General features: G+C 56.6%; 36 protein-coding genes, 4 tRNA genes and 1 pseudogene. 39 read left to right on the top strand and 2 right to left on the bottom strand.

Annotation, left to right across the window (positions count from 1 at the left end; all coding sequences use genetic code 11):
- The 39 genes and pseudogenes from ACWVX6_RS08520 to ACWVX6_RS08330 all read left to right on the top strand — a co-directional run.
- Positions 1-182 (top strand): annotated as a pseudogene (locus ACWVX6_RS08520) (hypothetical protein); the annotation flags it as partial.
- Between the two features lie 93 nt (positions 183-275).
- Positions 276-1,427: a TRAP transporter substrate-binding protein DctP gene (locus ACWVX6_RS08515; RefSeq protein ID WP_270439619.1), complete on the top strand. Its 1,152-nt coding sequence runs from the start codon at positions 276-278 to the stop codon at positions 1,425-1,427.
- 62 nt (positions 1,428-1,489) lie between these two features.
- Positions 1,490-2,032, top strand: a complete 543-nt coding sequence (locus ACWVX6_RS08510) for a TRAP transporter small permease subunit (protein ID WP_110436437.1) — start codon at positions 1,490-1,492, stop codon at positions 2,030-2,032.
- The gene (locus ACWVX6_RS08505; RefSeq protein WP_202183493.1) at positions 2,029-3,402 is read left to right on the top strand and encodes a TRAP transporter large permease; all 1,374 of its coding nucleotides are present in this window, start codon (positions 2,029-2,031) and stop codon (positions 3,400-3,402) included. The genes ACWVX6_RS08510 and ACWVX6_RS08505 overlap by 4 nt, the downstream gene beginning before the upstream one ends.
- A gap of 746 nt (positions 3,403-4,148) precedes the next feature.
- Entirely contained in the window at positions 4,149-5,519 is a 1,371-nt protein-coding gene (locus ACWVX6_RS08500) for a TrkH family potassium uptake protein (RefSeq protein ID WP_455152900.1), read from the top strand.
- Positions 5,520-5,610: 91 nt separating this feature from the next.
- Positions 5,611-6,267: a potassium channel family protein gene (locus ACWVX6_RS08495; protein ID WP_118285384.1), complete on the top strand. Its 657-nt coding sequence runs from the start codon at positions 5,611-5,613 to the stop codon at positions 6,265-6,267.
- Entirely contained in the window at positions 6,264-7,031 is a 768-nt protein-coding gene (locus ACWVX6_RS08490) for a TrmH family RNA methyltransferase (protein ID WP_455152899.1), read from the top strand. Before ACWVX6_RS08495 ends, ACWVX6_RS08490 begins: the two co-directional genes overlap by 4 nt.
- Positions 7,032-7,044: 13 nt before the next feature.
- The gene (gene dprA, locus ACWVX6_RS08485) at positions 7,045-8,292 is read left to right on the top strand and encodes a DNA-processing protein DprA (RefSeq protein WP_455152898.1); all 1,248 of its coding nucleotides are present in this window, start codon (positions 7,045-7,047) and stop codon (positions 8,290-8,292) included.
- Positions 8,293-8,533: 241 nt separating this feature from the next.
- Positions 8,534-11,020, top strand: a complete 2,487-nt coding sequence (topA, locus tag ACWVX6_RS08480; protein WP_455152897.1) for a type I DNA topoisomerase — start codon at positions 8,534-8,536, stop codon at positions 11,018-11,020.
- Positions 11,017-12,321 carry a methylenetetrahydrofolate--tRNA-(uracil(54)-C(5))-methyltransferase (FADH(2)-oxidizing) TrmFO gene (gene trmFO, locus ACWVX6_RS08475; protein WP_455152896.1) on the top strand — a complete coding sequence of 435 codons (1,305 nt, stop codon included), beginning with the start codon at positions 11,017-11,019 and terminating at the stop codon, positions 12,319-12,321. The genes topA and trmFO overlap by 4 nt, the downstream gene beginning before the upstream one ends.
- A 1-nt stretch (position 12,322) precedes the next feature.
- Positions 12,323-13,339, top strand: coding sequence for a phosphate acyltransferase PlsX (gene plsX, locus ACWVX6_RS08470; protein ID WP_455152895.1), 1,017 nt, complete (start codon positions 12,323-12,325; stop codon positions 13,337-13,339).
- Positions 13,340-13,361: 22 nt separating this feature from the next.
- On the top strand, positions 13,362-14,030 hold the full coding sequence (rnc, locus tag ACWVX6_RS08465; protein ID WP_117750987.1) for a ribonuclease III: 669 nt from the start codon (positions 13,362-13,364) through the stop codon (positions 14,028-14,030).
- Between the two features lie 140 nt (positions 14,031-14,170).
- On the top strand, positions 14,171-17,746 hold the full coding sequence (gene smc / locus ACWVX6_RS08460) for a chromosome segregation protein SMC (protein WP_455152894.1): 3,576 nt from the start codon (positions 14,171-14,173) through the stop codon (positions 17,744-17,746).
- A 22-nt stretch (positions 17,747-17,768) separates the two neighbouring features.
- On the top strand, positions 17,769-17,972 hold the full coding sequence (locus ACWVX6_RS08455) for a hypothetical protein (protein WP_118480373.1): 204 nt from the start codon (positions 17,769-17,771) through the stop codon (positions 17,970-17,972).
- A 49-nt stretch (positions 17,973-18,021) separates the two neighbouring features.
- A complete protein-coding gene (ftsY, locus tag ACWVX6_RS08450; RefSeq protein WP_455152893.1) occupies positions 18,022-18,990 on the top strand; it encodes a signal recognition particle-docking protein FtsY in 969 nt (322 codons plus the stop codon).
- Positions 18,977-19,702: a ribonuclease PH gene (gene rph / locus ACWVX6_RS08445; protein ID WP_117492600.1), complete on the top strand. Its 726-nt coding sequence runs from the start codon at positions 18,977-18,979 to the stop codon at positions 19,700-19,702. Before ftsY ends, rph begins: the two co-directional genes overlap by 14 nt.
- Positions 19,702-20,274 (top strand): RdgB/HAM1 family non-canonical purine NTP pyrophosphatase, encoded by a 573-nt coding sequence (gene rdgB, locus ACWVX6_RS08440; RefSeq protein ID WP_118760381.1) that lies wholly within the window; start codon positions 19,702-19,704, stop codon positions 20,272-20,274. The genes rph and rdgB overlap by 1 nt, the downstream gene beginning before the upstream one ends.
- Before the next feature lie 62 nt (positions 20,275-20,336).
- On the top strand, positions 20,337-20,636 hold the full coding sequence (locus ACWVX6_RS08435) for a YhbY family RNA-binding protein (protein WP_110436450.1): 300 nt from the start codon (positions 20,337-20,339) through the stop codon (positions 20,634-20,636).
- On the top strand, positions 20,633-21,226 hold the full coding sequence (nadD, locus tag ACWVX6_RS08430; RefSeq protein WP_188885463.1) for a nicotinate (nicotinamide) nucleotide adenylyltransferase: 594 nt from the start codon (positions 20,633-20,635) through the stop codon (positions 21,224-21,226). Before ACWVX6_RS08435 ends, nadD begins: the two co-directional genes overlap by 4 nt.
- Positions 21,227-21,376: 150 nt before the next feature.
- A complete protein-coding gene (gene yqeK, locus ACWVX6_RS08425) occupies positions 21,377-21,958 on the top strand; it encodes a bis(5'-nucleosyl)-tetraphosphatase (symmetrical) YqeK (RefSeq protein WP_455152892.1) in 582 nt (193 codons plus the stop codon).
- 18 nt (positions 21,959-21,976) lie between these two features.
- Positions 21,977-23,470: an LCP family protein gene (locus ACWVX6_RS08420; protein WP_455152891.1), complete on the top strand. Its 1,494-nt coding sequence runs from the start codon at positions 21,977-21,979 to the stop codon at positions 23,468-23,470.
- 67 nt (positions 23,471-23,537) lie between these two features.
- Complete coding sequence (rsfS, locus tag ACWVX6_RS08415) at positions 23,538-23,903, top strand: ribosome silencing factor (protein WP_110436454.1); 366 nt, start codon at positions 23,538-23,540, stop codon at positions 23,901-23,903.
- An 84-nt stretch (positions 23,904-23,987) separates the two neighbouring features.
- A complete protein-coding gene (leuS, locus tag ACWVX6_RS08410; protein WP_270417697.1) occupies positions 23,988-26,396 on the top strand; it encodes a leucine--tRNA ligase in 2,409 nt (802 codons plus the stop codon).
- A gap of 170 nt (positions 26,397-26,566) precedes the next feature.
- On the top strand, positions 26,567-26,749 hold the full coding sequence (rpsU, locus tag ACWVX6_RS08405) for a 30S ribosomal protein S21 (RefSeq protein WP_031472056.1): 183 nt from the start codon (positions 26,567-26,569) through the stop codon (positions 26,747-26,749).
- A 188-nt stretch (positions 26,750-26,937) separates the two neighbouring features.
- Entirely contained in the window at positions 26,938-27,468 is a 531-nt protein-coding gene (locus ACWVX6_RS08400) for an LOG family protein (RefSeq protein WP_455152890.1), read from the top strand.
- A gap of 630 nt (positions 27,469-28,098) precedes the next feature.
- Complete coding sequence (locus ACWVX6_RS08395; protein WP_117492738.1) at positions 28,099-30,093, top strand: DNA gyrase/topoisomerase IV subunit B; 1,995 nt, start codon at positions 28,099-28,101, stop codon at positions 30,091-30,093.
- A 19-nt stretch (positions 30,094-30,112) separates the two neighbouring features.
- Complete coding sequence (locus ACWVX6_RS08390) at positions 30,113-31,255, top strand: phospholipase D family protein (RefSeq protein WP_455152889.1); 1,143 nt, start codon at positions 30,113-30,115, stop codon at positions 31,253-31,255.
- A 26-nt stretch (positions 31,256-31,281) separates the two neighbouring features.
- Positions 31,282-33,498 (top strand): DNA gyrase subunit A, encoded by a 2,217-nt coding sequence (locus tag ACWVX6_RS08385; protein WP_455152888.1) that lies wholly within the window; start codon positions 31,282-31,284, stop codon positions 33,496-33,498.
- A 1,098-nt stretch (positions 33,499-34,596) separates the two neighbouring features.
- Positions 34,597-34,911, top strand: coding sequence for a YerC/YecD family TrpR-related protein (locus tag ACWVX6_RS08380; protein ID WP_110436460.1), 315 nt, complete (start codon positions 34,597-34,599; stop codon positions 34,909-34,911).
- Positions 34,904-35,641, top strand: a complete 738-nt coding sequence (locus ACWVX6_RS08375) for a class I SAM-dependent DNA methyltransferase (protein WP_455152887.1) — start codon at positions 34,904-34,906, stop codon at positions 35,639-35,641. The genes ACWVX6_RS08380 and ACWVX6_RS08375 overlap by 8 nt, the downstream gene beginning before the upstream one ends.
- Positions 35,642-35,644: 3 nt before the next feature.
- Positions 35,645-36,526, top strand: coding sequence for an Hsp33 family molecular chaperone HslO (gene hslO / locus ACWVX6_RS08370; RefSeq protein ID WP_455152886.1), 882 nt, complete (start codon positions 35,645-35,647; stop codon positions 36,524-36,526).
- A gap of 109 nt (positions 36,527-36,635) precedes the next feature.
- Positions 36,636-36,712 (top strand) — tRNA-Asp (locus ACWVX6_RS08365).
- Between the two features lie 30 nt (positions 36,713-36,742).
- A tRNA-Phe gene (locus ACWVX6_RS08360) sits at positions 36,743-36,818 on the top strand.
- Between the two features lie 211 nt (positions 36,819-37,029).
- Positions 37,030-37,105 (top strand) — tRNA-Gly (locus ACWVX6_RS08355).
- A 3-nt stretch (positions 37,106-37,108) separates the two neighbouring features.
- A tRNA-Cys gene (locus tag ACWVX6_RS08350) sits at positions 37,109-37,182 on the top strand.
- 153 nt (positions 37,183-37,335) lie between these two features.
- The gene (locus tag ACWVX6_RS08345; RefSeq protein WP_455152885.1) at positions 37,336-37,920 is read left to right on the top strand and encodes an S-layer homology domain-containing protein; all 585 of its coding nucleotides are present in this window, start codon (positions 37,336-37,338) and stop codon (positions 37,918-37,920) included.
- Between the two features lie 135 nt (positions 37,921-38,055).
- Positions 38,056-38,742 carry a response regulator transcription factor gene (locus ACWVX6_RS08340; protein WP_382728514.1) on the top strand — a complete coding sequence of 229 codons (687 nt, stop codon included), beginning with the start codon at positions 38,056-38,058 and terminating at the stop codon, positions 38,740-38,742.
- A gap of 2 nt (positions 38,743-38,744) precedes the next feature.
- Entirely contained in the window at positions 38,745-40,796 is a 2,052-nt protein-coding gene (locus ACWVX6_RS08335) for a histidine kinase dimerization/phospho-acceptor domain-containing protein (protein ID WP_455152884.1), read from the top strand.
- Between the two features lie 147 nt (positions 40,797-40,943).
- A complete protein-coding gene (locus ACWVX6_RS08330; RefSeq protein ID WP_116704968.1) occupies positions 40,944-41,291 on the top strand; it encodes a cupin domain-containing protein in 348 nt (115 codons plus the stop codon).
- A gap of 157 nt (positions 41,292-41,448) precedes the next feature.
- Here ACWVX6_RS08330 and ACWVX6_RS08325 read toward each other — a convergent pair whose 3' ends face one another.
- The gene (locus ACWVX6_RS08325) at positions 41,449-43,176 is read right to left on the bottom strand and encodes an ABC transporter ATP-binding protein (RefSeq protein ID WP_455152883.1); all 1,728 of its coding nucleotides are present in this window, start codon (positions 43,174-43,176) and stop codon (positions 41,449-41,451) included.
- 2 nt (positions 43,177-43,178) lie between these two features.
- The coding region (locus tag ACWVX6_RS08320) for an ABC transporter ATP-binding protein (RefSeq protein ID WP_455152882.1) at positions 43,179-43,810 on the bottom strand (632 nt) is incomplete at its 5' end.

Here is a 43,810-nt window from a genome sequence, read left to right as displayed (position 1 = left end):
ACTGGCAGAGCGCAGAGGTTCGAGCAATGCTGCATGCATCCCGCAGCGGCTGCTACATGGCGCTGCTCGATGAGGAGCAGGCCGAAAAGTTCCGTGCAGCGGTGCAGCCGATTTACGAACACCTTTCCGATGCGCAGAAGGAGGTCGTGCAGGCCGTACAGGCACTGGCCGACAGCGATTAGCGAGAATCCCCTCCTTGTGCATGACCAGTTTGTTCGCAAACGTCCGCAAAACGGCGTTTTCGATAGAGGAAAACGAACAAGGAGGCTAAAAAGATGAAAATCAAAAGATTGATGGCAGGTCTGCTTTGCGGTGCAGTCGGTGCGGCAACCCTTGGTTTGTCCGGCTGCGGCAATGCTGCGGACAGCGGCATGATGGATGCGGCAAACGCCAATGCAGTTGCAGGCGGCAGCAGTGATCTGCCGGTCATCACCTGGAAGATGGGTTCCACTTGGGGTGACGGCAATATTCACTTCACCTGTGACGAGCGCTTCTCCGAGCTGGTCAGCCAGCTGACCGACGGACGCTTCACCATCACCAACTATCCGGAGGGATCGCTTTGTGCGGCAAACCAGCTGTTCGATTACGTCCAGAACGGCACCATCCAGTGCGGCGGTGACTGGGGCGGCTACTGGAGCGGCAAGGATACCGCTTTTGAACTGCTCTCCACTACAATGGATAACTTCACCGGCATGGACTACTACATCTGGATCACCCAGGGCGGCGGTCTGCAGTGCTATCAGGATATGTACGGCAAGTACAACATGACGTATTTCCCAATCATGATCAATCACGCAGAGTCCGGTATCCGTTCGACCAAGCCGATCACTTCTATCAAGGACATGCAGAGCATGAAGATCCGCCTCGGCGGCGTTATGGCCGGCCGTGCAGCGGAAAAGCTGGGCATCAACATCACCACCGTTGCGGCAAGCGAGCTTTATGAGTCCCTGCAGCGCGGCGTTATCGACGGCGGCGAGTTCTCCACGCCGTGCTCGGATGATTCGCTGAAGCTGCAGGAGGTTGCCAAGTACTGGTGCTCGCCTGCATGGTATCAGTCCGGCGGTGTCAACGGCGTTATGATCAACAAGGACGCGTGGAACGAGCTTCCTGAGGAGTACCAGAACGCCATCCAGATGGCGGCTGAGATCTGCACCTCCGAGCAGCTGTCCCGCTACCTGTGGATGGATTTCGATTCCACCAAGAAGATGCTCGAGGAGGACGGCTGCGTCGTCACCAAGATGAACCAGGACGACTGGAATACCATCCGTGAGACCTGCCGTCAGGTTTACGAAGAAGAAGCTGCGAAGAATGAAAACTTCAACATGGTATACAGCTCTATGCAGGATTACCGTGAACACGCCGATACCTACCGCGCAATGCTCGGTGACTACGGCTGGGGCTTCAACTACGATGAATCCGAAAAGTGACCGACAGAGTGTTCCGTGCTCTCTTTTGAGAGCACGGAGCCTCAGAAGATGAGGTGTAATATATGAAAGTGATCAAACGCATCTGCGATGTGATCGACCTCGTCAATGACTGGATCGGCAGGATTGCTTCCTTCGCCGTTCTTGGCATTCTCGCGGTCATTGTTACCGAAGTCGTGCTGCGCCGTTTGTTCCACAGTCCGCAGATCTGGACGATGGACGTCATCTGCATGACCTTCGGCTGCTACATTATCATGGTCTGCGCCTACGGCTTCCAGAAGAAGGCCTTTGTTGCAGTTGATGTGCTGTATGCACGGCTTAAACCGCTTGCGCAGAACATTCTGCACCTGATTACCTATCTGGTGTTCTTTGTTCCGTTCGTATTCGTGCTCGTGCCCGAGAGCTTCGGATTTTTCCTTCGCTCGTATACCACGGGTGAGCGCGGCTACTCGGTATGGGCGCCGCCGGCATGGCCGGTCAAGCTGGCGCTGTTCGTCGGCATGACGCTGCTCGCACTGCAGGGCATTTCCGAGATGCTCAAGTGCGTGCGCGGCATCGGTGAAGCCGTTTCCGGCACGGATGATACGAAGGGAGGCGACGCTGCATGATGGAAATGCTGACCAATCTTGTCACGCAGTCCGGCGTTGGCGCAACACAGCTCAGCGCGATCCTGCTTGGCGTACTGTTCCTTATCATGATCATCGGTCTTGCGGCCGGTCAGGAGCTTGCGTTCGTCCTCGGCGGCGCCGGTGTTGTTATCGGTTATCTCGCCTGGGGCGGCCCGGGCATCACCATCGCCATGACCAAGGTGTACGACCAGATGCAAAGCTATTCCATGGTCGCCATCCCGATGTTCGTGCTGATGGCAAACTTTTTGACACATTCCAAGGTTGCGGATGGGTTGTTCCTCTCTATCCGCTACCTGCTTGGTCCTCTGAAGGGCGGTCTCGGTCTGGCAGTGATCGTGGTTTCCACCGTGTTTGCTGCCACGACCGGTATCGTCGGCGCATCCGTTGTTACCATGGGCATGCTGTCCGTACCGGTGCTGCTGAAGTGCGGCTATAAGCCGTCTCTCGCGTGCGGCATGGTGTGTGCGGGCGGTTCGCTCGGCATCCTGATCCCGCCGTCCATCATGCTGGTTTCGATGGGCTCCTATGCGAATGTATCGGTCGGCAAGATCTTCTTCGCCGCCATCGTTCCGGGTCTTGTCCTGTCGCTGTTCTACATGATCTATGTGTTCGTCATCTGCCATATCCACCCGGATTACGGTCCGGCGATGACTACCGAAGAGCTGGCTGCCATGCCGCTGCGTGAGCGCATCACCGGTTCGCTCATCAACCTGATCCCGCCGGTCATCCTGATCGTCGGCGTGCTTGGTTCCATCTTCACCGGCTGGGCAACTCCGACCGAGGCGGCAGGCGTTGGCGCACTGTTCTCGCTTATTCTCGCAATTTTCTACAAGCAGTTCAGCTTCAAAATGCTGTACGATTCGCTGATCGACACCGCAAAGACTTCTGCGATGGTATTCATCATCCTGTTCGGCGCGTCTGCCTTCACCGGCATCTTCATGTCGCTCGATGGCGACCAGCTGATCGCAACCTGGATTTCGAGCGTTGGCATCGGCAAATGGGGCGCGTTCGCAATCATGATGACGATCGTATTCGTTATGGGCATGTTCCTCGACTGGCTGGGTATCGTTATGATCGTGTTCCCGATCTTCCTGCCGATTATGGATATGTTCGGCTTTGACCGCCTGTGGATCGTCGCAGTTACAGCTGTTATGCTGCAGACCTGCTTCATGACGCCGCCGTTCGGCTTCGCACTGTTCTACATCAAGGGCATTGTGCCGCCGTCGGTCAAAATACAGGAAATCTACCGCGGCGTTATCCCGTTCATCCTGATTATCATCGCAGTGGTAATTCTGGTAACGGTATTCCCGCAGATTGTATATTTCCTCCCGAATCTGGTAGCATCTTAATCTTTCTCCTGAGCCTTCCGGCAGCCACCTGTGCCGGAAGGCTCATCTGCGTTAAGGAATAGCAGGCTTTGGGCAAAAAATAACTATTGACTGTGCAGGATATAGTGTTATACTGGGTGGGTACGCAAAAAAACGTACCATTTGTTACTTGTGTTATTTTACAGTTCAATGCGGTTCCCTCTCACCGTGAAAAGGGACATGTGTAGATGCGTTTGAACTGTGGAATAAATCTCTGTCTGCCGGATTGTTGGAGTATTTGCCGGCGGCAGCCCCCTCCGGGCTCTCTGATCTGTTGGAAATCAGAGAGCACTTGCTTATTCTTGCGTGGAAAAATTCCGTAAATCGCTTGACTTATCGAAAAATTTCGGGTATAAGATTATATTGAACAGTCAAAAATTCGATGTTATACTATTATATAATGTATGCCTGTTTGAAGCCTGAACGGTATGGTCAGGCTCGGTTTGTCGAAAAGGTCAATATTCATGCAGCTTCAGCCAATTCGCGCGACAGCGTGTGTAAAATAGCATTTGCTTTGCAAATGCAAAAAAGTCGGGGCGAGTACCTGACTTTTTGACTTCTGGAGGGAGAAAGTTTCTGTATTGGAACTTTCGGACGACTTTGGAACGGCCCGTGGTCCGTTCCTGCTTGTCAGCGAAACTGTAGTTTCGCCGACAGCCTAAGCCTGAACGGTGCGTTCAGGCTTTCGGTATATCATACTGCAGCATCGTTAAAGGAGGGGATTTATCGTGCAGACGCAGATTTTTATGGTGCATAAGCGGCATCTGGGACTGCGGGCGCCGACGGTGCTTGCCGTCGGCTTTGCGCTGACGATTCTGGTGGGTGCGCTGGTACTGATGCTGCCGGTTTCGGCGGCAGACGGACAGATAACGCCGTTTCTCGACGCGCTGTTTACAGCAGCCTCGGCGAGCTGTGTTACCGGACTCGTCACGGTCAGCACGGCGGTGCACTGGTCGGTATTCGGCAAGTGCGTCATCCTGCTGCTGATTCAGATCGGCGGACTCGGCTTTATGTCCGTCGCGGCTATTGCGTCGTTTGTCCTGCGGCGAACGATCACGCTGCACGAGCGCATGGTGATGAGCGCGGGGCTTAATCTGTCGGACGGCGGCGGCATTGTCCGTCTGACACGGCGCGTGCTGTTCGGCACGTTCATCATCGAAGGGACGGGAGCGGTTCTGCTGTCCTGCCGGTTCGTGCCGCATTACGGTTTCCCGAAGGGAATCACAATGGGCGTGTTCCACGCGGTTTCGGCATTCTGCAACGCAGGCTTTGACCTGATGGGCACACCGGACGATCCGTTTCAGTCGCTCATCGGCTGGGCGGAGGATCCGCTCGTGAACATTACGCTGATGGCGCTCATCGTGCTCGGCGGTCTCGGCTTTTTCGTGTGGAGCGACGTGTGGGACAAGCACAGTTTCCGCCGTCTGCGCCTGCACACGAAAATCGTGCTGACGGCCACGGCAGGTCTGCTGCTGTTCGGCTTTGGCTGGACGCTGCTGTTCGAGTGGAGCAATCCGGCAACGCTCGGTGCGTTTGATACTCCGCACAAGCTGCTTGCGGCGGCGTTTGAGTCCGTGACCCTGCGCACGGCAGGCTTCAACACCATCGACCTCGGCGCGCTTACCGGCCCGAGTCAGGCGGTGTCGTGCCTGCTCATGTTCATCGGCGGATCGCCCGGCTCAACAGCAGGCGGCATCAAGACCGTGACGGCGGCCGTGCTCGTGCTCACGGCCATCAGCGCCTTCTGCGGGCGCACAACGGTTTCGGCGTTCGGCCGGACGATTGCGCCGCGCAGCATCATGAACGCCGTAACCCTGCTCATGGCAGGCGGCGTGCTCTGTCTGGTCGGCGCCTGTGCGATCGCCGGAATCGAGGACGCACCGTTTCACCAGTGCCTGTTTGAAGCGGTCTCCGCGTTCGGCACGGTCGGTGTGAGCATGGGTCTGACACCGACGTTGGCGGCGGCTTCGCGCGTTATTCTGATCGTGATGATGTATATGGGCCGTGTCGGTGTGCTGACGCTCGGCGTTGCCGTTTTCATGCGCCGCAGAGAGCCGCCAAGGCTCAAATACCCGGACGCAGATGTGTTTATTGGTTGAGGCAGCATTCCGCAATTACATTTTCGGCATTTTGCGTGATGATGCCTTTATGGTGAAGTAGATTAAGCAGTTATCCAAAGGAGAGACAGATATGAAATCCTTTCTGGTGATCGGCATGGGCCGATTCGGTACCGCCGTTGCGCAGGAGCTGACCGAGCTTGGTCAGGAGGTTCTTGCCATCGACGAGAACGTCGAGAGCGTGCAGCGCATCGCGGATGATGTGACGCAGGTCATGCAGGGCGACGCGCAGGACGAAGCCGTGCTGGGGGCCGTCGGCGTGCGCAACTTCGACTGCTGTATTGTTGCGGTAGGTACGGATATGGAGGCGAGCATCCTCATCACAGTCATGCTCAAGGATCTGGGCGCGCAATACATCATTGCCAAAGCGAGAAGCACTGTGCATGCCAAGGTGCTCGAGCGCGTCGGTGCGGACCGTGTTGTCCTGCCGGAGAGCGAAATGGGCTGCAAGCTGGCACAGCGCCTGGCACATACCAACGTGGTGGATTTTATCGGCGTGTCGGACGAATACAGCATTCTGGAGATACACGCGCCGAAAAGCTGGGTCGGCAGATCGCTGGTGCAGCTTGACGTGCGGCAGAAGCATAAAGTGAATGTGCTCGCCGTCCGTCATGGTGAACAGGGTGCACTGGATGCAAGTCCTAAGCCGGATAGAGCCATCGAGGCGGATGATCTTCTGTTTATCATGGGCGAAAATAAATTTGTGAGCAGGGTGGTGGAACTGGATTGATTGAGATACAGAGCCGTCAGAATGCCGCGCTTAAGCACCTTGCGCGGCTGGGACGGGAACGAAAATACCGCCGGAGCACGGGGGAAATGCTGTGCGAGGGCGAAAAAATGCTGGGAGAAGCACTGCGTTCGGGCGCGAAGCTGAAAACCGTGCTTGTGAGAGACGGCTGGGACAGTCCGCTCGTCAAAGAGGCGGAAGAGCAGGGAGCATCGCTCTATTCTGCACCGGATGCGCTGTTCAAACTCGCAAGTGAGGTGGAAACGCCGCAGAACGTCATCTTTTCCTGCGAGCAGCCGCAGTGGACGGCAGCCGCGCTGGACGGAGCCGGGCAGGTGCTCCTGCTGGACGGCTTACAGGACCCGGGCAACCTTGGCACGATCTTACGCACCGCCGAAGCGTTCGCGCTCGGTGCCGTTGTGTTGTGCGAGGGCTGCGCCGATCCGTTTTCACCCAAGGTCGTGCGCTCGACGATGGGTGCAGTGTTCCGTCTGCCGTGCGTGACGCTGCCGCTTGCGGAGGCCGCCGAACGGCTGCACCGGAACGGTCTGCCGCTGTACGCCACCGCGCTGCATGAGGACAGCGTGCCGCTTTCCTCGGTTTCGCTTTCCAAAGCCGCCGTTATCATCGGCAGTGAGGGAAAGGGCGTGACCGAGCAGGCGCTCCGTCTGTCCGATAAGCGCGTGATCATTCCTATGAAGGGCCGTGCCGAATCGCTCAATGCGGGTGTTGCCGCGGCCATCGTGATCTACGAAATGACAAAATGAGGAGGCGGGCACTATGCCGTCAAGACTCAGCTATGTTTGGCTTTCGCTCAAGCGCGGACTCGGCTCGCGCACAGCCGCCGAGGTACTCGATGCCTTCGGCTCTCCGGAGGCGGTGTTCGCTGCCGATCGGCAGGCACTGACAGCTGCGCCGTGTGAGCTGCGCAAGACCCATGTCGATCTGCTGTGCGACAAGGATACGTCCGAAGCAGAGCAGGTCATCCGGTCCTGCACGGAAAAGAATATCCAGATCATTACCATTGGCGACAGCGCTTACCCGGACCGCCTGCGGGCGATCCCGGATCCGCCGACCGTGCTGTATGTGCGCGGACGCTGGCCGGATTTCGACAGCGTTCCCGCCGTAGCCGTCGTCGGCACGCGCAAGGCGACGCCGTATGGTCTGAAAGTCGCCGATCAGATCGGCACAACGCTTGCCCGGACGGGCATGATAACCGTCAGCGGCATGGCGCTCGGCAATGACGGCGCGGCACATCGCGGTGCGCTGAAGGCGGGCGGTCTGACCGTTGCCGTGCTGGCGGGCGGACCCGATGTGTGTTATCCGCCGCAGCACCGCAGCCTGATGGGCGATATCCTGCTCATGGGTGCTATCATCAGCGAATATCCGCCCGGCACCGAGCCGCACGGACGCAATTACCACCAGCGCAACCGCATTATCAGCGGCCTGTCGGTCGCGTCCGTCATCGTGGAGGCGAGCGACTGGCGTTCGGGTGCGCTTATTACCGCGCGTCACGCGCTTGATCAGGGACGCGATGTGTACGCCGTGCCCGGTCCGATCGACGCGCCGCAGTCGCAGTCGTGCAATGAGCTGATCGCCAAGGGCGAGGCTGCGCTGCTGACCAGTCCGACCGTGCTCGTGCGCGAGTACAGCGGCATGATGCCCGAGCAGGCGGTACAGCAGGCGTTCCGGCGTCAGACCGGCGAGTATCCGGAACCGGCTGCCAGAAGTGCTTGGGAGGACATTCGCAGGCGTGAGCAGCAGGCCGAACAGCGCCGCGCCGCTGCCGCAGAAAAGGCGAAGGCCGAACCCAAACAGCCGTCTGCGGCTGCAAAACCGCTGCCGGACGGCTTAAATGAGGATGAAAAGACCGTCGTCACGCTCGTGCGGAACGGTGTGAGCACGCCCGAGGAGCTGATCGATCGCTGCGGTCTGGCAGCGCCGCGGGTGATGAGCCTTGTCACCATGCTGGAAATGGATGGGATTCTGCGCCGTGAAAAGGGCAGACTCATCCTCGGTACCTGGTGATAAGCAGGAGAGAGAAGAAAAGAAATACACGCATTCCGCACCGTAAGGTGCGCATTCAATAGAATTTCCGCAGGAAATTCATAAAAAGGGGGAGCATGTATCACCCTTTTTATACAAGTGCGGAGAAAGGTTTCGACAAAGGAGGAACTTTTCTCCGCATGGGATGTATCCGAACCCGCGGTTCGGTACATCCTCTCGTACGCAAGCGTGGTTGCGTACGAAATAGTTTCTGGAGGTTTTTATGTCTAAGTTAGTCATCGTGGAGTCCCCGGCCAAGGCAAAGACGATCGGAAAATATCTCGGTTCGGACTATGTCGTCAAGGCTTCGATGGGACATCTGCGCGATCTGCCGAAAAAGAAAATGAGCATCGATATCGAGCACGATTTCCAGCCGGAATATGTGCCGATCGAGGGTAAAGATAAAATCATCAAGGAAATCCGCAGCGAAATCCGCAAGAGCGATTTCGTCTATCTCGCAACTGACCCTGACCGCGAGGGAGAAGCGATTTCGTGGCACATCAAGGAGCTGTTCAAGCTCAAGGACAAGAATTCCCGCCGCGTGACCTTTAACGAGATCACCAAGCAGGCGGTCCGCTCGGGTATCGAGAACCCGCGCGATATTGATATTGATCTGGTAAATGCACAGCAGGCACGCCGCATTCTCGACCGAATCGTTGGCTATCAGCTGTCGCCGTTCCTGTGGCGCAAGGTCAAGCGCGGTCTGTCCGCAGGTCGTGTGCAGAGCGTTGCAACCCGTCTGGTCGTGGACCGTGAGAACGAAATCCGCGCATTCGTGCCGGAGGAATACTGGTCGATCGAGGCCCTGCTGCAGACCGCGGACGGCGGCAGGTTTTCAGCGCGCTACTACGGCGACGCGAACGGCAAGGCCGAGCTGAAAAACGAAGAGCAGGCGATGAACGTTGTCAACGCCGTTACCGGCAAGCCGTTCACCGTCGGCAATATCAAGCGCGGCAAGAAAAAGCGCACCGCCGCACCTCCGTTCATCACCTCAACGCTGCAGCAGGAAGCCAGCCGCAAGCTGAATATGACGCCGCGCCGCACGATGAGCATCGCGCAGGAGCTGTACGAAGGTATTGAACTCGGTGAATACGGTCTGACCGGCCTTATCACCTATATGCGTACCGACTCGCTCCGTCTGGCGGACGAGGCCACCGCTGCCGCTGCTGGATTCATTCGCGGCCGCTACGGCGAGGAATATTATCCGGGCAAGCCGCGTGTGTTCAAGACCAAGGGCAACGCGCAGGACGCGCACGAAGCCATTCGTCCGTCCAACGTGCAGCTGCTGCCTGAAGAAATCCGCAAGTACCTGACACCCGATCAGTTCAAGCTGTACCGTCTGATCTGGTCGCGCTTTGTGGCCTGCCAGATGGCAGACGCCATTCTCGATACGGTTTCCGCCGATATCGTCTGCGAGGGTCAGGTGTTCCGCGCATCCGGTCATACGGTCGCGTTTCCGGGTTTTACTGCGGTTTACGAGGAAGGCACGGACGACGAGAAAAAGCAGGATTCCGCAGGAAAGCCGCTGCCGCGCTTCGATCAGGGCGACAAGCTGACCGCCGAGAAGATCGAGCCGTCCCAGCACTTTACGCAGCCGCCGGCCCGCTACACCGAGGCATCGCTCATCCGCGCGATGGAGGAACGCGGCATCGGCCGGCCGTCCACCTATGCGCCGACTATCTCGACCATCATCGACCGCGATTACGTCACCAAGGAGAACAAGGCGCTCCGTCCGACGCCGCTCGGCGAAGGCGTTACCGGCCTGCTGGTTGACGAGTTCAAGTCGGTTGCCGATTACGAGTTCACCGCCAACATGGAGCACGAGCTGGACGAGGTCGAAGCGGGCAAGCTGAACTATATCCAGCTGCTGCACAACTTCTATGACGGCTTTGAAGCCGCGCTCAAGCAGGCGGAGATCGATCTGGAGGGCAAGCGCATCAAGATTCAGGACGAGGTGACCGACGTTATCTGCGAGAAATGCGGACGCAATATGGTCATCAAGTCCGGCCGGTTCGGCAAATTCCTTGCGTGCCCGGGTTTCCCGGAGTGCACCAACACCAAGCCCATCACCGAGGACACCGGCGCGGCGTGCCCGGTTTGCGGCGCAAAGGTCGTGAAGAAAAAGTCCGCACGCGGCTATGTGTACTACTCGTGCGACACCTATCCGACCTGCCAGTTCATGACGTGGGACAAGCCGCTCAAGACCAAGTGCCCGAACTGCGATTCCTCGCTGTTCCGCCACACCGACCGCGATTCCAAGGAGGTCACGGACGTTTGCCTGCGTGAGGGCTGCGGCTACAAGGAGCTGGTCAAGGAGGGCCTGCCGCCTGAGGAAACCGAAAAGCGCCGCAAGATGCGTGAAGCGCGTGCCGCCAAGGCTGCGGAACGTGCTGCCGCAAAGGAAGCCGCCGAGAAGAACGGCGAGACCGAGGAAAAGGTCAAGAAGGTAACAAAAAAGGCGGCTGTCAAGAAATCCACCGCGAAGAAAACCCTGCCGTGGATGACCAAGACCACCAATAAATTCAAAAAGCTGAAGGATGAGGCCGTACAGGAGCTGACTGCCAAGCAGCAGGAGCAGTACGCCAAGGCTCTGGCAAAGTATGAAGCAGAAAAGGCGGCTGAGAAGGCGAAAAAAGCCGCTGAGAAGAAAGCAGCAGCGAAAAAGCCTGCCGCAAAGAAAAAGACCACGGCAAAGGAGAGCGCCGAATGAGTGAAATGGTAACAGTAGTCGGCGCGGGACTGGCCGGCTGTGAGGCTGCATGGCAGCTGGCGCAGCGCGGCATTTCCGTGCGCCTGTGTGAGATGAAGCCGGTGCAGCACACGCCTGCGCACCACTCGGACGATTTCGCCGAGCTGGTGTGCTCCAACTCGCTGCGCTCGGATGAGCTGGCGAACGCCGCCGGTCTGCTCAAGGAGGAGCTGCGCCGTCTGGACAGCCTTATCCTCTCCTGTGCGGATGCACACCGCGTTGAGGCAGGCGGCGCACTGGCGGTTGACCGCGAGGCCTTTGCGGCAGCCGTCACCGAGAAGATCAAGAACCACCCGAATATCGAGGTGGTCTACGGTGAAGTGACCGAGATTCCGGAGGGCAGAGTCGTTATCGCTTCCGGCCCGCTGACTTCGGATACGCTGTTTGACGCCATCCACGCCAAGGTCGGCGGCGATTTCCTGCACTTTTACGATGCCGCCGCGCCCATCGTCACGGCTGAGAGCATCGATATGGATTCTGCCTACGAGGCATCCCGCTACGGCAAGGGCACGGCGGATTACATCAACTGCCCGTTCTCCCGCGAGGAGTACGAGGCGTTCTGGAACGCGCTGACCACCGCTGAGGAAGCACCGGTGCACGGCTTCGAGGACTCCAAGGTGTTCGAGGGCTGCATGCCCATCGAGGTTAACGCACGCCGCGGCTTTGACACGCTGCGGTTCGGTATTCTCAAGCCGATCGGCCTGCCGGACCCCAAAACCGGCAAGGATCCGTATGCGGTCCTGCAGCTGCGCCGCGACAACGCAAACGGCACGCTGTACAATCTGGTTGGCTGCCAGACCCACCTGAAATTCGGTGAGCAGAAGCGCGTGTTCTCCATGATCCCGGCGCTCCGTAACGCTGAGTTTGTGCGCTACGGTGTCATGCACCGCAACACGTTCCTCGACTCGCCGCGCCTGCTGGATGCAGCTTACGCGCTCAAATCCGACCCGCGCATCCGTTTTGCGGGCCAGATGACCGGCGTAGAAGGCTATGTGGAGTCCACCGCCTCCGGCTGGGTGGCAGGCGTGGCAGCGGCCATGGACGTGCTCGGCAAACCGATGCCGACACTTGACCGCCTGACCGCCACCGGCGCACTGGCGACCTACATCTCCGACCACACGGTCGCGAAGTTCCAGCCGATGAACGTCAATTTCGGCATTATCGAGCCGCTCGGCTATAAAATCAAGGGCAAGCGGGAGAAGAACACCAAAATCTCCGAGCGGGCGCTCGAGCAGATCGAAAAACTGAAGGGAGAGCTTTAATATGAGGATCATCGTTGATGCGATGGGCGGCGATAACGCGCCCGAATCCGCTGTATGGGGCGGCGCACTGGCCGCAAGGGAATACGGCGAGGAAGTGCTGCTGGTCGGCAAGCCGGAGGTCGTAGCGAATGTCCTCAAGGAGAAGGGACTTTCCGATGTCAAGGGCATTACCATCATGCCTGCAAACGATCTGGTCGATATGCACGACGATCCCGCAACGGTACTCCGCCGCAAGCCGGATTCGTCCATGGCGGTAGCGTTCAAGCTGCTCAAGGCCGGCGAGGGCGACGCGCTCGTTTCCGCGGGCAACACCGGCGCACTGCTCACCGGCGCAACACTGTACGGCGGCCGCATCAAGGGCATCCGACGCGGTGCACTGGCACCGGTTATGCCATGCGCGAACGGTCAGGTCATGCTGTGCGATGCGGGTGCAAACACCGAATGCACCGCCGAAATGCTGCTCCAGTTCGCGTTCCTCGCTTCGCTGTATGCGGAGAAGATAAACGGTGTCGTCAAGCCGCGTGTCGGCCTTGTCAACAACGGCACGGAGGATACCAAGGGTGATCCGCTCCGCAAGGAGGCTTACGCGCTGCTGAAAAAGGCGGGCGACGAGGGCCGTCTGAATTTTGTCGGCAACGTAGAGGGCAGCATGGTGCCGCTCGGTGCGTGTGATGTTGCTGTCTGCGACGGATTTACCGGCAATGTGCAGCTCAAGACCATCGAGGGCGTGGCGAAGTTCATGTCGAAGGAGATCAAGGGCGTGTTTATGGCGTCTGTCGGCACCAAGCTCGGCTACCTGCTGTGCAAGAAAGGCATGGACGACTTCCGCGAGGTGTTCAATCAGGACAAGATTGGCGGCGCGCCGTTCCTCGGCATCGCAAAGCCGGTCATCAAGGCGCATGGCTCGTCCAACGAAATTGCGGTGATGAACGCGGTCCGTCAGGCCATCGCGTACACCAAATCCGGCATGATCGATGCAGTAAAGGAAAACATTCAGTACATGACGGTTTCCGAGTGATCCACAGGAAGAAGGAACAAAAATGCTGAAAATTGACTATAAATTCAAGGACGAGAGCCTTCTCCGGCTGGCGATGACCCATTCGTCCTATGCGAATGAGCATCACGGCACGCATTTGCAGTGCAACGAGCGCTTGGAGTTTCTGGGCGATTCCGTGCTGGGCTTTGTCACGGCGGGTTACCTGTTCACGCACTATCCCGACCTGCCCGAGGGCGACCTGACCAAGCTGCGCGCGGCAGTTGTCTGCGAGGGCGCACTGGACGAGATCGCGCACGAGATCGGTATCCCGGAAGCCATCCGTCTGGGGCACGGTGAGGAGATGGGCGGCGGACGCAAGCGTGCGTCCATTCTCGCTGACGCGACCGAGGCTTTGCTCGGCGCTATCTTTATGGACGGCGGCATCGAGCCTGCCCGTGCGTTCGTGCTGCGGTTTATCCCGCATAAGGTCGAGGTTGCGCTGGCAGGCGGCGCGTTCAAGGACTACAAGACCATGCTGCAGGAGATCGTGCAGAAGAACAAGCAGGAAACGCTGGAATACCGTCTGGCAGGGCAGTCCGGCCCGGACCACGACAAGCGGTTCACCATGGAGCTGCTGCTCAACTCCAATGTGTTCGCGCAGGGCATCGGCAAGAGCAAAAAGGAAGCCGAGCAGATGGCGGCGAAGAAGGCCTTGGAAAATATGGGATGCTGACGCTTATCGCCAGACCGCAATAGAGATAAACGGCAAAGAGGTCGAGAAATCGACCTCTTTTTTCTGCGTGACGCAGTTAGTCGTTGAAAAGATACTGCCGCAGTGGTAAAATAAAACTATCTATAATAAAGAGGTGGCATATGGTTCTCAAAAGCCTGATTTTACAGGGCTTCAAGTCGTTCCCGGATCGCACCGAGATCAAATTTCTCGGCGGCATTACGGCGATCGTCGGTCCGAACGGCTCGGGAAAATCGAATATTTCGGATGCCATCCGGTGGGTTCTGGGGGAGCAGTCCTCGCGGTCTCTGCGCGGCGCGAAGATGGAGGACGTGATCTTCGGCGGCACAGCCAAGCGCGGTCCGGTCGGCTTTGCCGAGGTTTCGCTCATTCTGGACAATTCGGCGCATGTGTTCCGCTCGGAATTTACCGAAATTATGGTCACGCGCCGGTACTACCGCTCGGGCGAGAGCGAGTATTTCCTCAACAAAAAGCACTGCCGCCTCAAGGACGTGCACGAGCTGTTTATGGATACCGGTCTGGGCCGCGACGGCTATTCCAGCATCGGACAGGGCCGTATTGACGAGATCCTGTCCTTCAAGAGCGAGGACCGGCGCGAAATCTTTGAGGAAGCCGCAGGCATCACCAAGTTCCGCTACCGCAAGGAGGAAGCCGAGCGCAGACTGTCAGCCACCGAGGAAAATCTGGTGCGTATCCGCGACCTGTACGGCGAACTGGAAAACCGGCTTGAGCCGCTTGAGCAGCAGGCTGACAAGGCGAAAAGGTTTCTGCATCTGCGGGATGAGCTGCGCGTGCTTGAGGTTTCGCTGTGGCTGCTGTCGCTCGAGCAGCTCAAGAATGACACTGCCAAGCTGAATAAAGACCAGACAACCTGTGAAAAGCAGCTTGCGGATGCAAAACAGCAGCAGGAAACGTTGTATGCGCAGTCCGAGCAGCTGGCTGAATCGCTGCGCGAAATTGACCGGGAAACCGAACGTCTGCGGAACGAGCTGCGCGAAGCCGAGCAGTTTGCCGCCGAGCAGATCAGCCGTGAGGCGGTTATTCAGGCGAACATCCGCAACTGCGAGGAGAATATCGAGCGCACGCGGCAGGAGAGCGCGCACCGCGCCGAGCAGGTGCAGAGCATGGATGCGCAGCTTACCGAACGGCGCGAGCGTATTTCTGCGCTGAACGAGCAGGAGAAGACACAGTCGGCTGAACTGGATGCACTCCGAAAACAGTCTGCCGGGCAGGAGCAGCAGCGCACACAGGCCGAGCAGGCACTTCGGCAGGCAGAGCAGGCACAGCGCAAACAGGAGAGCACGCTGCACGCGCTCGAACTCGACCGAACAGCCGCCGAGAGCGGTCTGGCGGGCATGAGCGACCGTAAAATGACGCTGGATTCCGAAATCGCGGCAGCGGCACAGCAGCTGGATACCGAAAAACAGGCACAGGACAATCTCGAGCGGGAACTGACCGCGTGCGAGCAAACGCTTGCCGAAACGGCAAAGCAGGCGCAGACGGCTGCCGTTCAGGCGGAGACCTGCCGCCGAAAGGCCGAGCAGGCGCAGAACGACCTGCGAGCAGCGCAGTCCTCGCTGAGTGAAATGCAGAGCCGCGTGAAAATGCTGACCGATATGCAGCACGAGTACGAGGGCTTTTCACGGTCGGTGAAAGCCGTCATGCGGCAGGCCGAAAAAGGCGTGATGAACGGTGTGCACGGCCCGGTTTCCGCACTTATCACAACCGAAAAACGGTTCGTGACGGCAATCGACACTGCCCTCGGTGCGTCGGCGTCCTCCATCGTGGTGGACAGCACGAGCGTGGGCAAGCAGTGCATTTCGTACCTCAAGCGCACGGACGGCGGCCGCGCGACCTTCCTGCCGCTGGATACCATTCGGGCGAACAGCCTGCGGGAGACCGCTCTGGAACGGCAGAACGGCTGCTTCGGCACTGCGGATGCTCTTGTCAGATTTAATGAAAAATATAAGAATATTGTGTGCAATCTGCTGGCGCGAACGGTCATTTCGGAGAATATGGACACCGCGCTTGCGCTGGCAAAGGCGTACGGACACCGGTTCCGCATCGTTACATTAGACGGACAAATCCTGCAGGCAGGCGGCGCGATGACAGGCGGCTCAGCCTCCCGAGGAACGGGCGCACTGGCTCGAGCGGAACGCCTGCACGCCGCCGAAGAGCGCGTGCGCGCACTCGAGCAGGAGCGAAAAACGCTGGCACAGACCGAGCAGGCTGCAAGACAGGAACTGGAATCGCTTGCCGGGCGGGCGCAGGCCATCGAAACCGACCGCCGGCACGCGGAGCAGGAGAGAGCCGGACTTGCCGCTTCGGTAAAACAGCATAAATTCCTGCTGGAAAGCCTGCAGAAACGGTATGACAGCCTGATTTCTGAACAGACTAACTTCACATCGACACAGCAAAAGTACGAACAGACACTTGCCGCCTGCACGGAGCGCCGGTCTGCCGCAGAGCAGGCGCTTGCCGCCGCCGAGCAGGTCTGCGCCGAGCACCGTACGGCAGTGAACGCCGCCGCAGAACAGCTTGCGCAGACGGCTTCGCACATCACAGCCGCGCAGACCGCGCTTGCGGAGACGCGCACGGCGCAGGACAGCGAGGCACGCGCACTCGCGGAGCTTGAGCGGCTCAAGGCCGACCTTGACGCGGGCGTGTCCGGTGCGGAGCAGACGATTGCAGGCTTTGCGGCGGAAATCGCACGACTGACCGACGAACTCACCCAAGTCCGCGCAGCCCGGCACGGACGAGACACAACCGCCCAGCTGCTCAGCGAACAGCTTGCGCGGCAGACCGGCAGGCGCGAACAGACCGAGGGCGAACGGGTCCGTCTGGAAAAGGCGGCACAGAGCCGCAACGAGGAAATCCTTGAACTCGAACGCGAGACCGCCCGACTGGAAAACCGCGCGGCCCAGCTGAAAACCGAGGAAACACAGATTCTGGATAAAATGTGGGAAAGCTACGAGCTGACACCCACACCGGCGGCAGAGATCGCCAAACCGATTGAAAACCTCGGTGAAACGCGCGGCCGTGTGCAGGAGCTGCGCGTGAAAATGCGGGCGCTCGGCAACGTCAATCTGGATGCGGTGGACGAATTTCAGCGCGTGCAGGAGCGGTACAGCTTTCTGCGGGAGCAGAAGGACGACCTCGAGACCGCGCAGACCGATCTGCACAAGGTCATCGACCAGCTGACCGTCAGCATGAAGGAGATTTTTGCGTCCGAGTTCGCCAAGCTGAATGTGTACTTCCGCGATACCTTCCGCGAGATCTTCGGCGGCGGACACGCCGAACTGCAGCTTGCCGATACCTCGGATATCCTGAACTGCGGTATCGACATCCGCGTGTCTCCACCGGGCAAGGCGGTGAAAACGATTACGCTGCTTTCGGGCGGTGAAAAGGCGTTTGTCGCTATTGCGCTGTACTTTGCGATCCTCAAGCTGCGGCCTACGCCGTTCTGCGTGCTCGATGAGATCGAAGCCGCGCTCGATGATGTAAACGTGCAGCGGTTTGCAAAATACATTCGCCGCCTGACAGATTCGACACAATTTATTGTAATTACCCACAGACGTGGTACAATGGAAGAAGCAGATATGCTCTACGGCGTGACCATGCAGGAGCAGGGCGTTTCCAAAATGCTGATGCTCAATCTGGCTGAGGCGGAAAAACGGCTCAAAAATACCATTAAGTAATGGGAAATGGAGAATTGCGGCAATGGATATGCGAAGCGCAAAATATCCGTATCGGTTGGATGTGGAAAGGCGATTGCCGAACGGCTCTCTTACGACAGACGGCTATGCGGCGCGGCATCCGGTCGAGTTTCGGCACTGGGGACACGCCCGCGGCTATGTTCTCTGGGGTGAGCGGATTGACCGCACGGACTGGGAAAACTGGCGTATCAACTACTACGGGAAATAATTACTAAATACGGATTCCTGATTTGCAAGATAAACATAAGGAGATAAGCATGGGATTTTTTGATAAAATTAAGCAGGGCTTCAAGAAAACCTCGGATGCGGTGAGTCATTCGCTGGACAGCGTGTTTGCGGCATTTGTCAAGATCGACGATGATCTGCTCGAGGAGCTGGAAGAAGCACTCATCCTGTCGGACGTCGGTGCGTCCACGGCGGCGAAGATCGTCGCTGAGGTCGAAAAGCGCGCCAAGCTGCGTAAGACCACCACGGCAGACGAGCTGCGCGATCTGCTCCGCGAGGTGCTGATCGACAATATGCTCGACAACCAGCCGCTGAATACGGACGGCAAGCCGGCGGTCATTCTGGTGATCGGCGTCAACGGTGTCGGCAAGACGACCTCGATCGGCAAGCTGGCGGCTCGCTATGTCAATGAGGGCAAAAAGGTTATGCTGTCGGCGGCGGATACCTTCCGCGCGGCGGCGGCTGACCAGTTGGAAATTTGGGCTAAACGTGCCGGTGCGGACATCGTACGCCACGGCGAGGGCGCAGACCCGGCAGCTGTTGTGTTCGACTCCATCTCGGCGGCCAAGGCACGCGGCAGCGATATTATCATCGTGGATACGGCAGGCCGTCTGCACAACAAGGCCAACCTGATGAACGAGCTGGCGAAGATCGACCGCGTTATCTCCCGCGAGCTGCCGGACGCTTCGCGCGAAACGCTGCTCGTGCTGGACGCGACCACCGGTCAGAATGCGGTTCATCAGGCTGAGGAGTTCAACAAGGCTGCCGAGCTGACCGGCATCATTCTTACCAAGCTGGACGGCACCGCAAAGGGCGGCATCGTGATCGCCATTTCGGCAGGACTGGGTGTTCCGGTCAAGCTGGTCGGCGTTGGCGAGGGCATTGACGATCTGATCGACTTTGATCGTGCGGCATTCCTGGAGGCTATCCTGCCGCCGGTTCATGAAAACACAGAAAACGACGAGGAACAGACCGAGGAGGACGAAAATGCAGAGACCTGACGGAAGAACCAAGGGCGCAATGCGTCCGGTGAAGATTACCACTGATTATACGATGTACGCGGAAGGCTCGGTGCTGGTCGAGATGGGCAACACCAAGGTCATCTGCACCGCGTCGGTCGAGGAAAAGGTACCGCCGTTCCTCGAGGGCAAGGGCCTCGGCTGGGTAACCGCCGAGTACGCGATGCTCCCGCGTGCGACCAACACCCGCAAAAAACGCGATATCAAGTCGCTCAAGCTGGACGGCCGCTCGAGCGAGATTCAGCGCCTGATCGGCCGTGCGCTGCGTGCGGTCGTTGACCGCGAAGCACTCGGTGAGCGCCAGATCACGATTGACTGCGATGTTATTCAGGCGGACGGCGGCACGCGCTGCGCGTCCATCACCGGCGGATTTGTTGCACTGTGGCTTGCATGCAAAAAGCTGCTGGCCGACGGCGTGATCGAGAAAATGCCGCTCACTGCACAGGTTGCAGCCGTTTCGGTCGGCATTTTTGAGGACGAAGCCGTACTCGACCTCAACTACGCCGAGGACAGCCACGCCATCGTGGACTGCAACGTGGTTATGACGAGCAAGGGTGAGTTTATCGAGGTGCAGGGCACCGGCGAGGGCCGTCCGTTCACGGATACCGAGCTGCGCAAGCTGCTCGGACTCGGCAAGCGCGGCTGCCTGACGCTGTGCCGCAAGCAGGCCAAGGTGATGGGGGAAAGTCTGTAATGCAGTTTGTACTTGCTTCCCATAACAAGAAAAAGCTGGCAGAGCTGTCCGCTATCGTGAGCAGCCTCGGCATCGAAATCATTCCGCTGCCGGAGGGTGCGCCCGAACCCGAGGAAAACGGCAAAACCTTCGAGGAAAACGCCATGATCAAGGCAAAATCCGCCGCAGAATTCACCGGTCTGCCCGCTCTCGCGGACGACAGCGGCCTGTGCGTGGATGCGCTGGACGGCGCTCCCGGTATCTACTCCGCGCGCTACTGCGAGGGTACGGACGAGGACCGCAATGCCTTCCTGCTGAAAAATATGCAGGATAAGGAAAACCGCGCCTGCCGTTTCGTGTGCGCGATCGCGTGTGTGCTTGCGGACGGCGAAACGCTCACCGTGCGCGGTGAATGTGAAGGAGAACTGCTCCGCGAGAACCACGGTGCAGGCGGCTTCGGCTATGACCCGCTGTTCTATGTAGAGAAATACGGCTGTACCTTCGGCGAACTGCCCGCAGAGGTCAAGAATACAATCTCTCATCGGGCAAATGCTTTGAATAAGCTGAAAGAAGCCTTAAAGGATAAAATATAAGCGAATCCGTAGGGCAGCCCGCCCTACGAAAAAATATAACGAAATTACAGGAGTTTACATTTATGCTTAACACAAAACAACGCGCACAGCTTCGTGCAATGGCAAACCCGCTGGCGGTCACGCTGATCATCGGCAAGGAAGGCGTAACCGACGCGGTAGAACGCGAACTGGACGCGCTGCTCGAATCCCATGAACTGGTCAAGGGCAAGGTGCTCGAGAGTGCGATGCTGACGCCGCGCACGGTATCCGAGGCGCTCTGCGAGGCCACCGGCGCGGACGCTGTGCAGTGCATCGGCTCCAAGTTTGTGCTGTACCGCCAGTCCAGCGATGAGGACAAGCGCAAGATCGTTCTGGTAAAATGAGGACAGGAATTCTCGGCGGTACGTTCAATCCGCCGCATCTGGGACATCTGCACGCGGCGGAACTCGCGCACCGTGCGCTGAACTTAGATCGGGTGCTGTTCATTCCGACCAACATTCCGCCGCACAAGGCTCTGCCGGAGAACACCGCTTCCGCAGAGGACCGGTGCGAAATGGTGCGCCGCCTGACAGCAGATATGCCGTGGGCACAGCTCGACACCATCGAGATCGACCGCGGCGGCGCAAGCTACACGGTGGACACGCTCCGCGCGCTTCATGCACGCGGTGAGACCGACCTGCACCTGATCGTCGGCACGGATATGCTGCTCTCGTTCGACAGGATCTGGCGTGCGCCGGACGAGATCGCGCGGCTGGCTTCGCTTGCTGTCTGCGCCCGCGAAAACGAGGACTGGGACGCGCTGCGCGAAAAGGCGGCGGCGCTCAAGGATTCGCTCGGTGCAACCGTAGAGCTGGTGCAGGGCGACAGCCTGACCATTTCCTCAACCGAGCTGCGGCAGGGCGGTGCGCTGCGATGCTATACACCGGAATCGGTCGCGGATTACATCGAAGAAAAGCATTTGTACGGCTATTAAGCCTGTAAAATACAGGTTTGACAGATAAATACAGCAGCTTGTTCAAAACCAGTATTTTTGTATGACTTAGGAACGGCCTGCGGCTCGTTCCTCCTTGTCGGCAAAGCTGCATTTTTGCGGCAAGAAATACAGAGAAAGGCGGGAAAAGTTATGTTATGTAATGAAGAAATACGTAAAAGTATCCTTTCCAGACTGCAGGGCTACCGCTATGAGCACTCGCTCGGCGTGGAGCGTGCGGCGATCATGCTGGCAGAAAAGTACGGCGAGGACCCGGAAAAAGCGGGTACTGCAGGCATTCTGCATGACATAACAAAATATCTTTCTCCGCAAGAACAGTTGAATTTATGCGAGAAATACGGTATAATACCCTGTACCGTCGAAAAAAGCGAGCCGAAAATGCTGCACGGAAAGACGGCGGCAGCCATCGCGCGGGCCGAATACCACATGCCCGAGGATATCTGCGATGCCATCGCCTGCCACACCACCGGCAAGAACCATATGACGCTGCTTGACAAGATCTTGTATCTGGCGGATTACATCGAAGAAACTCGTGATTTTCCCGGCGTGGACAAGGCGCGTGAGCTGGCGCAGATCGACATCGACAGTGCCCTGCTCTACTGCTATGACCAGACGCTGACCGAGCTGGTCGCACGCGGAAAACTCATTCACAGCGATACCATTGCCGCTTATAATGATATGATCCGGCAGGGTGTCAGCTGGCGGGACAAGTAAAATGGAGGCAGGAATCGTTTGAAACTATTCGGAGGAAGCGGCGACAGGAAAAATCGCAACGGAGACAGCACTCCGGCACAGCAGGCAGCGCCCAAGCCGGAAGGAAACCACCAGCCGATCTCGGCGCCCAAGCCGGGCGGCAAAGAGGGAAAGGCTCCGAAGGAGAAAAAAAAGCTGACACCCAGACAGAAGGGCAAGCGCATTGCCATCATTATGGCGGTTGTGCTGGTGCTGTTCGCGTGCGCAGCAGCTGCGGCGGTGTGGTTCGTCCGTTCGCCGCAGGCGACGATCAAGGACAAGGAAAACGGCGATAAGGTCGATGTGAGCAGCCTGCTCAACTCGGGCACCCGCATTGACGATGTGTTTACGTTCGTGGTCGGCGCAGTTGATGAGGACGAAACACGAACAGACGCTTTGATGGTCGCAACCATGGATACCAAGGATAAGACTATCAACGTCATGAACATCCCGCGCGACACCATGTGCAACAACACGGCAACCGGCGCGAGCAAGAAGATCAACGCGGCCTACGGCATGGATACCGGCGGCAAGGGCGGCAACATCGAGCAGATGGGCAAGGAAATCGAGCGTCTGATGGGATTCCGGCCGGATAAATACGTTATCGTCAACTTTGACGGCATTGCAGCCATCGTGGATGCGATCGGCGGCGTGGATTATGACGTGCCGTTCGATATGAAGTACGATGATCCGTCGCAGAATCTGCATATCGACCTGAAAAAAGGCCAGCAGCATCTGGACGGCAAGCAGACCGTCGGCTTCCTGCGCTGGAGACACAACAACGATTACACCGTACAGTACACCAACGGCGATGAAGGCCGTGTAGAGAATCAGCAGAAGTTCCTCAAGTCGCTGGCAGGTCAGGTACTGCAGATCAAGAATGTGACCAAGATCCGCTCGATCGCAGAGGCCGTGTTCAAGAACGTCAAGACCGACTTCAGTGCCGGCGAGCTGCTGTGGATGGGCATGCAGGCTATGCAGATCGACAACAGCAGCATTCAGTTCTTTACACTGCCCGGCTACGGCAAGATGAGCACGGCGGGCACCTCAGTGCAGTATTCGTTCTTCTTCCCGTATTACGACCAGACGCTGGAGCTGGTAAACAAGTATTTCAACCCCTACGAGGAGCCGATCTCCAAGCTGGACATTGTCGGCGGACCGGATACCACTACTTACTCGGGCGGCTATGTAAGCTCGGGCGAGGAAGATAATGTATGGGGTGACACCTCCGGCTCGTACGATTACAGCGAAGATTATTACGAAGAACCGGATTACAGCTACGATGAGCCATCCTACGACAACAGCGGCTCGGGCGGTGATTATTCGGATAACAATGACTACTCGGGCGGCGACAGCGGCGGAGACTATTCCGGCGGCGACTCCGGTGAGGAAAGCGGCGGCGACTCCTCCGGCGGCGATTACACCGGCGGCGGAGAGGACAGCGGTGCTTCCTCCGGCGGGGACGACGGCGGAACGTACGATCCCGAGGCATAATAAAGGCAATATACCATAATCGGCAGAAAGGCAAACCCTTTTCTGCCGCACAAAAGGAGTTTATACTTTGACTGCAAAAGAAACTGTAAAGGCGATCTGCGAAGCGCTGATCGAGAAAAAGGCTCAGGGCATTGAGGTGCTGCATGTTGAGCGCTTGACCGAGCTGACCGAGTATTTCGTCATCTGCTCTGCGTCCTCCACTACGCAGGTTAAGGCACTGGCGGACAATGTAGAGTGGCACCTGAAGTACGATCACGACGAGATGCCGCACCACACCGAGGGCTATGAATCCGCACAGTGGATGCTGCTGGACTACGGCTGCGCTGTACTGCATGTATTCATGCCGGAGGCACGCAAGTTCTACAATCTGGAGAACCTGTGGAAGGACGGCACGCCGGTAACGCTTGAAGAGCTGGGTATCGAGGACAAGTAAAATATCGACATGCGGCGGCCCCGGAAACGTGTCCGCCGCGTTGTCGCGCTCAAAATCAAAAACTCACTTTAGGGGGAGAATCCGTTGAAGTACGATCATAAACAAGTAGAAAAGAAATGGCAGGACATCTGGGACGAGAAGCAGTGCTTCTGCGCCGAGAATGACTCGGACAAGGAGAAGTTCTATGCACTCGTTGAGTTCCCGTACCCGTCCGGTCAGGGTCTGCATGTAGGCCATCCGCGCTCCTACACCGCGCTGGATATCGTTGCGCGCAAAAAGCGCATGCAGGGCTACAACGTGCTGTATCCGATGGGCTGGGACGCATTCGGTCTGCCGACTGAGAACTTTGCCATCAAGAACCATGTTCATCCGGCAGAGGTCACCAAGAAGAACATCGCACGCTTCAAGAGCCAGCTCAAGAGCCTTGGTCTGTCGTTCGACTGGTCGCGTGAGATCAATACCACCGACCCGAGCTACTACAAGTGGACTCAGTGGATTTTCCTGCAGCTGTTCAAGAAGGGCCTGGCCTACAAGAAGGAAATGAGCGTAAACTGGTGCACCTCCTGCAAGTGCGTTCTGGCGAACGAGGAGGTTGTCAACGGCGTTTGTGAGCGCTGCGGCAGCGAGGTCGTTCACAAGACCAAGAGCCAGTGGATGCTCGCCATCACCAAGTACGCACAGCGTCTGATCGACGATCTGGATGATGTGGATTATATTGAACGCGTTAAGATTCAGCAGCGCAACTGGATCGGCCGTTCCACCGGTGCCGAGGTGGATTTCAAGACCACTGAGGGCGATACGCTGACCGTTTACACCACCCGTCCGGACACCCTGTTCGGCGCGACCTACATGGTAATCTCTCCGGAGCACCCGATGATCGAGCAGTGGGCAGACAAGCTGAACAACATCGAGGACATTCGCGCATACCGTGAGGAGGCTGCCCGCAAGTCCGACTTCGAGCGCACCGAGCTGAACAAGGACAAGACCGGCGTTAAGCTGGACGGCGTTGCCGCAATCAATCCAGTAAACGGCAAGCAGATCCCGATTTTCGTTTCCGACTATGTACTGATGGGCTACGGCACCGGTGCCATCATGGCTGTCCCGGCGCACGATGACCGCGACTGGGAGTTTGCTAAGAAGTTCGGCTGTGAGATCATCGAGGTCGTTTCCGGCGGCGAGGATGTCCAGAAGGCAGCCTTTACCGCAAAGGATGAGACCGGTATTCTGGTCAACTCGGATTTCCTCAACGGCAAGACTGTCAAGGATGCGATCCCGGCTATGATCGAGTGGCTGGGCGAGAAGGGCATCGGTCATGCCAAGGTGCAGTACAAGCTGCGTGACTGGGTATTCTCTCGTCAGCGTTACTGGGGCGAGCCGATTCCGATCGTCAAGTGCGACAAGTGCGGCTATGTGGCTCTGCCGGAGGATCAGCTGCCGCTTGAGCTGCCGAACGTAACCAGCTACGAGCCGACCGATAACGGCGAGTCTCCGCTGGCGCACATGACTGACTGGGTAAACACCACCTGTCCGTGCTGCGGCGGTCCGGCAAAGCGCGAGACCGATACCATGCCGCAGTGGGCCGGTTCCTCCTGGTACTTCCTGCGCTATATGGACCCGCACAACGACAAGGCGCTTGCTTCGCCGGAAGCACTGAAATACTGGTCTCCGGTTGACTGGTACAACGGCGGCATGGAGCACACCACGCTGCATCTGCTGTACAGCCGTTTCTGGCATAAGTTCCTGTATGACATCGGCGTAGTGCCGACCAAGGAGCCGTATGCAAAGCGCACCAGCCACGGCATGATCCTCGGCGAGAACGGCGAGAAGATGTCCAAGAGCCGCGGCAACGTCGTCAACCCGGACGAGATCGTTGACACCTACGGCGCAGATACCATGCGTCTGTACGAGATGTTCATCGGCGACTTTGAGAAGGCTGCACCGTGGAGCCCGAAGTCCATCAAGGGCTGCCGCCGCTTCCTCGAGCGCGTATGGGCGCTGGCTGACAAGGTGCAGGACGGCGACACCTACTCCGAGCAGCACGAGGTTCTTATGAACCGTACCATCAAGAAGGTCGGCGAGGATGCAGACAACCTCAAGGCCAACACCGCTATCGCAGCGCTGATGACCATGCTCAACGAGTTCTACGACAAGGGCGTAAACAAGGCTGAGTACAAGACCTTCCTGGCGCTGCTCAATCCGTTTGCACCGCATATCACCGAGGAGCTGTGGCAGCAGATGGGCGAGACCGGTCTGCTCTCTGTAGCACCGTGGCCGACCTACGACGAGGCCAAGACCGTCGAGAGCATGGTAGAACTGGCGGTACAGGTAAACGGCAAGCTGAAGTGCACTATTAAGCTGGCAGTCGATGCGGACAAGCAGACTGCGATTGACACCGCACTGGCAGAGGAAAAGGTACAGCACGCCATCGAGGGCAAGCAGATCGTAAAGCAGATCGTTGTTCCGGGCAAGATCGTAAACCTTGTCGTAAAGTAAGAAGGAATGCCGGATTTCCGCGCCAAAAAGAAAAAATCGAAAACTACGGGAAAAAGTAGTTGACATTGACGCGGAAATTCGATATAATATCCTTACGGTTTTGTGTACGGATGTATACAAACTGTGCTAAGCGATCCCCATGAGGGGAACGTGCGGAGGGAGGGAAAACTGTGTCGGAGATCCGCATCAAGGAAAATGAGTCTATTGACAGCGCACTGCGTCGCTTCAAGCGTTCGTGTGCCAAGGCGGGTACGCTTTCCGAGCTCCGCAAGCGTGAGCATTATGAAAGCCCGAGCGTAAAGCGCCGCAAGAAGTCTGAGGCTGCACGCGCAAAGAAGAAGAAGTTCCGCTAAAATAGAATTTCCAGAGAGCAGATGTGTAAGCGTCTGCTCTTTTCTTTTTTCTGCACCGACCCAGCAGGGCGCACGAACCCGCTTACGCAGTTTGTGTACCCCGATTAGCTGGTGCAAATTAGCAAATCAGAATTTCCGGCATTACCGCCGATAACCCTGCATACACCTGTATAATGGAGGACAAAATAATGAATATAACCGTATATCTGGGTGCAAACGAGGGCCGCGAGCCTGCCCTTAAAACCGCCGTGCGCGAGCTTGGCGCATGGATTGGCGAGCACGGCCATACACTGGTCTACGGCGGCTCACGGGTCGGTCTGATGGGCGCGGTCGCGGAGAGCGTACTGGCCGCAGGCGGTAAGGTCATCGGCGTAGAGCCGCGCTTTTTTATCGAGCAGGAGCTGCAGCTGGACGGTCTGACCGAGCTGATCGTCACCGAGGATATGACCGATCGCAAAACCAAAATGATCGAGCTTGGAGACGCGTTCATCGCCTTTCCGGGCGGTACGGGCACGCTCGAGGAGATTGCCGAGGTGATGAGCAAGCTGGCGCTGAACCATCTGGATGCACCGTGCATTTTCTATAATCTCAACGGCTATTACGACTATATGAAGGCACTGCTCGACCACATGATCGAGATGGAGCTGTCCACTAAAGAACGGCAGAAGAAAATCTATTTTGCGGATACCTTGGAAGAGGTTACAGCACTTTTGAATTGAGAATGAACGTATCGGGTTTGTGGTCGCGTCATTTTCAATTTAGAAACGGTATGTTTACGGTTTCTTCAAACTTTCTACATACTTTAGACATGGGATTCCTGTATCCTGTAATCACAGCAAGGGAACAGCAAGCTGAGTGCTAAAAACCACTTGCCATCCCTTTAAAAATAGATACTTCATAGGGAATCTTTTATCCGACTGTGTGAGCAGTCAATCCTTCAAAAATCTGTCTGGCCCTGTGGGACGGAATACCGCGCAGGCTCCCGGACAGTCCAAAAACAAGAGGTGCAAGACACCCATTAGGCAATACCACACAATTTCCGCAAAGTACCGCGGCAGCGCGGCCGGAGCCTGTGTAAGAAGCCGCTGCTTTAATTGCGCGGTGTTGCCCCATACAACGCGCTTTCAGCAGGAACTGAGAGCGCGCATTTTTGCGTTCGGGCAAAATGGGGGGGCAAGGCAGTGATTTGTCTGGTTTTAGCATTTCTATGGATTGCGAAAACAGAACAATTGTTCTGTTTTATTGACATAAACAATGATATGGTGTAAAATTGATATAAATGACTATTTCATATCTGAACAGATATAATAAAGTAAGTAAAACTTCGGAAATTGGGAGTTAAAGTATATATGAGCAAAGCAAAGCCGTCATACGGCAACGAAAGCATCTCCTCGCTGAAGGGTGCGGACCGTGTGCGCAAGCGCCCGGGCGTTATCTTCGGCTCGGACGGACTGGAGGGCTGCGAGCACGCGGTCTTTGAGATTCTGTCCAACTCGATCGACGAGGCACGAGAGGGACACGGCACCGAGATCATCACCACACGCTATGCGGACGGCTCGATCGAAGTCGCTGACCATGGCCGCGGTATCCCGATCGAATGGAACGAAAACGAGCAGCGCTACAACTGGGAGCTGGTCTTCTGCGAGCTGTACGCAGGCGGCAAGTACAAGAACGACACCGGCGAAAACTATGAGTTTTCGCTCGGCCTTAACGGTCTGGGCACCTGCGCGACGCAGTATTCCTCGGAGTACATGGACGTCACCGTCATCCGTGACGGCTTCGAGTACGGCCTGCACTTTGAAAAGGGCGAAAACAAGACCGGCACCAAGGAAGGCTACACCAAGAAGGCGACGAACGCGCGCAAAACCGGCACGACCATCCGCTGGAAGCCCGATCTTGAGGTATTCACGGATATCAACATCCCTGTGGATTATTATCTGGATACGCTCAAGCGGCAGGCGGTCGTCAACAGCCACATTAAGTTTGTGCTGAAAAATCAGGTGGGCAGCAGGTACGAGACCACCGAATTCCTCTATCAGAACGGCATTGTGGACTATGTGACCGAGCTGGCAGGCGAAAATCCGCTGACCTCGGTGCAGTTCCTCGAGGGCGAACGACGCGGACGCGACCGCGCCGACAAGGCCGAGTACAAAGTGAAGCTGTCGTGCGCGTTCTGCTTCTCCTCGGCGGTGTCGCAGATCGAGTACTACCACAACTCCTCGTGGCTGGAGCACGGCGGTGCACCGGACAAGGCCGTTCGCTCGGCGTTCGTGTCTGCCATCGATGCGTATCTCAAGCAGAACAACAAGTACAACAAGAGCGAGAGCAAGGTCACTTATCAGGATATTTTCGACAGCCTCGTGCTCGTCACCAACTGCTTCTCCACCCAGACCTCCTACGAGAACCAGACCAAGAAGGCCATCACCAACAAGTTCATCCAGGAGGCCATGACCGAGTTTCTCAAGGAAGGACTCGAGATCTACTTTATCGAGAACAAGGCCGAGGCGGACAAGATCGCCGAGCAGATCCTGATCAACAAGCGCAGCCGCGAGCAGGCGGAAAAGGCGCGTCTGAATATCAAAAAGAAGCTGTCCGGCAATATTGACCTCGCTAACCGTGTGCAGAAGTTCGTGGACTGCCGCACCAAGGATGCATCCCGCCGTGAGCTGTATATCGTCGAGGGCGATTCCGCACTCGGTTCGGTCAAGCAGGGCCGCGACAGTGAATTTCAGGCCATCATGCCGGTGCGCGGCAAGATCCTCAACTGCCTGAAGGCGGATTACGATAAAATTTTCAAGAACGACATCATCACCGACCTGCTCAAGGTCCTCGGCTGCGGTGTCGAGGTGCGCGGCAAGGCTGCAAAGGACCTTTCTGCGTTCGACCTCGAAAGCCTGCGCTGGCACCGTATTATCATCTGCACCGATGCCGATGTGGACGGCTTCCAGATCCGCACGCTCATTCTGACCATGCTGTACCGTCTGGTGCCGACGCTCATCGAACAGGGCTACGTTTATATTGCGGAGTCGCCGCTGTATGAGATCACCTACCGCGACAAGAGCTATTTTGCGTTCGATGAGAGCGAAAAAGCAGCTATCCTCAAAAAGCTGGAGGGCAAAAAGATTCTCATCCAGCGCTCCAAGGGTCTCGGCGAGAACCAGCCCGAAATGATGTGGGAGACCACCATGAACCCCGAAAACCGCCGTCTGATCCGCATTACGCCGGATGAAGCGGCTGCCACAAGCGAAATGTTCGACCTGCTGCTCGGCGACAACCTTGCCGGACGCAAGGAGTATATCGCCGAGAACGGCGCGGATTATCTCGAGCTGGCAGATATTTCGTAAGATATGCGAGGGATGCGCAATGTCTATTGAATTATTGACGGATAATCACCGGGAAAGTGTATTAAATGCTTTGGGTGAAAGTCAGCAAAGAATCTATATTGTTACACCATTTATCAAAAAGCAACCAGCACATAGATTAGCACAGATTATTCAAAAGAATAAGGTAGACTGTGTACTGATTTCACGGTTTAATTATGAAAATTTTGCGACCGGTGTAAGTGATATTGACGCTTTGATTGAACTGCATCAAGCGGGTGCAAAAGTCTTGGCACTGAAAAATCTGCATACAAAACTCTATTTAATAGACAATCGTATAGTGATACTGGGTTCTGCCAATTTTACGAATGGCGGTTTGCAGGGCAACCATGAATTGTCTCTTATTGCGACTGATGAATCACAGTTGTTTCAAAAATGCGATGAATATTTTGCAGATATGCGCGCGGCGATAGAAGCTGACCACAAAGGCATAGTTACTGGAGAATGGCTTCATACCGTAAAAAAGAAAGTGCAGCAGCTTTGCAAGGATAAGAAAAAGAATGCTTCAACGGTAGATAAAACTGGAGATTTAGGTGCGGAGCTGTCGCATAAAGCGACTGTGGAAGAAAATGATACTGTACAGGATTTTTTGCAGTTGAAGCCGAAGAAAAAAACGCAGAATCGCTGCTGGCTAAAGTTTTCGGCAAGTTCTGCACAGAGAAAGCCGTATAAACCGAATCAAATACAGCCATATGCATTTGATTATAATAAAGCGGGGCAATGTGCAACTTATTTCTCGGAGAAGCATAAGCCGCGGAAAATACAAGAAGGCGATAAAATCTTTTTGGCATTGCATTCGTGGGATAAGAATGGAAAAGCCTGCCCGATTATTGTAGCGCAAGCGTTTTGCCATGAATTTAAGGAAGAAAACAAATTAGATGAAGATTGCCAATGGCCGTATTTTATTGAGTTGTATAATGAACAAGCCCTTCCGGAAGTAAGCAAGACCATTCAATATGGCGTACCGCTGTATGAGGTGGTGGAAGCATTAGGTACAGATATGTATGCTTCTTCGCAGGGAACGAATAAGCCGTTGGAAACGCTTCTGCACAGTCATCGGCAACAGGCATATTTGGAATTAACAGATAAAGCGAGAGAATACTTAGAATCGAAATTCAGAGAATAAGTTCCTGAGATGAACGGGAGAGCATAATGGCAAAAAAGAAAACCGACGAACCAAAAGTATATAAAGAACATCCCTCGGTCGATCAGCGCATCACGGACACGCTGCGCGAGAACTACATGCCGTACGCGATGAGCGTTATCGTGTCCCGCGCGATCCCGGAGATTGACGGCTTCAAGCCGTCCCACCGCAAGCTGCTGTATACCATGTACAAGATGGGCCTGCTGAACGGCAACCGCACCAAATCCGCCAACATCGTGGGTCAGACCATGAAGCTGAACCCCCATGGCGATGCGGCCATCTACGAGACCATGGTGCGCCTGACACGCGGCAACGAGGCGCTTCTCATGCCATTTGTGGACAGCAAGGGCAACTTCGGCAAGGTATACTCGCGCGATATGGCATACGCCGCGCCGCGTTATACCGAGGCCAAGCTGGATGCGTTCTGTGCCGAGCTGTTCCGCGATATCGACACCGACGCGGTGGATTTTGTGGATAACTATGACGGCGAGATGAAGGAGCCGACGCTGCTGCCGACAACCTACCCGAACATTCTCGTGTCCGCGAATACCGGTATTGCGGTCGGCATGGCATCCAATTTCTGCGGCTTTAACCTCGCGGAAGTCTGCCGCACGACCATCGAGCTTATCAAAAATCCCGAGCACGACATCCTTTCCACGCTGCCCGCGCCGGATTTTACCACCGGCGGCGACCTCATCTACGATGAGGCGGAAATGCGTGCCATCTATCGCACCGGACGCGGCTCGTTCAAGGTACGCGCAAAATGGGCGTACAACAAGAAGGACAACCTGATCGAGATCACGGAGATTCCGTACACGACCACCATCGAGGCCATCATCGACAAGATCGCCGAGCTGGTCAAGAACGGCAAGGTGCGCGAGATTGCCGATGTGCGCGACGAGACCGATCTTTCCGGTCTGAAGATCGCCATTGACCTCAAGCGCGGCACCGACCCGGAAAAACTGATGGCCAAGCTGATGAAGATGACCACCCTGCAGGACAGCTTCTCCTGCAACTTCAACGTGCTGATCGCAGGCATGCCGCGCGTGCTCGGCGTAGCCGAGCTGCTCGATGAGTGGACAGCGTGGCGCACCGAATGCGTTCGCCGCCGCGTGTTCTTCGACCTCAACAAGAAGAAGGACAAGCTGCATCTGCTGCTCGGTCTGCGCAAAATCCTGCTCGATATCGACAAGGCGATTAAAATCATCCGCGAGACCGAAGAGGACGCAAATGTTATCCCGAACCTGATGGAAGGCTTCGGCATCGACAAAATCCAGGCCGAATTTATTGCGGATATCCGCCTGCGCAACATCAACAAGGAGTATATCCTGAAGCGCACGCAGGAGACCGAAGCACTCGAAAACGAGATTAAAAAGCTGGAGGAAATCGTCAAATCCAAGGCGAAGATCCGCAATATCATCATCAAGGAGCTGGAGCAGATCATCAAGAAGTACCCGTCCGAGCGCCGCACGCGCATCATCACTGCGGACAACGTGCAGCAGTTCGACGAGGAGGATCACATCGAGGATTATCCGGTGCTGCTGTTCCTCACCCGCGAGGGCTACTTCAAGAAGATTACGCCGCAGTCGTGGCGCATGTCGCAGGACCATAAGCTCAAAGAGGGCGATGAGGTGTTCTGGACGGCTGAGGCGACCAACAAGAACGAAATTATCTTTTTCACCAATATGCAGCAGGCGTACAAGGCGCACCTGTACGATTTTGAGGATAGCAAGGCGTCTGTGCTCGGTGATTACCTTGCGTCTAAGCTGGAGATGGACGAGGGCGAAACGCCGGTTTATGCCGTCCTGCCGGGTGACTACAAGGGCAGTATGGTCGTTGTGTTCAAAAACGGCAAGGCAGCTCGGTTTTCGATGGAATCCTTCGAGACCAAGACCAACCGACGCCGCCTGACCGGCGCGTACTCGGATAAGGCGCCAGCTGTGGCGTTCTTCCACCCAATCGAGGAGGAGAGCGAGATCACCATGTTCTCGACTGCCAACCGTGCGCTCACGTTCCGCGCGAGCATGCTCGATGTCAAGACAACCCGTTCCACGCAGGGCGTGCAGACCATGGTGCTGCGCGGCAAGCATACCATTACGCGGGCGTGCCGCACCGAGGACGACGCGCTCAGTGATAATGCGCGCTACCGCTGCCGCAGTATTCCGTCCATCGGCGCATTGCTTACCGATGAGGATCTGCCGGATAAGCAGCTCAAATTGCTTTAATGCGAAACGCAGAGGGTTTCCTCTGCGTTTTTTCCTTGCACCGATTCTGCGGGGGACACGAACCGCGCAAGCGTGTTCGTCCTGACGGGGCGGCTCTTTTTCTGCACCGGCTGAGCGGGGTGCGCGAACTGCGTAAGCGTGTTCGTCCTTTCCGGGCGGGGAGTTTTTCGCTGAGATTCAGCGGGGAGTGCGCCTACCCGGCGGGGGCACAAGAGGGTAGACACCTGCGGTTTCCACCCTCTTGTGAATCACCCCTTTCCCTTAGAGGGTCTGGCACAGATTGCCGACATGTGACCGCTGCGAAATAAGGGGAACGGCAGAGGAGTTTTTCTACCGTAGGGGAGCACAGTGTGCTCCCATGTCGAGACATATTCGCAGTGCCGGATACTGTTCTGCTACACATACGGGCTACTCTGCACAGAGCGCGGCATAACCGTGCCGCGCAACCCTTTTGCACGTTATACCGCATAGCACCTACGAATTTAGGTGTTTGGTACAATTTATCTTCGTAGGTGCTGTCTATCATAACGCGCTATCGAATTGTGCGGCACTGTTATGCCGCACCCAGCGTAGAGTTGCCCATATGTGTAGCAGTACGGTATCTGACACTGCGAACAGGTTGCGAAAGATACGGAAGAAAAAATCCTCTGCCGTACCCCCTTTTCGCAGCGGTCGCATATAGGAAATCTGCGCCAGATTAGGAAGCAAGGGAAAGGCAGGAGTTCAAAGAGGAAGGAAAACCGCAGGTTGTCCTTCCTTTTTGCCCCCGCCGCGGGGGCGCGGCACGTTCCCGCCGTCCGCAGACGGCGAATCCCCCCGCTGAGGTTCAGCGAAAAACTCTCCGCCCGTTAGGGGCGAACCCGCCTGCGGCAGTTCGAGCATCCCGCTCAACCGGTGCTGAAAAAACTGCCGCCCGGACAGGGTGAACCGCCTGCGCGGTTCAGGTGCCCCAACCGCCCGGTGCAGCGAAAAAGAGTGCCGCACACGGACACCTGTCCACCTGTGAAAACCAAATATTTTTACGCTTTACACTATAAAAGCGATGTGCTATAATACAGGGTATAAGAGCGAAAAAACGAATGTAGGGAGGGATAGACCATGAATCGAAAGTTGAAGGACGAGGATATGGACATTCTGTTTCGCGGTATTCTCAAGCTGCAGACAGTCGAGGATTGCTACGACTTTTTTGAAGATCTGTGCACAATCGCCGAGCTGCGTGCCATGGTGCAGCGCTTTCAGGTGGCGCGCATGCTGGATGAGGGCCGCATTTACAGTGACATCGTACAGGAGACCGGCGCGTCCACCGCGACGATCAGCCGCGTGAACAAGTGCCTTGTGTACGGCTCGGACGGCTACCGCAAGATGCTCGACCGGCTCAAAGAGGACGAAACAGCAGAGGAGAGCCATGAATAGTTACGAGACTCTGTCGGAATACTATGACCGCTTCACGGATGACGTGGGCTACGAGGAATGGGCAGACTTTTTCGAGCGCCTGTTTGAGCGGGAGGGCGTAAAGCCGTCGCTGGTGCTCGATCTGGCGTGCGGAACCGGCAGTCTGACGCGCATTCTGGCGCAACGCGGCTATGATATGATCGGCGCGGACGCATCACCGGAAATGCTCATGCAGGCGCTGCAGAACACGCTGGACTGCGAGCCGCGTCCGCTGCTGCTCAATCAGCGCATGGAGGAACTGGATCTGTACGGCGCGGTAGACGCGTGCCTGTGCTGTCTGGACAGCGTAAACTACGTCACCGAGCCGGAAGCACTGCAGACCGCCTTTGAGCGCGTACACACGTTCCTCAATCCGGACGGCCTGTTTGTATTCGACATCAACACACCCGAGAAATTCGCCCGCATTGACGGCGAAAGCTATGTCCGCGAGGATGACGGTGTATTCTGTGTATGGCAGGCGGCGGTCGAGGACGGCCTGTGCGCCTACCAGTTCGATATTTTCGAGCAGGAGGATGATGTGTGGCACCGTGCGCAGGAAACGCACGAGGAGCGCATCTACGAGCCTGCACAGCTGACCGCCATGCTGGAGCAGGCCGGTTTTACCGAGATCAAAACCTATGGCGACCAGTCCTTTGAGCCCGTACAGGGCGGCGAGGACCGCATTTACTTTACAGCACGAAAGAGAGATTAACTTATGAGCGATACGTTACTTCGCGCGATCGCCCGTGACGCGGGCATCCAGATTTGTGCAGCCAGCACGACCGAGCTGGTCGAGCGCGCACACGAAATCCACAATACCACGCCGCTGGCTACCGCAGCCCTCGGACGAACGCTGACCGCGACTGCCATCATGGGCAGCCAGCTCAAGGTAGAGGACGGCTCCGTGACCGTGCAGATCAAGGGCAACGGCCCGCTCGGCGCGATCGTCTGCGTCGGTGATTCGGATGGCTATGTGCGCGGCTATCTGCAGGACCCGGCTGTCGATCTGCCGCTGCGTGCGGACGGCAAGCTGAATGTAGGCGGCGGTGTCGGCCGCGGCTATCTGATGGTGATTAAGGACATTGGCCTGAAGGACCCGATCACGGGCACGGTTGCGCTCGTCAACGGCGAGATTGCCGAGGACCTGACCCGCTATTTCGCGGAGAGCGAGCAGATCCCGTCTGCGTGCGCGCTCGGCGTGCTCGTGGATACCGACTGCTCGGTCAAGTGCGCCGGCGGCTGGCTCGTGCAGCTTATGCCGGGCGTGAAGGATTCCGACATTGACAAGCTGGAGGCCAATCTGGCAAAGCTGGAGAGCATGACTGCTATGCTCGATAAGGGCATGAGCCTCGAGGACATCATCCGCGCGGTGCTCGATGGCTTTGAGGTAGATTTTCTGCAGACCAGTGAAATCGGCTACCGCTGTGCGTGCAGCCGTGAAAAAGTAGAGCGCGCCCTGATCAGCATGGGAAAAACCGAACTTTGCAAGATGGCGGAAGAACAGGAAAATAGTGAGGTAACCTGCCAGTTTTGCGATAAAATCTATCGTTTCAGCCGCGCAGAGTTGCAGGAACTTTTAACACACGTAACGAAATAAAAAGAAAATAAAAAACTTTGAAAAAAGTGTTGACATTTGGGCACAGGTTCTGTATAATAAACATCGTCGCTGAGAGATACGAACGAAAACGAAACAGCGACGACGGCCTGGCCCGGTAGCTCAGTTGGTTAGAGCGCTAGCCTGTCACGCTAGAGGCCGTGGGTTCAAGTCCCATCCGGGTCGCCATTCTTCAATCGGAAACGATTGAAGAAATATGCCTCTGTAGCTCAGTCGGTAGAGCAGGGGACTGAAAATCCCCGTGTCGGTGGTTCGATTCCGCCCGGAGGCACCATTTTTTCAATGAGTGCCGTGGCACTCATTGAAAAAATAATACCTCCAAGCCAAGGAATCGAAAGCTGGCTCTTGGAAATATGCCGGTGGCATATTTCAACCAGCGTGGTTTTTGCCGCAGCAAAAGCGATTCCGCCCGGAGATGTAGCGTCGGAGCGGTAAGTAACCCGTCTTCGAGTCAAAGAATCGCGTTAGCGCGAAAAACTAAATATGCGGCTGTAGCTCATCTGGTAGAGCGCCACCTTGCCAAGGTGGAGGTAGCGAGTTCGAGCCTCGTCAGCCGCTCCACATGGTACCATAGCCAAGCGGTAAGGCGTGGGACTGCAACTCCCTGATCCCCAGTTCGATTCTGGGTGGTACCTCCAAAAGACTGATGTGAAAACATCAGTCTTTTTGTTTTGCACAAAATCACACGAATTTGCACAAATGCAGGTAAAGGTTGACAAATACGGCAGACTGTGTTATATTCCACTTATGGATGCACTACGGCGTCCATGCAATAAAAGGAGGAATTTAATATGACACTCAGAAAGCGACTGATCGCGCTGAGCATGGCGGCAGCCTGCGCAGCAACAGCCTTTGCCGGTGCAGCATTCACCGACCAGAGCAGCATCAAGGTGGACGGCAAGGTAATCGACACCCTGACCGAGAAGAACGTCATCAAGGGCTTTGAGGACGGTTCGTTCAAGCCGGACACGCCCGTCACCCGTGCCCAGATGGCAAAGATGATGTTCGTACTGCGTACCGGTTCGGATGATGCGTCTTACTACGCAAAGGATATGACCGATACGTTTGCGGATACGGCCGGTACCTGGTCGAACGGCTACGTTAAGTATTGTCAGGCTTATGGTATCGTTTCCGGCAAGTCGAGCACGGTTTTTGCGCCGAATTCGTCTGTAACGACGGCTGAAGCCGCAAAAATGCTGCTGGTATACAGCGGCCACGATGTACAGAAGGATGGTCTGACCGGTGCACAGTGGAAGGAAAATGCCTTGAAGCTGGCAGATAAAGACGGTCTTCTGGTCTCTGTAAATACAAAGCCGGATGATGCACTCCCGCGTCAGTATGCCGCGCAGATGATTTACAACGCAATCAGCAAATAAACACGCAGCAAAGAAAAGTCCCTCACCCGAGGGACTTTTTTTCATCTTCATAAAATCTAAAGAAATTCCCTGCGGAAAACAACAGAAACCTGTGGTAAGATAGAAGTAACGAAAGGGGGAAGGGAAATGGAAAAGCTGACTGTTCTGGTGGTGGACGACGACCGCGAAATCGTGGAAAGCATTGCGATATTCCTGCAGGCGGACGGCTATCTGGTACGCAAGGCGTACAACGGTCTGGAGGCGCTCGATATCGTCATGACCGAGAACGTACACCTTATTATCCTTGACATTATGATGCCCGAGCTGGACGGCATCAAAACCTTATTAAAGGTAAGGGAAAGTAAAAACCTGCCGATCATCCTGCTGTCGGCCAAGAGCGAGGACGCGGACAAAATCCTCGGACTGACCGCGGGTGCGGATGATTACATTACAAAGCCGTTCAACCCGTCCGAACTGGTCGCGCGCGTGAAAAGCCAGCTGCGGCGCTACACCCAGCTGGGCGCGATGCAGATAAAGGAAACGCAGATTGCCATCCGCGGACTGGTGCTCGACACCGAGAGCAAAAGCGTGACGGTGGACGGCGAAGCCGTTCGGCTCACACCGCTCGAATACAAAATACTCGAGCTGCTGTGCCGTCACCCGGGCAAGGTGTTCTCCACGGAGGAGATTTACCGGCAGGTGTGGAATGACGATATCGTCAGCGACAACGCCATCGCCGTCCATGTGCGGCATATCCGCGAAAAGATAGAGATCAACCCAAAGGAGCCGCGCTACCTCAAGGTGGTGTGGGGCGTCGGCTACAAAATCGAAAGGAGCGAGTGAGTATGAATATCAAGGGGATCTTACGCAGTACGGCAGCAAAATTCATCGCGTTTGCAGGCATTGTGGGGTGCTTTGCAGGTGCACTGTTTCTCGTTGAGAACACGATAACAGATTTTGCCGCGAACGGCCTTGACCAAATGGTCTATCGCTTTGAGGGCGATTTTGCCGACTCGTCCTATATGCATCAGCAGCTCGGCATAATGTGTGCTGAAATGGCGAATGCGTTTGAGGATGGCATGGACGCAGCGGAATTCAGCAGGCAGCATACGGATTTTGCGGGAAACTATTTTGGCAGAATGGGCGATAAAACGGTCGGCAATGACACGCTGACCGAAGCCGCGACAAAAAATTCTGCATTTTACATGATCACACGGCCGGGTGGCAATGTGCAGTCCAACGTGGGAATGTACTACGGCTATCCGTTTGCGGTTTACGATGAGGAAACGGACAGTTACGGCTACTACACTGAGGAGGATGCGGCAGAGGAAGGCTGGAAGTTCAATAAGTTCAATCCGTACCCGTCTAACACCCTGCTGCTGGTGCGCTTTACGGACGCACAGGCTGCACCCATCAAGGCTGAGTGGGAAACGCAGAAAACGCAGATTACCGGCGTGCTTCATCGGGCAATCGTGCTGACGTGCATTGCACTGGTGCTGTTCGTGTATCTGTTGTTCGTCACCGGTCGCAAGCCGGAGGACGAGGACGTGCACCTTGTCACCATCGACCGTCTGCCGGTGGAAGTGAACGTGCTGTGCTTCTGGGCGGTGCTCGGCACGGCGGTCGGACTGAATCTGGCACTGATGGGTGAATTGCTGAACGGCACAAACGACATGTCGATATTGCTCGTACCGTCCATCCTGTTTTTCGTTGCAGCGTTTGCGTTCGCACTCGAACTTACGCTGTCACTCGTGCGCGTGATCAAGAACCGCAGCTTTGTCAAGCAGTGCTGGTCGATTCGATTCGTCCTCTGGTGCTGGAGAACCTTTATTAAGGTATGCGAGTGCATCCGGCACAGTTTCGGAAAACTGCGCCGCATGCTGTTCCGCGACTACAAAACGCGCAACGTGGTGCTGCTCTTTATGGCGTATTCAGCTGTTCTCGCGTTCTTCGCGGCGGTGTTCGGCGGAGTGGGCGGCTCGTTTGCTGCTTTCGTGCTCGGCGCGGTCTGGTTCCTCGCGGCAGGTTACTTTCTCATCAAACGCATCACCGGCTTTGAACGTATCGTGGACGCGCTGCGCCGGCTGCGAGCGGGCGACCTCGGCTTCAAGCTGACCGACATGCCGGAGGGCGTGTTTGCTGAAATGGCTGAGGATATTAACTCGCTTGGTGACGGCATGCAGGCGGCGCTGCAGAACGAGGTGCGCGCCGAGCGCATGAAGAGCGAGCTCATCACCAACGTCAGCCATGACCTGAAAACGCCGCTGACCAGCATCCTCAACTACTCCGATCTGCTCGGCAAAATGGATCTCACGCCGGAGGAGGCCAACGATTACGCCCGCATTATCTATCAAAAGGGTCTGCGGCTCAAGAATCTGACGAGCGACCTGTTCGATATCTCCAAGGTGCAGTCCGGCGCAGAGCAGATCATCAGCGAACGGCTGGATGCGTGCACGCTCGCCCGGCAGGCGCTCGCGGAGCAGGACAAGGCCGTGCAGGAGAGCGGATTGACCGTCAAAGCCGCCATTCCCGAGCGGGAGCTGCCTATATGGGCAGATGGGCGCAAGCTGTCCCGCGTGCTGGAGAATCTCATCGGCAACTGCGTGAAATATGCGCTCAAGGGCACGCGCGTGTTCCTCTCTGTTGCAGAGGAGAACGGTCAGGCAATTATTGAACTCAAAAACACCGCCAACTACGAGATGGACTTTGCAGCCGACGAAATTACCGAACGGTTTGTTCGCGGTGACGCGGCGCGCTCGACCGAGGGCAGCGGTCTGGGTCTCGCCATCGCAAAAAGCTATACCGAAGCCTGCGGCGGCACGTTCGATGTCTCGGTGGACGGCGATCAGTTTAAGGTGCGTATTGGCTTTCCGGTGTACGGCGTGACCGCATTGTAAATTCTTTGTCGGATTGGAAATCTTGTCTTGTAATTTGAATCTCAACCGCTATAATAGGAATTGGATAAGAACCCGCGTGAGCGGCAGGGGCAGCACCGCAGCTTCAATCATGCGATATTGCCCACGACAAGAAAGGCGGAAAGAATTATGATTACGACTGCAAGCGAACATCAGGTAGATAAGGTAGAGCAGATGGCTGGCGGCAAGGGCCACGTTATCATCGAGCACCTGCTCGGTGAGAAGGAGCTGGACGGCAAGTGCGGCCTGTATGCAAAGGTTACCATCGAGCCGAACTGCACGCTCGGCTTCCATGAGCATCACGGCGAGACCGAGACCTATTACATCCTGAGCGGTGAAGGCTCGTATAACGACGGCGAGAAGTCCTATCCGGTCAAGGCCGGTGACGTGACCTTCTGTCCGGATGGCACCGGTCATGCACTGGATAACACCGGCGATACCGACCTCGTGTTCATGGCACTGATCATTATGAAGTAAGCGCAGAGACGCAAAGAACCCGAAACCTTGGTTTAACAGTGATAAGGAAGTAATTTAAACATGACTGTTAGCTGACGGATTCGGGTGCTAAAAAGGACATCTATTCTTTTGAGTAGATGTCCTTTTTTGTTGTGCCGGGAGGCTGTTTTGAATTGGGTCAGATGGCCCAGCGCTGGCTTTCGGTCTGCAGATCCACCATGTGGGTGTACTGGCCGTTCCGGGCATAAAGTGCATCGGGTGCGCCCTGTTCGGCCACCACGCCGTCGGACAGCACCACGATTTTGTCCGCACCGGCCACAGTGCGCATCCGGTGGGCGATGATAAGGACGGTTTTGTGTTTTATGAGCCGGGAAAGAGCCTCCTGAATGGCAGTTTCGTTTTCCACGTCCAGACTGGCGGTGGCTTCGTCCAGCAGAATGATGGGCGCGTCCTTCAGGAAGGCGCGGGCAATGGAAATGCGCTGACGCTCGCCGCCGGAAAGGGCGCAGCCATTCTCGCCGATGTTCGTGTTCCACTTGTCCGGCAGTTTTTCGGCAAATTCCTCGCAGTTTGCCAGCTTTGCCGCCGCAAGGACCTCCTCGTCGGTGGCACCTTTGCGCCCCAGACGGATATTTTCCAGTATCGTATTGTCAAACAGGGTCACATCCTGAAACACGATGGAATACAGGCTCATGAGCTTTTCCGGGTCGATTTTTGAGATATCCATGCCGCCCACGGTGATGCTGCCCTTCTGGTAGTCCCAGAACCGTGCCGCCAGCCGGGAAACGGTAGTCTTGCCGCCGCCGGAGGGACCCACCAGTGCCGTGACCTCCCCCTGCTTTGCGGTAAAGGAGACATCCCGCAGCACCGTTTCGCCGGAATTGTAGGCAAAGCCCACATGGTCGAACACGATGTCGCAGCCCTGATTGGTCAGCTGCTCGCTGCCGGTCTGCAGGGGAGCATCCAGGATCTCGTTCATCCGCCCTACATTGGTGCGCATGGCAATGACCGCCGCCAGATTCTGCAACGCGCCCTGCATAGGGTCATACATCCGGGAAGCCGCCATCAGGAACAGAAACAGGGTCAGCACATCGATACTGCCCTGCACCAGCAGCACCGAGCCGGTGAGTGCCACCGATGCAATGCCTAGCTTGAGCACCATGCTCGCAGAGGACACAAACAGCGCTGTTTCCAGCTCTGCTGCGATGGACTGCTTTTCCACAGCCCGAATTTTGCCGGAAAGACCGGACAGATAACGCTGCTCCGCATTGCTGGCTTTCAGGTCGCGGAGGGTTTCGATGTACTCCTGAATGCCGTCCGCACAGGCCATTTTCGCCGCCATGGTCTTGGCCTGCACCTTGTCCTGCACCCGGTAGCTGCCCACCACGATGGCGGCGGATACCGGGATGACCCACAATGCCGCCAGCGCCATACATCCGTTAAAGGCGAACAGGCTCAGGGCAATGAGCACCGTAGAGATGAGGGAGCCGAATAGACCGGGGATGAAGTGGGAACAGTCCTTTTCTAACACCTCGCAGTCTGCCATGATGGTGCTGGTCAGGTCGGCAAGGTCGCGCTTGCCGAAAAAGGACAAGGGTAGCTTGCGCAGCCGTTCCGCAAGGGTCAGGCGGCGGGTGCCGCTCTCTTTATAAGTCGTAAAATAGGTGCCGTTATACTGGAACCATGTGGTCAGCAAGATCAGCGCAAAGCAGGCCGCACACCCCAGCAGATAAAAGGCGGTTCTCCCACTCGTGGAGCCTGCCAGCAGATCTTTTACCAGGAGATACAGCAGCCCGGTGGGCAGCATGAACGCCATATTCTGGAACGCACACGCCAAAACGCCCTTTACAAGCCCCTTTGCGCCCTCCGGGGAACTGGCCGTGGCGTGTTGAATTTTTTCGATCATCTTTACCCCTCCTTTGCGACCTTCCACTGCACCGATGCCTGATACTCCTGCCACATCCGGGCAAACAGACCGTTCTGCGTGCACAGTTCGTCCTTTGTGCCAGTCTCAGTAATACGTCCATCCTGTACCACATAGATGCAGTCGGCGTTGGCTACGGTGGACAGGCGGTGTGCGATCATCAGCACGGTTTTGCCCTTGGCAAGCCGGGCAAAGGCTGCCTGCACCTTAGCTTCATTGTCCGGGTCGGCAAAAGCGGTGGCCTCGTCCAGAATCAGGATGGGCGCATTTTTCAGCATGGCGCGTGCAATGGCAATGCGCTGCTGCTCGCCGCCGGACAGATACACGCCCTTGGTGCCGATAACAGTATGGATGCCCGCCGGGAACTTTTCTATAATATCCATGCACTGCGCCGCTTTCAACGCTGCCAGCACCTCTGCTTCGGTGGCCTGCGGTCTGCCCAGACGGACATTATCCAGAATGCTGCCCTTGAGCAGGCGGCTGTTCTGGAACACAAAGGAGATGGTATCCATCAGCTCTTCCTTGGGGATATCCCGCACATCCGCTCCGCCTACTCGGACGCTGCCGCTCTGCACATCAAAGAACCGGCAGACAAGGTTTGCCAGCGTAGATTTTC

Source organism: Butyricicoccus sp., assembly GCF_977037065.1.
This window is presented reverse-complemented; position numbering and strand designations above follow the sequence as displayed.

Coding starts and splice junctions, on each gene's coding strand:
- ftsY (WP_455152893.1), top strand. CDS start 18,022: ATGGGATTTTTTGATAAAATTAAGCAGGGCTTCAAGAAAACCTCGGAT.
- smc (WP_455152894.1), top strand. CDS start 14,171: ATGGTTCTCAAAAGCCTGATTTTACAGGGCTTCAAGTCGTTCCCGGAT.
- ACWVX6_RS08335 (WP_455152884.1), top strand. CDS start 38,745: ATGAATATCAAGGGGATCTTACGCAGTACGGCAGCAAAATTCATCGCG.
- trmFO (WP_455152896.1), top strand. CDS start 11,017: ATGAGTGAAATGGTAACAGTAGTCGGCGCGGGACTGGCCGGCTGTGAG.
- ACWVX6_RS08455 (WP_118480373.1), top strand. CDS start 17,769: ATGGATATGCGAAGCGCAAAATATCCGTATCGGTTGGATGTGGAAAGG.
- plsX (WP_455152895.1), top strand. CDS start 12,323: ATGAGGATCATCGTTGATGCGATGGGCGGCGATAACGCGCCCGAATCC.
- topA (WP_455152897.1), top strand. CDS start 8,534: ATGTCTAAGTTAGTCATCGTGGAGTCCCCGGCCAAGGCAAAGACGATC.
- rnc (WP_117750987.1), top strand. CDS start 13,362: ATGCTGAAAATTGACTATAAATTCAAGGACGAGAGCCTTCTCCGGCTG.
- rph (WP_117492600.1), top strand. CDS start 18,977: ATGCAGAGACCTGACGGAAGAACCAAGGGCGCAATGCGTCCGGTGAAG.
- ACWVX6_RS08380 (WP_110436460.1), top strand. CDS start 34,597: ATGAATCGAAAGTTGAAGGACGAGGATATGGACATTCTGTTTCGCGGT.
- nadD (WP_188885463.1), top strand. CDS start 20,633: ATGAGGACAGGAATTCTCGGCGGTACGTTCAATCCGCCGCATCTGGGA.
- ACWVX6_RS08400 (WP_455152890.1), top strand. CDS start 26,938: ATGAATATAACCGTATATCTGGGTGCAAACGAGGGCCGCGAGCCTGCC.
- dprA (WP_455152898.1), top strand. CDS start 7,045: ATGCCGTCAAGACTCAGCTATGTTTGGCTTTCGCTCAAGCGCGGACTC.
- ACWVX6_RS08510 (WP_110436437.1), top strand. CDS start 1,490: ATGAAAGTGATCAAACGCATCTGCGATGTGATCGACCTCGTCAATGAC.
- ACWVX6_RS08395 (WP_117492738.1), top strand. CDS start 28,099: ATGAGCAAAGCAAAGCCGTCATACGGCAACGAAAGCATCTCCTCGCTG.
- yqeK (WP_455152892.1), top strand. CDS start 21,377: ATGTTATGTAATGAAGAAATACGTAAAAGTATCCTTTCCAGACTGCAG.
- ACWVX6_RS08505 (WP_202183493.1), top strand. CDS start 2,029: ATGATGGAAATGCTGACCAATCTTGTCACGCAGTCCGGCGTTGGCGCA.
- ACWVX6_RS08435 (WP_110436450.1), top strand. CDS start 20,337: ATGCTTAACACAAAACAACGCGCACAGCTTCGTGCAATGGCAAACCCG.
- ACWVX6_RS08330 (WP_116704968.1), top strand. CDS start 40,944: ATGATTACGACTGCAAGCGAACATCAGGTAGATAAGGTAGAGCAGATG.
- ACWVX6_RS08515 (WP_270439619.1), top strand. CDS start 276: ATGAAAATCAAAAGATTGATGGCAGGTCTGCTTTGCGGTGCAGTCGGT.
- ACWVX6_RS08345 (WP_455152885.1), top strand. CDS start 37,336: ATGACACTCAGAAAGCGACTGATCGCGCTGAGCATGGCGGCAGCCTGC.
- rdgB (WP_118760381.1), top strand. CDS start 19,702: ATGCAGTTTGTACTTGCTTCCCATAACAAGAAAAAGCTGGCAGAGCTG.
- ACWVX6_RS08375 (WP_455152887.1), top strand. CDS start 34,904: ATGAATAGTTACGAGACTCTGTCGGAATACTATGACCGCTTCACGGAT.
- hslO (WP_455152886.1), top strand. CDS start 35,645: ATGAGCGATACGTTACTTCGCGCGATCGCCCGTGACGCGGGCATCCAG.
- ACWVX6_RS08390 (WP_455152889.1), top strand. CDS start 30,113: ATGTCTATTGAATTATTGACGGATAATCACCGGGAAAGTGTATTAAAT.
- ACWVX6_RS08385 (WP_455152888.1), top strand. CDS start 31,282: ATGGCAAAAAAGAAAACCGACGAACCAAAAGTATATAAAGAACATCCC.
- ACWVX6_RS08325 (WP_455152883.1), bottom strand. CDS start 43,176: ATGATCGAAAAAATTCAACACGCCACGGCCAGTTCCCCGGAGGGCGCA.
- ACWVX6_RS08495 (WP_118285384.1), top strand. CDS start 5,611: ATGAAATCCTTTCTGGTGATCGGCATGGGCCGATTCGGTACCGCCGTT.